The sequence below is a fragment of the Hutsoniella sourekii ATCC 700629 genome, from assembly GCF_000518205.1.
Classification (GTDB): Bacteria; Bacillota; Bacilli; order Lactobacillales; family Aerococcaceae; genus Hutsoniella; species Hutsoniella sourekii.
In genome coordinates this window covers 1-57671 of sequence record NZ_KI912400.1, presented here as the reverse complement: position 1 = coordinate 57671, position 57671 = coordinate 1, and the positions used below count along the sequence as shown (strand labels likewise).

The window sequence follows — 57671 nt, the reverse complement described above, 5'->3', positions numbered from 1 at the left end:
AAAGTCTAACTCTTCCAAGATCTGGTCTTCTTCCACGTCATAGCGGAGGACTTGGTCGACTTCTTCACCATCAGCCAGGACAATTTCCGCCTGAGCTGGTTCACTTAAGCTTTCTTGACTCACATCGCCAAAGACAAATTGAATATTATAAAGATAGGCAAATTTATCTTTAAACTTATCTTGGACTTCACGGTAGTCTTCCAATAAGACCTGGACGACTTCAGACAGCCCTAACGGTGTTAACTTAACTTGCAAACTTCCCAGTTGGTAAATAGATGAGTCGCCCTGGGCTTGACTATCTGGTGTACTAGCTCCTATCGTTGGCCTAGGGTTCAATCCAACATTATTGGTTGATTCTACAGCTACAATCGTGCGATTCTCGTCATCCGGAACAAGCGTTGGACGCTCACTCGGTACTAGGACTACTCCCTGTTGACTAGGGGTCGGTTGATTCTCCCTTCTAAGATGGCTAAAGAAATCCACTATTTGATTCTCCCCTGTGAAGTGTTCTCCATCCACCCCTGCATTACCAGAGAAAAGATAAGCAGGAACGAGGAGATAACCATTATAGTCATCAGTAAATTCGATACTATCTGTACGAATTTTGAAGTTTCCAACGTAACCACCATTGGGAACGATTTGATAATCAAACTTCTTAACGACAGGTAAAGATCTAATGTATTCCGCCATTTCCTGAGCCGTTACACGGTCATTAAAGGATAACCGATCAGGATTCCAACGACTTTCTACCAAATTCTTACCATAGGTGACAACATAAGAATCATCTACTTGGAAGATATCGTAAACATATTCTGGGCGACTAGCTACGTATGCTTGACCGGCCTCCATCGCTTCTTCAAAACTTCCGTAAGCAACTCTTGACTGTATGATATCATTGAATTCATCTCGCTCCTGGATGAAATAGAATTCGCCTATTTTAAAGACATGTGGAACACCATATCTAGGAGGATTTTTTGAAACTACTATCGGACGAACACTCGGTTTAATTAAATCCATCGCCTCCATTCGAGCTTCTTTAGTAAATAGGATTTGCTCATTTTCAAGTATCAAAGTATAGTATCCACCTGAATGTACTGCTAGATAAACATCAAGACCTTCAATTATATTGTTTTTTATGAAATTATGTGCAGATTTTATGCTTGGAAATTTTAATTCCCTCAACTCAGCCCAGTATTTCGGATAAATAACGATAAAATTATATGGATCAATATAACTCGTGAATAATCTGAGATAATCATCCTTCGTTTTTACGTTTTTTAATTGTTCAGGGCTAAAAAGCTCCGAAGCAACTTTGGCATATTCAGGTAAATACTCGTAATTCGATAACATTAAATCAGCTGCTTGTTCAGCTTCTTCTTGATTAGCATAAATCTTAGTGTTTGGATTCCTTTGGTAAGCACTTACTAACTCACCAGCTTGTATTGACTCTGAAGATGCACCATGGAGGATTCTCAGCCAATAATAAGCACTAATAAAACCTTTCACACCAGTTTTAGTTCCAACTCGATCCAGTTTTAACAATGGATAATCTTCATATATAACAGGTGTTTCCTCACTGATTACTATCTTAGAATTTGAATCAATTGTGTATTTTAGACTTTTAAATTTCTTCAAATCGTCTTTTCCTAATTCACCTTTGGTGAAGCCTATCTTACTAGTTAAATCTAACGGACGCTTGCGTTTAAACCAGACAGAATAATGATCTACATTTCCATCCCCGTAATGCGAACATAAGTCATAATAGTAATCTTCTTCACCTAGTTCTGCGACGACTGTCTTACCATAAGCTTCTGCATCTTCTTTGGTATTGAAAAGATTACTGGATATTCTTGAATAGCGATTATCAATTTCCCTTTGTAAATCGCGGTCAATAACATGATATTCTAGTTTGCCATCCTTATAGACAACTTTTCTTTGCCCAATAACGTCCTCACTATAAAGAATGGATAGCAGGTTTTGGCTGCCTGGTTGATAGTGATGGCGCCAGTCGATGATTTGTTCTAATTCCTTGTCTAGCTGAGACAGAACATCATTTGACAGGATATTATTCTGGTTAGCTCGTAAGCTTTCAAAAAAATCTTTAGCTTCGGGATTGGATTCTTGATAGGCTGGATAGTTTGTAACCGCCCCTATGTTCCGCTCTCTTTGTTCAGTTAAGATGTGGTTTGCTTCTCCAGCGCTCAGTTCTGTAAATTTGCCCTCGCTTGGATTCCATTCTTTCACACCAACTTGACTCAGAACATAGGCATCATACGAATTTAACGATACTCCTTCTTCCAAACCGTGAGTAGATTGTATCGGTCTGCTAGAACCAAAGTATTGGGTCACACTAATAACAAACCCATCGATTAATTTTGCTTGCAATTCTTGGTTAACAAGTAAGCGATATTTATCTAGCATATGCTCACTCTTAACTTCTTCAACGATAATTCGAGGCGTAATACTAACACCAATACCTGTTAGATTCCAATCAGGTACCAATAGTTGTTTGCGGTGATTCTTATTCGAATCACTCAGATCCAAAAACCACTTATTAACAAAATCATCCGCCAGTTGTTTAAAATTTCTAGCTCTAATTTGGTCGAAAGTATAAGTTACCTTGGCATGATTGGCCACCACCGGAACGGCTTCTTGCCTAATGTTGGACTGCTGGAAACCAGCTTGACGAGCATATTGGTCATCATTAGCATGCGGATCCTTTCGGTCCGATTCACTGCCAATAGGGTCTGTTTTTACCAATTTGTCAGCCGCTTCTTGAAGTTGGCTATCTATTTGTAATGTTTCTTGATTATTACGCGCTCGAAGTTCATTGACAGAATGCTGGATGGCTGAAGAAAGCTCAGCTTCAACATCTGCCACTCGCAAGCTCGCGACTTCAACAATTGAACTCTCCGCAGATTCTGAGTCAGTCGCAGAAACTTCCACTGGTTGGCTCCGTGTTACCCCTTCAGCTACTGGTATATTTAATGCTTCAGAAGGTGCTTCTTCTACAGTTCCTTGAACTGATTGTGGCTGGTGATTCACTGAAGTTTCTAAATCTGCTCCAGATTCCATGGCTAATACATCTTCGGCTGCCATTCCGGTCATTGTTAAAATTGCTAAAACAAAGGCTAGTCGATAATGTGATTTCATTTACTTCTCCTTTTCAAACGAATAATAAATAATTGAACTAATTATTTTACTACAACACCATAGTAACCAGATACACTAACTTCAAAGATTAGCTTGCGCACCAATCTTCCTTGACTGTCAAAGTCATCAATCACTTCAAAGTCTAACTCTTCCAAAATCTGGTCTTCTTCCACATCATAGCGGAGGACTTGGTCGACTTCTTGACCCTCTTCAAGTAGAATCTCAGCTCGAGCCGGTTCACTTAGCGCTTCCTGGCTAATATCGCTAAAGATGAGTTGAATGTTGTAGAGGTAAGCAAACTTCTCCTTAAATTTAGCTTGGATTTCCAGATAATCTTCCATTAATACTTGAACCACTTCAGATAAACCTAGGGGCGTTAACTTGATTTGCAGTCTCCCTAACTGATAGACAGATTGATTATCTTCGGCTAGGGTAAATGGGGCGTGACTCTCTTGATTAGAAGGGTAAGCTGGACTTCCTCCAATACTCGGCTTTAAGTATTCACTTTGTTTAGCAGCTTGAATTACGAATTCTTCTTCTCTTTGATAATCAGTCTCTACCTTTGATATTGAAACATTCTTTTGACGGAGCTCATCTGCTATTTTTCTTAATTGATTCTTAGTTTCAATATGCTGACCACCCACTCCAGAGTTCCCAGAATATAAATATTCAAGAATAAGGTGGAGAGATGTTCTATCACCTTTAAATAAAATTTTCCGTGTAACAATTCGATAATTATCCTGTCTGAAAGGTGTTCCTTCATCAGAAAGAATGGGGACAATATCATATTCGAATTTTTTTACGTCTCGATGGTTACTGATAAAATCAGCAAATTTTTTAGCATCTGTTCGATTGATAAAGGATAGGTTGTCCGGTGACCAACGACTCTCAATTCGATTACGACCAATACTAAGAAAGTAAGTACCTTCAAATTTAAAAATATCAAATGAGGCATCTGGATGATCTCTTAAATATTTCTCCCCAGCTTGAATAGCAGATTTTTCATCGCCGTATGCCTTTAGCACCATCTGGCCTGAATCCCATAGGTTTTGCGAAAGAGTTACATACATATCACCCATTTTGAAAACGTGATACATTGACGGGACACTTGAATGATACATAAATAAATAAGGGTGAAGACCCTTCTTATCGGGAGTTCTAACTAGAGGATTTTGGCTTTTCTTGAATTCTTCGATAATATCTTTACTTGTAACATAAACCCTTGGATCAGTACTTGTTAATAACTTATGATTACTTTCAGCTACATCTTTAGACCAAAATAATTGTTCTGGATTTATCTGGATCATCCACTGATAGCTCTTGGAGTCACTTTCATTAGCAAAGGGATCGGGAAAAGTCGTAGGATCGTAAGTTATAGACCATAAGAAGCCTGACAATCTTTCACTAGCAAATTGATGAGCCTCTTCACTACTCTTAAAACGTCTGTCTCTATACTCGGACCATAACTTAGGATAAATCACTGCGTAATATTTGGTATGTGGTTTGGAAGTACCTGCTACATCTTCACTACTTTCGACATCCGACTCGACCCAACCAAAATGATCTTTAATATATCCCACCAAATCATTCCTCGAATGAATTAGTGGTGAAACTTTGGCCAAGTACTCAGGTAAGAGAGCTAAGCCATTTAATATGTCATTCATATAATTTTCAGCTCTTTGTTTCGAGGAGAACATTGGAACAGGAAAGTCCTCTTGATAAGCACTTATTAGCTCAAATTCACTTAAAATTCGACTATCTCCTAGGTACCTAATCATTCCCTCGGAATCACTAATGTTCATGTAATTCTTTAGTCTGGTTTCTCTATCGAACGGATACCCTGCTATATTCAGATCATTTAAAGGTCTATTCTCAATAACTACAGGAACATCCGGTTTAAACCTAACAAATCCAGTTAATTGATTGTCTTTGATGTCAACTATAATCTTATAGTCATTTTCCTTGAGGCCTTTAATCGGACGCAATAAACTTTCAATTTGACGTTGAAGTTCTGATATTTTTTTCTCATCCGTATCGAATTCTCCATATGTAATTTTTGGCGCTAAGGATTTTCCAACATACCTTTCTAAGAAAATCTTACTAGTTAAATCGAGAGGTTTCTTCTCTGCAAATTGAACAGAATAACTGAGATCTCCCTCTATATTTTGTCTCTTAGTTTGAATTAGGTAGAAGTAATTATTTAGATAATCATTTGAACTTTTTAAAAAATCAATAGCAGATTGTTCGGCTTCCTTATAATTAGAAAAATCATTTTCCGATACTTTTGCGTAATTTCGATTGATATCTAGATTTTCTTCATAGTCAATGGGTAAAAAAATAAATTGATCTGCTTGACGGGATATCTGCTGTTGGTAAATATTCTTGCCGTTAAAGTTTATTGATAGAATATTCTTACTACCTAACTGATAAGTTGGGCTTATCTTTGATTTAACATATGCATTAATTAATGCTTTAGGTCTGTGGAGGATATCCTGATTCTGATCGTTTAAAAGACTAATGCCAAGCATTTTATTCCAGTTATCAGTAGGGATCTCTAGAAAACTGTCTCCATCTGATTGAGGTATTTCAAATGCACCTAGTATTTCGTCGGCCTCTTTTTTATCCATGATTTTCTTCGCACTATTGGTATTCGGATTCGTTTCCTCTTTGCCAATTTGCTCATATACATATATTGGTAATGTAGGAAGAGATATTGGTGTGTCTATCTCATGGAAAGGGATATCTCCTTTCCTAGTTTTTCCAAAATACTGCGTAACATTAATCTCGTAGGCACTATTAATGTCTATATTAAATTTTCGAAGTAATGGTACGTCTAACTTGTCTAACATCTCATTTATTTGGACATTGCCACTTTTTATCAGAGGATTAATTTTCACTCCTACTGCTGTTTGTGTCCAATTAGGATCCAACATTTGATTACGGTGATTGTGATTAGGGTCACTTAAATCTACAAACCAACGGTTAATTATATCATGGACAACTTGCTCAAGATTTTTACTTGCTAAATCTTTAAGTATGTATGTTGTTTGCAAATGATTAGCGGCTATGTATTGCCCTTGCTTTGTATTAAATCCAGATCGCTCTGCATAATAATGATCCAACAAATGAGTCGGTGCATTACTTACTAGATCTTTAGCTTTTTCTTTACCTAGTTGATCCGCTATAGCTATTTCAGGATTATCCCCCAATTCTCTTTGGACGGCTTCAGAGAATTGACCTCCTGTAGGTTTATCTTGTACTAACTTTTCAGCAGCTACTTGTAGTTGATCGTTATGCTCTAATTTATTTAATCCATTACGCTCTCTTAGATTATTTACTGTCTCTTCAACAGCCAGACCAAAATTTTGCTCCACTTTATTCAAAATTGCTTGCTCTTCTTGATTAAGCTCAATTTCTTGAGATATCTGTAAAGTATCCTCCGTATTCAAAGAATCCTTATCACTCGGGTCTAATGTATCTAATGTATTAGGTAGATTATTTGATAATTCACCACTTTCAATAGTAACATTGTTTTCACTTGTAGGGTCATTCTCACTAGCATGCACGGTCTCATGACTCACTCCTGTGGCAGCCATTGTCGCTAATATAAAGGCTAATCGATAATGTGACTTCATCTGCTTCCTCCTAAATCTTATTTCAATATAATGCCATAACAGCCTGCGTGACTCATTTTGAAGCTAATATGGCGAACCATCTTATCTTCAACTTCCGGGTCATCAATCACTTCAAAGTCCAATTCATCTATAACCTCTTGCTTGTCTAGGTCATAGCGGACCACTTGGTCCACTTCCTCCCCCTCTTCCAGGACAAAGAGTCCTTCTAATTCATCCTCTAATTCTTTAATCTTCTCTTCTTCACGAATAAATTCTACTCGGTAAAGGTAGTCAAATTGATCCACAAGAGCTGGATCAATCGTTTGGTTAGGATGGAAGAGGTCTTCTACATGTATCTCATCCATTTCCGGCTTCTCAAAGTTAGGAACCACCACTAAGCGTGGCATCTCCTGAGTCTCTTGCGCCCCTGATTCAGCTACAGCTTCTCTAGCTAGAACGGGTTCTTGATTAAAAGCTGTGGTCGAAATTTACCAGTTAGACTCACCTGCAGATGGCAATTCCCAACTAGCATCTACACCCTCTTCTTCAGGCAAAAGGTCTGTTAATTGAAGTGGATTCGAATCATTTGGAAAAACAGCTGGCTCTCTAACTGATTGAGGATTACTTGGTTCTACGTGAAAGCCTGCCGCATTTCCAGCTTCGCTCACCCCATCGGGACTTGGTTGGTAGTGTCCACCATGCATAGCCTCTTTAGGTACAGCCACAGGCCTGATGCTTTCCTCCTCAGCCACCCCCACACTTGGTATGGATAGACTCGCTAAACTAACCGCAAGTAATAACAATTTTAATTTTCTAATCACTAGAAAGCCCACCTTTCCTATTCTTATTTCAATAAGATATTACCATATTTTCACACTTTGAGGGGATTCTTTCTTGAACGACCCTTTTTTCTGCCTGAACGACAGTTTTTTGCTCACTATAATCAAAATAAGCTATAATAGAATCAGACTAACTAGGAGGTAGACGATGAATTTATTAAGCGCCTTATCCTTATATGACTTAACCTTTGCCGGATTATTTGTGATTGGGCTCTATTCTCTCTTGCCTCAAATGAAGCTAGGTCAAGTGGCTACCACTTATTTTCTAGTAGCTGCCATCAACTTTATTCCCATCATCAACCATAGTCGCTGGCAAGTGATTATGTTTTATTTCTTTATTATTGTGGGCTGGTCTATTTGGCATCATCGGTCCTTTGAGCGAAGTCTCTTGGTCTCCTCTCTTGCCTACCTCAATCTCAACCTACTGGACCAGACTTACCCACTCTACACTCAAGTACTGCCCCTTGAATCCATCGGATTCTATCTTGCTTACTTGTTAGGGGGAGGCGTGTTTCTTATTTTGCTAGCTCGCTTGGAAGTCTTCCTGGTTCACCAGTGGATGGCTCGCTGGCCCAACAAGCGCTTATGGTTGATTCGGGGCTTAGCCTTGTTGACAGGCTTACTCTTAGTTCCTCATCTGTTCAGAGGGATTATTGACTTAACCGGCGAATCTGGCCAACTCTTACGCTTTATGTTTGCGATCCAAATTACGATTCTCTTGCTATTTATCGCTGGCGCCTTGATTGTCTACTACGGCTTACAGCAGATTCGAACCGCAGAGCGTCAAATGGCCAATGCCAAGATCAATCAGGAATATTCTCAAATGATGGCCCAACAATATACCCAGATGCGAAGATTCCGTCATGACTACAAGAATGTTCTAATGAGTCTCGCTGGCTTTATCAAGGATCAAGAATGGCAGGGCCTAACGGATTACTTCTTCGAGGATGTCTTCGAAGATCAGTCTACTTCGACAGTAGAATCTGACCAGTTAGCCCGGCTAGTATATCTGCAGAACCCGGAACTTCGTAATATTCTCTATACCAAGTTGTCCTATGCCTTATCCCAGAATCTAGACTTACATGTTGAGATCAGTGACGACACCCCCGAACTAATGGGCCATCGGATGGCTCTAAGTCGGATGTTAGGGATTGTCATTGATAATGCGATTGAAGAGAGTATCAAGTATCAAGGCGCCCAGATTGAATTAGTGATCACTCCCATTCATGATGAGGTCTTAATTATGATTGCGAACCCGACCAAGACCAAGGCGAATCAATTAGCCAAGATTAACCAGTTGGGCTATTCAACCAAGGGAGAGAATCGAGGACTAGGGCTCAATAACCTGAAAGACCTTGCTGAAGAAGCTGGCTTCAAACTATTTACCTCGATTGATTCCGGCAAGTTTATTCAAGAGATTTATATACCATTACAGGAGGCTGAATAAGATGCGTTCTATTGTGATTTGTGAAGATACCCTTAAACAGCGTCAACGCTTTGAAGAAGTGGTTAGGAATTATATTATGATTGAAGATTTAGAGATTGATCTCGCTCTGGTTGCGAGTGAACCCGATTCTGTCCTGGAATACTTAGAAGAGACACCCATCGGCGAAACCCTCTATTTCCTGGATATCGATCTTGGAGAAGATAAGTTAACAGGCATGGACTTAGCCCGCCTTATACGCGAAAAAGACGATCTTAGTAAGATCGCCTTTATTACTACTTTAAGTCAGAGTTTGCCTTTGACCTTTAAGTATCGCTTGGAAGCCTTGGACTTCATCATTAAGGATGACTTTGACGGCGTGGACCAACAAATCCGCGAATGTATTGATACAGCCTTTGAGCGTAGCCAGATGAACACCGATAAGAAGCAAAAATTCATCGTCCAACTAGGTGCTCGAACTAAGAGCCTGGATATTGATGACATCTACTATTTCCAAGCGACCGATGGCCATAAGATTATTCTCGTAGGCGATGATGAGTATGTCGAATATTATGACACCCTAGCTGAAATTGAAAATAACTACAGCCACTTCTTCCGTGTTCACCGTTCTTATGTCGCCAATCTGGAAGCGGCGACGGGGCTGGACCGGTCTGCTCAAGAGCTCCACTTCCCTGACGAGGTTAGTGTCCCTGTCGGGCGGACCCGAATGAAGGAATTAGTCGCTAAGTTAGAAGAATTAGGAAAAGCTTAGATCTTGAAGTCTTCCGGCCAAGTAAAGGTCGGTAAGAATCGCCACAACAGATATAAGACACCAGATACTGCTAATAAGACCACCCATTTGTCACTCAGTGGATTCGCCCGAGGATGGATATATTGGCCTGTCTTCCCCATTCGTAAGCTAGGATCAAGGTCCGACTTGGCACCCACTTGCTGCTGAGGCTTCAAGAAGGCATAAAAACCGGGACCTGTTAGCGTAAATTCAATCGACTGGTCATCGACTAGTTGGTAGTCCAGTGACTGGTCCTGATCCAACTGGTCCACCGGAGCATAATCGAAGAAGTAGAGTCCCGTCAACTCTGTAGTCAAGGGCCAGAGCACTTGGACCGCTGGCATTTCTTTCATGGCTCGGTTGTACCAGTCAGTGGCTTGAATACGGAAGACTTGCCAGTCTCCTTGCTCCAATAAATCCTGAGACAGTAGCTGGTCAGCAGCCACTTCTTGGATACTAAAGCTTTGAATGCCATTTTGCTGGGTCTGGAAGTAGACGGAGCCTTGACTGGTCTCATTAAGATAAGTATGATTCACAGCTTGTGACCGCATTTGGGCTTGACTGACCCTATACCCTGGGCACAGCCAACAGGTCAATAGTAAAATAATTAAGCATTTCTTCATTGAAAGGATCTCCTTACTTACATGGTCCCCTTTATTCTAGCAAATATTCTCATTGGAAAGTGAAAAGAATTAACTTATTGAATTCAAAAACAAGTCAAAGTTGGAGCTTTAACGCCCGAACTTTGACTTGTTTCTTTGTCTATTCAATTAACGATGATCAGCGGCCAATTCCTTGGAATCCAAGCTGACCTCTTGAGCTTGATAGATCTCTCGGTCCAAGTCTCCTTCTAGAGCTGCCGTAATCAGACCCGTACTTCCTCCAGCAATCACATTGGTGGCAGTTCGAGCCATATCAGCAACCGCTGAGATAGGGGTTAGGACAATAATCATCTCTACCGGTAGACCTATTGAGGTGAAGAGCAAGGTAGCAGTTATAGTAGCCGTCCCCGGAACTCCAACTGTTCCTACTGATACCAGTAAGGCAACCACAATCATATACAAGTAATTCCAAATGGTAAATTCAATGCCCAAGGTATTAATCGTGAAGATGGCTAGAAGAATTGGCCAGATTGACGCACACCCTGGCATACCAAAGGTTGTACCAATAGAAGCCGCAAAGGTGGCAATCTTCTCAGGTACTCCCATTGATTTTTGAGCATTCACATTAGCTGGAATACTTCCCACAGAACTTTGGGTGGAGAAAGCAATCAACCATGCTGGCAAGAATTTCTTGATAAAAATCCAAGGATTGACTCGTCCTAGAACGGCCACCAAAGCTCCTGTTGTTACAAAGGAATGGAAGAGAGAAGCCACATAAACAGCCACTAGCACTAGAAGCAAGGCACCCAATGAAGCAGCATCAAACTTGCCAACGGCATCGGCCAGCAAGGCTAGAACAGCATATGGGGTGAAACGGGTAACCATTCCTACCACATTAAAGATAACGTCATTTCCTGCCCGAATAAAATCAACAAATGGCTTAATTTCTTCCTTGTCCTGGAAGCTAATAATCCCAATACCGATTAATAGGGAGAAAACAATGATTGGGATTACCTGGTTGTTGGCAGCATGTTCGACAATATTAGACGGGAAGAAACTGACAAAGGCATCCACAAAACTTGGAATCTCACGAACCTCAGCAGTCTCAGGGACTGGAATGTGGCTATTACGTCCCACGCCTAAGAGAAGGCCAACCGCAATGGCTAGGATAGAACTTAAGATATTGTGCAAGCTCAAGACACCAATCGTCTTGCTACCAATGGTAGTAAGCGAGCGTGTATTCTCCAGAGATGCCACAGTATTAATAATTGAAAAGAATAGCAAAGGAACAACGATAGCCTTAAGTAGGCTGGCATAGATGCGACCAAAGACAGCCACGTATTCTGTATGACCGGCAAAAATCAGGCCGACTATAGCACCAAGGGCTGTTGCAGTTAGTACCTTGGTCGTAAAATTGGCCCCGCGTTTAGATAATTGGTAAATCACACCAAAGAGGGCTAGGACAATGATTAAAGCTAATATATTCATAGAAACTCTCCTTTAATTGATGCGCTTGATGCGCTCTTATATTTAACAGCTGGTCTAACCAACAGTAACAGGGACAGGCACAGTCGCCAGACATTGTCCTCACCTCCTTTAATTAATGATTCTTTACTAACAAATTGATTTAGGCTGCTGATTCTTCACTTGAAGCTTCGGCTTCTGAATCTTGGGCGTCTTGAGAATCTTCACTGGCTTGTGATTCTTCGTTGGAAGCTGATTCAATGCGAGGCGCACCGTCCCAAGCTGGCTTGTCGCCACCGTTTGAAGCATCGTAGATGGCTTGTGCCACTTCTTCAGATTGGTAGAGTTCGACTACTTTCTTGAATAGTGGATTGTCTGCATTTTCTTCTTTAGCGGCCACTACGTTCTTGTACTTGTCATTTAGTTTTTCTGGGTACTCAGCATCTACAAAGATAGCAGAGTGGAAGTCTAGGCCTGCGTCAACCGCAAAGTTTGTGTTGATGATTGCTGCAGCAACGTCTGGTAGAAGGGCTGGTAATTGAGCAGCATCTGCTTCGACAATTTCAATGTTTTTTGGATTGTCTGTAATATCTTCAGGGGTCACTAGCACTCCCTTAGATGGGTCTACCTTGATAACCCCTGCTAGTTCTAGTGCCAGAAGGGCACGTCCACCATTGGTTGGGTCATTAGGAATAGCTACCTTATCGCCATCTTGTAGGTCATCAAGTGAAGCCAATGTTTCTGAATAAGCGCCCATTGAAGAGACATAAGTATAACCTAGTACCTTTAAGTCACCTTGGTTAGCTTCATTCCACTCATCTAAGAAGGCCTCATGTTGGAAAGCGTTCAAATCCAAAGACCCGTCAGCAACAGCTGTGTTAATTGGATTATAGTCAGTGAACACTTCAAATTCAATATCGATGCCTTCTTCTTCTTTGGCTTTCTTCTGGACTACTTCCCAGACATCTTCTTCAGGACCAGCTGCTAGACCGATGGTGACTTTTTCACCTTCGAATTCTTTATCTTGAGCTAGGACAGCCTGTCCAGTACCGGCAAACAAACTAGCCGCAAGTGATAATACAGCAAATGATTGGATAAATTTTTTCATGATTTTCTCTCCTTTAATCTGACTTAATTAGTGACTAGCAGAAGTAATAACTGGGGCATCTTCCCAAATAGGCTTATCACCTCCATTGGTTGAGTCATAAATCGCTTGAGCCCCTTCTTGGGATTGATAGAGTTCGACAATCTTGTGGTAGAGTGGGTTATCCTTATCTTCTTCGCGAGAAGCAATGACGTTCTTATATTTCTCGTTTAACTGATCAGGGTGGTCCGCATCAACGAAGACTGCATCAGACAACTTCAAGCCAGCGTCTGTGGCGAAGTTTAAGTTGATGAAGGCTGCTGCTACATCCGGTAGTGAAATCGCTAATTGCGCGGCATCTAATTCTTCAATCTGTAAGTTAAGTGGATTTTCTGTGATATCTTCAGGCGTTACGAGTGCCCCTTTAGAAGGGTCAACCTTGATCTTACCTGCTAATTCTAAGGCAAGAATAGCACGGCCACCGTTCGTTGGATCATTAGGAATAGCAATAGTGTCGCCTTCCTTTAATTCATCTAGTGATTGAATCTTCTCTGAGTAGGCACCCATTGGCGATACAAAGGTATAACCTAATGGCGTCAAGTCACCATCATTGGCTTCGTTCCAATCTTCTAAGAAGGCAACGTGCTGGAAGGCATTGAGGTCAATGGAGCCATTTTGTAGGGCAACATTAGGTTGATTATAGTCAGTAAATAATTCGAATTCAATCTTAATGCCTTCTTCTTGTTCGGCCTTATCCTTAATCACATTCCAGACATCTTCTGCAGGTCCAGATACAATCCCTACTGTGACCGTTTGCCCTTCAAATTCCTTGTCTTGAGCTTGTGCTTGACTAGCACCACCAACCAATAAACTAGCTGCTAAAGTTAATACACTTAATTTTTGAACGAATTTAATCATCTTATCTCTCCTTTAAATTGACTGCAAGTGAACGCTAAGCTGGACCTAAATGCTAACTCTTCTTCAATAATTCCCCCTTATATACAAAAAAACTCTCATCCTGAAAGGACGAGAGCTTATCACTTCGTGGTACCACCTTTATTCGCTATATCATCACTGAATATAGCCTCCTACGGTACTTAGTCTTAGCCGATCCATTGATCGGGGGAGCTTGATAATTATTAAGCTTCGCTCCTGATGCACTGCATACCGTGTCACTCCTAACGGGTGCGTCCGTCTGTTGTTATTGCCGAGGCATTCACAACAGCCACTCGGTGGCCATTTTCACTTTGCTGTCCATTGCCTACTTGCACCACCTGCAGGCTCTCTAAGAATGTAAACAAAGTTACTTTCCACTTCGATGTGTTTGTTTCTTAACTTGTTTCTAATCATATATTAACTTTTTTCATAAGTCAAGCCCTTTTTACAAAAAAATGTGGTACAATGGTTAGCAATTAATCTAGAGGCCTTCATCGGCTTCTAAATCTTGATTAAGAGGTGGAATTTATGGATTATTCTAATATTAACCAGTGGGTTCAACAAGCGCCGGGTAACTCGATTCGTACCTTTAATGATAAAATTTCTCATATTGAAGGTCTAATGTATTTTAACATTGGTGAGCCGGACTTTGCTACACCGGAAGTGATCAAAGAAGCTGCTAAGGCTGCTATTGATGCTGATATTAGTGGCTATGCTCATTCCAGAGGGGTCCTAGCCCTACGTCAAGCTATTAGTAACTACTTGGCCAAGAACTATCAACTCAACTATGATGCTGATACGGATATCTTAGTGACAACAGGATCCACTGAAGCCCTGATGGTAGCAACCATGGGACTCTTGAATCCAGGTGAACAATTGGTCGTGGTTGAACCTAACTACGTTATCTATAATACCCATGCAATCCTAGCTGGTGGGTCCACCCTTCCTATTAACACAAGTCAGACAGGGCTGAAGCTAGATCCTGACGTTCTAGACCAGACCCTGGACCAAAATCCTAAGGCCAAGGCCCTCATGCTGAACTATCCATCTAACCCGACAGGTGTAACCTATGACCGACAAGAACTCGAAGCGATTGCTGAAGTTTGTCGTAAGCATGATCTCTATATTATTACCGATGAGGTTTATGCCGTCCTTACTTACAGCGGCCACCATGTATCCATTGCCGAGATTGCTCCGGAACGTACCTTACTCATCAATGGAAACTCCAAGGCTCATGCGATGACAGGCTGGCGTTGTGGCTTCCTAGCCGGACCAAGCGAATTGATCGAAGCGCTCTATCCACTCCATCAAGCAGCGGTCACTTGTGTGACATCCTTTGTACAGTATGGGGCAATTGCAGCTTACGAAGAAGCGGATCCAGATGTGGAGCGGATGTATCAATCCTACGATGAACGTCGACACTTGATCTACCAAGGCCTCACTGATCTAGGTCTGCAAGCTCTCTACCCTCAAGGTGCCTTCTACCTCTTTGTAAAAGTGCCTGATTGGTTTAGAGGAGACGATTATGAATTCTGCCTAGCCCTGGCTCATGAAGCCAAGTTAGCAGTCACACCGGGCCAATTATTCGGTGAATCAGGTCGTGGCTACTTTAGAGTTTCCTATGCTTCAAGCTTGAAGGACTTAAAGATTTTTATCCAGCGCTTTAAGGAATTTCAAGATAAATATACACACTAATTAAAGAACCATCCGATAGCGAAAGTAAAACTTTTCTATCGGATGGTTTATTTTATTTATGGGTGGCTCGGCGAATCAACCAGTTAAAGAAGAGTTGACTAACAAGTACCACAAGTAAGATTAACACCGTTGACACTAGAATAATGTCCATCCGGCTTCGTTGGTAACCACGAGCAATGGCCATCGTTCCTAGACCGCCCCCACCAACAGAACCAGCCATAGCTGTTAAGCCAATGACATTAATAATGGTTGAGGCACTCACTCTAAGCAAGGCAGGGAGTCCCTCTCTTAGATAGACGCGAATAATGATATCCATCGGACTGGACCCCATCGCTTCAGCTGCTTCGACAACCCCCGGATCGACTTCCAAGAGAGCTATCTCAACTTGACGAGCAAAGAATGGAATCGTTGAAGCAATAATTGGAACGGAAGCAGCGGTGGCTCCAATGGTTGTTCCAACAATCGCTCGCGTGACGTTAATTAATAAGGCCAATAAGATAATAAATGGAATCGAACGGAAGACATTAATCAGACTATCTAAGACCTTATAGACAGGCTTATTTTCTAGAATACCACCGGGTCCAGTGACAGTCATCACAATTCCTAGAACAAGTCCAAAGAACCCGCCAAAGACAACTGCCAAGCCCAACATATAGAGGGTCTCCCAAGTGGCAGTGACAAATTCTTCCCGCAAATCCCAAGCATAAGGGAAATATTGTTCAATAAAAGCATTGGTTGTTAATAATAATGGCATTATAAGACCTCCTCAATCAATTGTTGCTGATCGGTATACTCTTGTTGGATAATGGCATTCATCGACTCGATAGCAATATGTTCTTCTTGATCTAAGAAGGCTAGGGCCTGAGCAATATTGTTAGGCTCACCTTGAATAGCAATCAACAAGTTTCCAGTTGGAGTCCCTTGAATAATTTCCACATGACCATAAATAATATTGGCATCGACATCATATTCACGTACCAAGTTAGCAATTAATGGCTTCATAGTATCCGCACCTACATAGGTTAGCCGGTAAATCTCACCACTAGCGACAAGGTCGTGGGTCATTGGGTGGGCAATTACTTTGGCAATCTCTTGGTCAAAGTGAGTCGCCGTATTGATAAATTCCCGAGTTAAGGCTTCCTTCGGATTGGTGAACATATCCAGAATCGTTCCCTCTTCTAAGACTTGACCATTCTCCATTACAGCTACTCGGTCACATAGGTCCTTAACTACGGCCATTTCGTGGGTAATAACCACCATGGTGATATTTAACTTCTGATTGAGTTCCCGCAACAGTTCCAAGATCGATGAGGTAGTCTTAGGGTCTAATGCACTAGTCGCTTCATCACAGAGGAGGATGTCAGGATCATTAGCTAAGGCTCTTGCAATAGCGACCCGTTGCTTTTGTCCCCCTGACAGCTGGCTTGGGTAGTCATCCGTCTTAGTCTTCAGTCCCACTAGATCCAATAATTCCAAGACCTTGTCCCGCACTTGTTCCTTACTCAAGCCACTACCCTTGAGTGGGTAGGCAACATTTTCAAAAATTGTCCGAGATTCCATCAAATTGAAGTGTTGAAAGATCATCCCAATCTTCTTGCGTGCCTCTCTGAGTTCACTAGCTGACAAGTTCATCAAGTCTTGCCCATTCACATGAACCGAACCTTGGGTTGGGCGTTGTAATAGGTTAATTGTTCGAACCAGGGTAGACTTCCCTGCGCCTGAGTATCCGACAATGCCATAGATCTCTCCACGCTCAACGCGTAGGTCAACATCCTTTACAGCTGTGACAATTCGGTCATCCGCTTCGAATATGACACTAATATCTTCTAAATGAATCATCATTTACCTCCTAACAAAAATACTCTCATCCTTATAAAAAGGACGAGAGTCTAACTTCGTGGTACCACCTTTATTCGCATAAAAAATTATGCCTCCTACCTATCTTAAAGATAGGCTTAGATCCTAACGGGCTCACCCGTTCAACTAGGTCCTCTAGCTGACCGCTCCATGTCCATCTTCCATCCAACTAGCCACCTGCTTGCACCAAGCGCAGGCTCTCTAAGGGTCTAAGGGGATGTACTCAACATCTCATAGCGTTTCATATATACACAGATATCATAACGAGCCAAAAAGTAAAAGTCAAGAAAAAATGAGAAACTGGTTAATACTTTCTAGTTGAATCCACTTTTTAATGGCAAAATGATTAATAGCCTATTGCCAACTAGTACTTAATCAGCTAAACTAATGGCAAAATAAAAATTCAGAGTAGAAAGTAAGCGTTAAGTGACCCCGGATGGAATGTTGCCTGGGTACGAAGACGAATGTCGCGGTTTACTTTCGCATTCGCTGCCAACTTGTTGGCTCTCTGATCAGAAGGAGAGATTTATTATGTTTACATCACTTCGCTCACGCGGTTCAATCGGCAAGCTTACAGCACGCCATATTACGGTTATGGCTGTCCTGTTTGCCTTTCGCTTTGCCTTGGGATTAATTCCTGCATTCAATGTTGGCAATATGGTGAAGATGGGCTTCGGCTTTATTGGAACCGCGTTTTTTGGGGCCATTCTTGGCCCTTGGTACGGCGCCCTAGCCGCCTTCCTTCAAAGTGTCTTGAACGCTGTGATTACTGGTCAACAATTCTTTATTGGTTTTGACCTAGCATCTGGCCTGGCTGGTTTTATTTACGGTTATTTCTTCTGGAGACGGCCCATCAACTGGAAGTCGATCCTTGTAGCCGTTACCTTGGTCACTTTGATTGTTAATCTAGGATTAAATTCACTATGGATTCGAATCTTACAAGACAAGGCTTGGGTCGTCTTCATGCCGATGCGTATCCTTAAGAATGCGATTTCGCTTCCACTGAATACGCTCATTTTAAGTTTTATTTTCCGCTTTCCACAGATCAAACAAGTCATCAGTCGGATTCAATTTTAAGGAGGAAGATCTATGCCTTTTGTACGGATTCAATTAGTTGAAGGAAGAAGTCCTGAAGCTAAGGCTCAAATGGCCCAAGAAATCATCGAAACTGTCCACCAACACGCCGGCGCACCGCGTGAAAATATTCATGTTATCTTTGAAGACATGAAGAAGGAAGATTATTACCATAAGAAAGATTAAATTAAAGGCACCTCAGGGTGTCTTTTTTTATTGCCCGCCAGTCAACTTGAACCTCGTCTAGCTTGATTCGTCTCCTCGGCTCTCGTAAACTATTTATATAAATCTTTCACTAATACTCTGGCTAAGTTTTATATATTTTATTATATATAATTTGTGTATATTATTGACCCTGTCACCGTTTCCACGTATAATCTAATAGGGTTAGTAATGATTCATCTGTCTATTGAAAAGAAAGGAGAAACTATCAAATGAACATCGATTACTTCATTGCTGTTCGCAAAGAGCGCGGTTATTCACAAAGTGAGTTAGCGGAGGGCATATGCACTCAGGCTACCTTGAGTCGCTTTGAAAATAATAACCAAATTCCTAACTTAAAGATCCTGCAGGCCCTCTGTAGCCGGCTAGGAATTAGCCTAGGAGACCTCTTCCCTCGGGTAGGCGTAGAGCAAAGTGAAGTAATTGAAAAGTTAAACCAAGCAGAATTTAAATTAATTACCATGGAATATCAACAAGCTTGGGACTTATTAGAGACCATCCAGCTTGATGAAGAATCTGACAGTGAAATTTGCCAGCGTTATCATTATATCAAGGGCTTTCTAATGATTTACCTAGGTGCTCCCGCCTTTGAAATTTTATTTGTCTTTGATCAAATTCTACTCGCAGACCGCCAGACGCATCTGGATATCTACCGCCTTCTTGCCTATGCAGGAACGGGTATGGTCTATATGCGTGAAGGAGATTTGGAAAAGGCTGATTTCTATTTCAGTCGCACCATGAAAGAAATCTATCATTTCCCAACCCAGACAACTGAAGAGACTTGGCGAGTGCTCCATATTGTCTACCAATCGGGTGTCTATCATGCTCACATCCATGAGATGGAAATATCTAACGCTTTATTGAACTATGCCCTCTCTATTTGCGCTGATAACCATATCACTTATTATCTGGCCCGAGCCGCCATGCAACTTTTACGAAATGCCATCATCCAAGAAGAGGATAAAGAGAAGATTCAAGAATTATTTTACGATGCTAGAGCTTATGCCAAAATCAACCGTAATACCAATTTACTAGCTGAGCTAGATACATTGCGTGAGCAAATCATATAATTTATTTTAGGAGGAAGATGACTATGACTAAGATTATTTGCCTTGTCGGCACCAATTCTGACCATTCTACCAACCGGACCTTACTTCAGTATATCCAAAAGCACTTCCAAGAAGACGCTGAGATTGAATTAGCTGAGATCAAGGAATTCCCGCTCTTCAATAAGCCAGAAGACAAGCAAGTCCCTGATTGTGTTCAAGAAGTGGCAGCTAAGATTGAAGCCGCTGATGGCCTAATTATCGGTGCTCCTGAATATGACCACTCGGTAACAGCCGCTCTTTCTAATGCGCTTCACTGGTTGTCTTACGGTATTACCCCTCTGGTTGGCAAGCCAATCATGATTACAGGCGCCTCATACGGGATTCTAGGTTCATCAAGGGCCCAACAACACTTACGTCAAATCTTAGACTCTCCAGATATTCGTGGCTTTGTGATGCCTAACTCTGAATTCCTATTAAGTCACTCGCTACAAGCCTTTGATGAAGAAGGTAATCTAACTAACAACGAAACAATCGAAAAGTTAGAAGACATCTTCTATGACTTCTTAGATTTTATTACCATTTCTAAACAATTAAAGCGCAGTCATAAGCGCAACAAGAAGGAAGCGGCAGATTTCGAGTGGGATGATGAAGGCCAAGATCAAGCCATCGAGACCGCTATTCAAGACCAGGAAGAACAAGCCCAAGAAGCGGCTAAGCACGCTGAATAAATCATCCAAGGAGGAAATCTATCATGAAGAAAAAATTAGTCGGTATTGTTGGTTCTGCTGCCGAAAAGTCTCACAACCGCATGCTCCTTCAATACATCCAAAAATGGTATGGTCCCTTATTCGATCTAGATATCATCGAAATTAAGGATGTCCCCCTTTTCAACCAAAGCGATGACCAAACTAATAGTCCGGTAATTCAAGGTATTGCTCGTCGTATCCGCCAAGCTGACGGTGTCATTATTTCAACACCTGAACATAACCATACGATTCCTTCAGCCTTAAAAAGTGTGATTGAATGGCTATCATTTAATATCCACCCACTAGCTAACAAGCCAGTCATGATTATTGGAGCTTCTTGGTTTAGCCAAGGATCGTCACGAGCCCAAGTTCATTTACGTAAAATTCTAGAAGCACCGGGCGTTAATGCCTTGACCATGCCGGGGAATGAATTCTTACTAGGATCCGTCAAGGATGCCTTCGATGAAGAAGGAGATCTCAACAACCAACGGACCATTGACTTCTTAACGCTCTGCTTGGAGAACTTCCTGAAGTTTATCGATGCCGTGGAAGTCTTAGAAGAACCAGAAAAACTGCCTGAAGAAGACCTGATGGCGACTCAGCCTATTGATACTACAATTGATGTTGATATGAACGCTGATGACTGGGTAGAACAAGCGGCAGAGAAGGTTCAAGCCTGTGAAGGTGATGACTACGTTAAGCTGGACCGCGGAGTGCTAACAGTTAACCAATTAAATTACTTGTTGAATTCACTGCCACTTGAAATCACCTATGCTGATTACAACAACCAGTATCTCTACTATAATCACCACAAGGACGCTAGTGATATGTTAGCTCCTCGTACACCTGAAAGCGTCGGTTCTCCTCTAGGGGTTGTTCACCCTGATCGCGCCCAAGCAGGAGCCGCTTCAGTGGTACAAAAATTACGTTCAGGCCAAAAAGATGTTATTAGAATGCACATCAAGAAAGACTACCCTGAAAAATATATTGTCCACAATTATCAAGCCATGTATGACGAAAACGGCGCTTACATGGGCATCAATGAATATATCCATGACCTAAAACCGATCATTGACTGGTATCTAGCCCAAACCGGCCAGAAATTAGTGGATGATCCCAATGCAGATGCAGTAACGGGTGCTTCAACCCAAGCCAGTCCTAAATTAGAAGCCACCGCTAAGCCAGCTACCAAGGTAGAAACTGATACTACCTCTAGCGCCTCACAAAAATAGACCGCTCATTAAGGTCTGAAGCGGGCAAACACCACTAAAGAACAGCTATCTAATTGCTCTTTGGTGGTGTTTTTATGAATGGGGCAAAATCCCGAACTTTATCCCCAACCATCCAAAAATTAAACAAACTGTCCAGGGCGACTCAAGAGACTAATCGAATCGACCTTTTTATAGTCTTTAGTCCTTTTTGGTCGCTTTTTTGAATAGTTGAATTAATCAGGATCTTAGGCTATAATCATTTTTAAATTTTAGCTTGGGAAAGGAGCTTTAACTTGTCATCATCTTCCTTCATGGCGGCTAATTACCAAGCCGCTCAAGTAAAGGTTACACTCTGTCATCAGTCTCCTGGTCGTTATTTCTTTCGCAGTTTTTTAGCTGGAGTGTTTCTCACTTTTGGAGGCCTCATTGCTATCTTTGCCGCCAATTATTTTGCTGACCATCCAGGTATGGCTAAATTAATTTATACTAGTCTCTTCCCATGGGGTCTGGTTATGATTATCTTCATGAATACGGAGCTAGCGACTTCTAATATGATGTATCTGACCTCTGCCGCCTTAGAAGGGGAGATTCAGTGGAGAGAATTGGTTAAGACCTTACTGATGTGTCTTCTAGGCAACTTGCTGGGCAGTGTTTTTCTAGCGCTAGCCCTGAGATATAGCTCCGCTTTCCAAGCCGTTCAGGCAGACCATTATTTATTTACTGTCGTCACAGGTAAGTTTAACAAGTCACTCGGCACTGTCTTTTTGGATGCCATCTTGGCGAATATGTTAGTGAATACAGCCATTCTAGGCGCCAACCGAATGCGGGATGATTGGAGTAAGATTGTCTTTATTTTTGGTCCCATTGCTATCTTTGTTTTGTTTGGCTTTGAACACGTCATCGCTAACTTTGCTAGCTTTAGTCTCGCGCATTTCTTAGCGGGTAACTATATGCCCGACTTTACCTGGCCCCATATTCTCGTCCATTGGTTGATCACCTTTATTGGTAATTATATTGGTGGTGGACTCATTATGGGTGGTGGCTATCAGTGGCTGAATCACCGAAAATAATCCTTAGTTAAAGATAAAATCCCATGTCCAGGTCACCTTCCTCTTTCGATCGGTTGGTGGCTCACATGGGATTTTTGCTGTTCAATATTATTAAAGAGATTCTAAGGCTTGGATGGCTTTTTTGACCATTTCTTTATTTATTGGATATGGAGAGACTCGGTGGTCCGGTTGCTGCATCATCTTATCAAGAACGAGATCAAGGTCCTGGGGATCAGACAAATCAATGGCTCCTAGTTGGGTTGGCAGGTCTACCGTTTTCATAAAAGCATGCAGTTGATCCCGCTCCTGGAGGGCTTGATCAATAGTCAATAGAATCAAAAGACCATAACTAACTAAGGCCCCGTGTTCATGACGGCTAGCCTTGGGCGAGTAAGTAGCCGCATTATAGAAGGAGTGAGCCAAGCCAATATTGTATCCAGGATCAATAATAATCGATGTGATACCGGTCGAAATGATAATATCTTGGATCACACTTTCTAAAGCGGAGTTAACCTGATCCTGGTGAACAGAATCTAAAGCTGCTTTACCGTCTCGCATCAAGCGCTGGTTGGTGCCCGTATTGCTAGCTAATGCTAGGGCATCCTGATAGGATAAATCACGACCACGAGCCGAAAAATGAGATTCAATCTCCTTAGACAAAGCGTCCCCAATCCCGGCCCATAAATAGCGAGCGGGCGCTTGGGCAATCACCTGACTATTGATAAAGCAATGAATCGGTGGCTTTGGACGATAATAAAGGTCCTTCATCTCACCTGTCTGCGTATACATCACACACACTTCCGTTACTGGAGCGCAATTAGACGCAATCGTGGGAAAGGTAAACAAAGGCTTATCCAGTTCCGCTGCGAGATTCTTCACCGTGTCCTGAGCACGTCCTCCTCCAACCGCGAATAAGAGATCCGCTGCTTGTACTTCCTTGATCGCTCCAAGGCGTTCTACGTTCTCATAACTAGCTTCGCCACCGTAGGGTTCTACAATTAAGACTTCCATGTCACTGTCAGTTAGAGAAGCCTCAATCAAATCACCTGCTTTCGATAGCGCTGTCTGACCCCCGATAATAGCTACAGTCTGACCATAAGGGCGGCAAATATCAACCACCGCATCATAAGCATCGAGGCCGATCGTGTAATCCGGGAAATATATCGTCTGTTTTTTGTTCATCTTCCTACCTCCTTGAAATCTATTATATACTAGTCGATTCCATATTTAATCTCTAAGAACTTTCAAGTAAACTAATAATATAGAAAGAAGGTATATCATATGACCCAACGTATTGCGATTATCGGAGGCGGGATCGTCGGATCAACCGCTGCTTATTACTTGAGTCGAGCAGGCCTTGAAGTCGACTTGTTCGATGAAGGGACCGGTCAAGCTACCAAGGCTTCGGCAGGAATTATTTGCCCGTGGTTCACCCTCAAGCGTAATAAACCCTGGTACTTCCTCGTATCTAATGGTGCTGAATTCTACCGTCAATTGATGGCTGATTTAAGTGCAGATGGCTATGAGGTGGATTCAATCTTCCAAGTAGACGGCGCCTTATTAGTCCGACGTAAGGAAGAGATCCTAGCCCAAGACCAAGAACGAAGCCTTCAAAAGCAAGCAGATTCCCCTTCCATTGGTCAGGTCCAAGCTTTATCAGCTGATCAGGTCAACGGAGTCTTTCCACTACTGGAATCAGATTATCCAGCGACCTTTGTGCCAGGTGGAGGCCGTGTTCATGGCCAAGCCTTAATTGAGACCTTGCAACAAGCGGTAAAGGATGCAGGCGGTCAAGTGATTCGTCAAACAGCCCAGCTGATTGATAAGGGAGAAGGACAAGTTGAAGTAGCTAGTCCTAACCACCCTGCCACTGCCTATGATGCTATTCTAGCCAGCTCTGGCGCCTGGCTGCCACAATTATTAGAACCACTTGGCTACCAAGTTGATATTCGTCCCCAAAAGGGTCAACTTTTTACCTTGTCACGACCTGAATGGTCTAACCAACATTGGCCAGTGGTAATGCCTTTTGGTCAAATTGATTTAATTCCATTTAATGATGGCAGTATTGCATTCGGTGCCTCCCATGAAAATGACAAGGGCTATGACCTAACTATTGATCCAGCAGTGATTGAAGAAATTAAAAGTAAGGCCCAGTCGTGGATGCCACAAGTCGACTTTAGTGAGCCTGATTCCATCCGCGTCGGTATTCGAGCTTATACTTCGGATTATGCGGTCCTAGTAGGTGCTATTCCTGAATTAAATAATTTCTGGGCCGTCAGCGGACTCGGTTCATCTGGTCTTACTAGTGGTCCCTTCTTGGGTTACCAATGGAGTCAGCTAATTCTAAATGGTGAATGGAAGATTAATCCTGATGACTTCCCAATAGATCGTTATATTCAAAAGGTTCGCTAAAACGTTTTCTCGATTTATAATAGTCGCCATCTTTTTAGCAAATTGATATGATTAAGATAGCTAAAGGAGGTGAATAAAATGTGGAAAGAATTTAAGGAATTTATCTCAAATAAAAGTATTATTACAATGGCAACTGGTATTATTATGGGTTCTGCTTTTACAGCCATCGTTAATAGTCTCGTTGATGATATCTTTATGCCAATTATTGTATCCTTTACAGGTGCTGCAGATGTATCTGGATTATCCTTAACCTTGGGAAATACAACTATCGGCATTGGCTTGTTCTTACAAGCTCTAATTAACTTCTTCTTAATTGCTCTCTTCTTGTATATTACATTGAAGGCCTTAGAACGTGTTCAAGGCAAGAAGCTAGTCGCTCCAGAAGAAGAGGATAAAGGCCCTAGCGAAACAGAATTACTAACAGAAATTTTGGAAGAATTAAAAAAACGCTAAAAAATAAACCAGCTCTTTACTATCTATACTTGATAGAGAGAGCTGGTTTCGTATTTAAAAGAACAGGTGGGATCATGATCATTGATGATCCCAATTGCTTGAAGATAGGAATAAATCGTGATTGAACCAATGAATTTAAAGCCACGTTTCTTCATATCTTTATTTACTTGGTCGCTAAGAACACTTTGCTTAGCCATGGGGCCCTCCTGACGATCCACCACCTGACCTTGAGTAAAATTCCAAATATATTGAGAAAAACTTCCCCATTCTTCTTGTACAGCCATAAAGCATTGGGCATTAGTAATGGTCGCTTGGATCTTACCTTGGTGGCGGATAATGCCTTCATTTTGCTTTAATTCTTCGATCTTACTAGAGGAGTAGCTGGCGATTTCTCCATAGTCCATCTGGTCAAAAGCCGCCATAAAATGATTATATTTAGACAAGACGAGTTGCCAAGATAAACCGACATGGAAGGTCTCCAAGACCAGCCATTTGAACAGCTGACTATCATCGTATTCCGGCTTTCCCCAGACCTGATCATGATAGTCTAGATAATAATCCGGCTTGCCTTGAACCCATTGACACCGTTGAATCACTCTTTTTCCTCCTAAATAATCACACCGGTTGAGGCTAGAAGACCTAAGAAAATCATAGCAAAATAATTCATTTCCTTGGTTAATAAAATATAAGCCATGTACTCCCGCACCATCGAATAAGGCCAAAGATATAAAGGCGTACCTGACCCCTTAAAACTGGTCTTAAAATGAGCCATTCGGGCTAAATAATGAGAACGTACCAGATGGAAACGACTCGTTATCACAAGCACATGAGCGCTTGGTGCCTCTTTCATTAAGCGCTTAGAGAAAATAAAATTCTCATAAGTGTTCTGAGCTTGGTCTTCTTTAATAATCTGTTGACCGACGACACCCTGTTCTCTTAAGTAGGCCTCCATTAGATCTGCTTCAGAATAGGGGCGCCCCTTCTGACGACCGCCAGTCACAATAAAGTAAATGGAAGTAGCATTAGGCTGACGCCGATAAATTTTTAAAGCTACTTGTAAACGGTGCTTGAGTACGGCTGGTAATTGATCGTCCTCTCCAACCTGCGCTCCTAAAATAACGATGTAGTCAAGGGATTTGAATCCCGGATACAAGTTCAAGAAAGTATTAATAATAACATAAGAGACAAATGTAGAGGAAATATATAAGGCTAGCAAGTTATACAGGTTAACAAAGTTAGCTAACTGACTCTCATTGGAATAGAAAAAGGCCCAAACCGAAGAAAATAAAAAGATCAGCGCTGATAAAATAATGATAATCCTTAAAATAAAATCAACATTACGCCAGGAATAATAGTGAACATTACGAAATATCACTAACAGTAAAAATAAAAAAATAATGACAGGTACAATTAAGCTCACAAAAGCTGAAATGATGTAGAAAAAATACCTCAAGGCATACATTAAGCGCCAGTTACTATGGACAACCAGGCCCATAATCAGAAACGATAAGCCATAAAGCGAAAAAGTAGTGGGCTGAAGCCAAGGTTTAAATAAAAAGGCAGCCAACAAGGCCATGCCTAACAAGACCGCCGATAACTGATAAAAAATCACCTAACAGCCTCCTCACTAGTCATCCAAGTCGTGGTAGCTACTATAGACCTCCTGACGGGACAAACCCTGTATCTTAGCCACTTGCTTAATCGCTTGGTTGGGCTTAAGACCTTGTTGGGCCATCAACAGGTCCACATGATCCTTAATCGGCAATAAATCCTCCCCTGCCCCTTCACTTAAAGGTGAAGGAGAGATGAGAACCACGCACTCTCCCTTGATACCTTCTTGATCCAGATAAGCTAAGAGATCGGCAGCACTGGCACGAATATATTCTTCATATTTCTTAGATAATTCTCTAGCTAGTGTCAGCGATGTATCCGGTCCTAGTTGCTTAGAGACCACCTCAACCAACTTAAGCAAGCGGTAAGGAGACTCATAGAAAATAGCCGTGTGGCCGCCCTCGGCTACTTGTTTTAGGACCTTCGCCTGGTCACTGGCCTTTCTTGGAAAGAAGCCATAATAAGTAAAGCGGTCAGCCGGTAGGCCAGAGGCAACAAGAGCTGTCAAAGCTGCATTAGCTCCTGGCAGGGCAATAACCGTTAAGTCTTCTTCAAGCGCCGCTTGAACCAGCGGATGACCAGGATCATTAATTAAAGGCATACCTGCATCTGAGATTAAGGCTAAACTTTGCCCTGACTGCAAGCGTTGAATCAGATCACTGACCACTTGGTCACTCGAATGTTCATGGAAGCTTTTCATTGGGGTGGTTATATCGAAGTGGTGAAGTAGCTTAGCGGAGTTGCGCGTATCTTCAGCTAGTATCAAGTCCACCTCTTTTAGCAGTCGTAAAGCCCGCAAGGTGATGTCTTCAAGATTACCAATGGGAGTTGGTATTAAATAGAGCTTTCCTGTTTGGGAGTCATGGTAACTCTTTTGTATTTGCATCGATGGCCTCCTCATTCATACGGTTGACAACTATTAGTTGCCCCTCACTCAATTGGTTTTGCCCGTGATAGGCTAGGAATTCTTCTTTTTGCTTGCGACTGAGTTTCTTAAACCAATACTCTTGTTGCATTGCTAAACGTTTACTTGCCCAAGACTCAGCATAGATCATTCGCACAGGCTGCCGAAAGGCAGGCTTAGTGTATTTAGCACCCTTTCCACTACGGTGTGACGCTTCCCGTCGCTTCAAGTCAGTTGTATAACCTGCATAGAGTGTATTATCTTGGCAATATAAGACGTAGAAATAATACTTCTTATCAGCCATGATAAATAGCCAACATTTCTGGGCTATAGGAGCCATCCTCTTGGTGAACAATGAAAGGGGGATCAACCTTAACGCCCTGACGACCCCCTTGATAGATAGCTTCAATCAGTACCGTCTTAGCTCGGCCGGAAGGCTTAGAATAGACAAACTTGAGCCGGTTGACCGCAAAACCCTTAGCTAGTAAGACTTCCATCAAATCATCCAGACGCTCTGGACGATGAACGATATAAAGCTTCCCTTTGGTCTTCATAATTTGCCGGGCCTTGTCTACCCAATCCTCTAACTTCAAATAAATCTCGTGACGAGCAATAGCATGGCTATCTAGTTGGTGAACCGCCTGGCTTCCTTCAACTACGAAGTAAGGGGGATTACAAGAGACCACGTCAAATAATACTCCTGACGGACGCTTGAATTCCTTCAAATCCTGACACAGAAAGGTCACTTGTCCATCCACTTTATTCAGCTGGGCACTACGGCGAGCCATATCCACCAAATCTTCTTGAAGTTCAATTCCCAGTAAGTTCTGATCAGTCCGAGCGCTCAGCAATAGGGGAATCACTCCATTACCACAGCAAAAATCAACATAATGAAATGACCGCTTAGGTAATTCAATGAAATCAGCCAAAAGCAAAGCATCAACCGATAGCATAAAATACTGAGGATTTTGGATGATTTGGATATTGGCTTGTAGGAAATTATCAATACGTTCATCTTGCTTCAAGTTGACTGAATCACTCTGCATCCTAATCCTCCAGTCCATCTAAGACGTCTTGGCAGAAGATACAACCTTCCTCTGGACTTCTTGATAAGCCAAAGTACTGATGACAAATATGGATCCCTTGGTCGTAAAAGCCTTGCAAACGATTTTTTCCTCCGGTTATTTGTTGTTCAATTTCAGCTGATTGCTTCTCTTCTTCAGCGGGGTGAACTGTTGACATCATTTCCCTTAAGTCATGGTTGGTTATTTTGAGCTGATTATTTTCCTCAGCTAATTGATGATAGGCTTGGCGAAGTTGTGCCACCGTATCACTTAATTCCAGTAATTGTTGATCGGCTAACTCTAGTAATTGTTCGTAATCATGCTGGTTCATAGTAGGCACACCTCCTTGTTAATTATTGCCCTGTCTGGACGCTTAAAGTCATATTTTCATAAGCCAATTGAGGCTGGACGTTAGCTAAGATATATTGCCTAGCCTGAATGATTTCTTGGTTGATCACGAGTAATTGATGGACCTTCGGTTGGGTAGCTTGTTTGATCTTGTCCAACTGATAGGAAAAGATCTGAGCAGGTTCCTGGAAATCACTTTCTAATAATTGGGCATTGATAACCATTAAATATTCGAGGCCATCCAAAGCTTGTTGCTTCGATAAAAAGGGCTTCAACTGCGTTTGAACACTAACAAAGGCCTGAGGATGATTTTGAATCAAGAGTGAGTAGAAAAAATTTAAGGCCTTCAACCAGGCAGTGAAGCTGTCCTGCTTATAATTTACCTGCAAACGTTGTCTCGTCTCGCTCGATAACAGCGTCAAGACCTCTGCATGGTTGCGATCAATACCCGCTGCTAGTAAAGTCTCCAAAACGTTGGTCGCTTCGCTTAGTTTGAGTTCTTGAACCCGGGACTGGATGGTTGGCAAGAGAAGACTCATGCTAGGCGTCCAAAGAAGAAGATAGACATTATCGTAAGGCTCTTCTAATACTGTCAAAAGCGCATTACTCGCTGCTTGATTCATCAATTCCGCTTGTTCAATGATAGCCAACTTACAATCAGCTTCTACCGGACTCGTTGCTAGCCATTCTTTTAGAGAGCGAATCTGGTCTACTTTAACACTTAGCCCACTGGCTTCCACATAGAGGACATCTGGAAATTGATTAGCCTTAATCCGCTGACATATAGTACAAGTCCCATCGGGCTGACCTTCTTGGCTGACAGCTGGACAGGTCAGAGCCATCATCAAATATTGGCTTACTTCTTGCTTACCCGGGTAATTCTTACCCGTTAGAGCATAAGCATGAGATAAGCGCTGGGAGGTGATCAAGTTGAGTAAGTGATTCTTAGTAGCTTGTAGGTTTTCCATCAGCATTGATTCCTAGAAGCGGTGAAATTCATCGACAGGTAAGACGAATACAATCGCACCTCCAACTGCTACTTCCGTTGGAAAGCTTTGCGCCATGCCATAATCAATGTCAAAGCTAGTCGGTGTAGCAACCACTTGCTGACGCTCTTGAGACGAATCCTTAATAATAGCTAGAATACGATCCACATCACATTCGCGGCAGCCGACTAAGAATGTCGTATTACCCGCTCTTAAAAATCCACCGGTACTGCTTAACTTGGTTGCCTTAATGTCTGCTTGCATAAAAGCCTCACCCAATGCTTGTTCATCATCATCTTGAACGATGGCGATTATCATCTTCATCTGAATCAATCCTTTCTATTTAATCTATTTATCAATAATTTGACGGTATGCTAGGGTATCTAAGCAGTCGTCTACTACTTGCTCAATGGGTTGGCAACCGTCTATCACAACAAATCGGTCGGCTGCCTGTTTAGCTAGGTCCAAGAATGCCTGACGTGAAGCTTGATGAAAGGACAGGTCTTCTTGGTCCAAGCGATCGTATTGTCTTTGACCCCGTGCCTGGTGGATTCGCTCTAAGCCTATTTGCGAAGGAACATCTATTAAGAGTGTTAAGCTCGGCAAGAAATCTTCAATCGCGAATTGATTGATCTGCCAGACTAGCTCCATGGGAATATCTCGCGCTGCCCCTTGATAAGCCAGGGAGCTATCCACATAACGGTCTGTGATAACTAAGCGGCCGGCTTCCAAGGCTGGGAGAATGGTCTCACTAAGATGTTGACGCCGAGCTGCCGCATAGAGCAAGGTCTCTGTTCGTATATCCATAGCCGTATTCCCCGTATGGAGAATAACTTCACGAATTTGTTCGGCAATTGGACTGCCACCAGGCTCTCGAGTAAGGAGGGGATCCAGACCTCGTTCTTGTAACCGTTGGCCCAATTGCTTGACGACAGTGGACTTACCGGAGCCATCTGGCCCTTCTATCGATATGAATCTTTGTCTTAACAATCCTTATACCCCCTACATCTCTCGGCGACCTTCAATCGCTCTAAATAATGTCATTTCATCCGCGTATTCAATATCGCTACCTACCGATAGACCATGGGCCAGGCGTGTCACTTTGATGCCTGCTGGCTTGATCAAGCGTGCAAGATAAACAGCCGTCGCTTCTCCTTCAGCAGTTGCATTCGTTGCGATAATTACCTCTTGAACAGCCTCATCTTCTAAACGCTTAATCAATTGAGCAATCGCTAAGTCTTCCGGACCTGTTCCCTCCATTGGTGATAAGACGCCTCCTAAGACATGATAGAGACCTCGATAGTCTTGCATACGCTCCATTGACATAACATCCCGAGCATCTTCAACAACAAGAATTTGTGAAGGATCTCTGCTCTCATCACTACAGATAATACAAGGATCAGTATCAGTGATATTACCACAAATACTACATACGGTTAGATCCCGTTTTGCATTGATCAAATTTTGAGCGAATTCCAGAACATCCGCCTCATTCATATCTAGGACATAGAAGGCATGACGAGCAGCGGTCTTGGCTCCAATTCCCGGAAGCTTGGTGAAGCTATTAATTAACTTAGCAATCGGTGTTGGATACTGCACCTCATCTCCTCCTATCTAGAATGGTAAGTTTAAGCCCTTAGTAAAGCGCCCCATCTTATCTTGAGTGGCTTGGTCAACCTGCGCTAGCGCCTCATTAATTGTCGCAATCACTAAGTCTTGCAACATATCGATATCATCGGGATCAACTAGTGCTTCATCAATGGTTAATTCTAATATTTCCCGCTTGCCGTTTACTTTGACAGTGACAAGCTGGTTAGTGTCAGTAGCTCGATAAACACTCGCCTCTAATTCCTTTTGTGTTTTTTCCATATCTTTTTGTAACTTTTGCATTTGTTGCATCATGTTTCCCATATTTCCCATTCCGCGCATTTAAATTCCTCCTTTAGATTAACGGTCATAATAAATATTAACGTTCTCTTCTCCGAAAGCTTCAACCATCTTAGCAATTGAATCGGGTAGATTGGCTGATGGATCCTCTGACTCCTCTTCTTGGCTATTTACTGTGACGGCTTGCGTTTGACTAGATTCCTGATTATGAGGCATCGCCAGTTCATCGTTGGCCACTTCTACTGGTTCACTTTGCTCATTCCTAGAACTTTGTAATGACTCTTGGTAACTAGCCAGTTTTTCTGCCATATTAGGTAGTTGGATCGGTTGATTGCTATTTTGCTTTCTTAAGATTGTATAGTTTTGTCTGATTTGGGGCCAGTCATGGTAGAAGACAAAGACATAGATGAGCGTCTGTCCTAGCTTATCCTGAGTGATCTGGTCTAATTTAGTTAATAATTCTTGATCATGCTGGACCAAACCACAGTACGATTTACTTTCAAAACTCACTAAGGCCACTTCCGGACCAGCAGCTAGAGGCTGACTACCAGCAAATTTAGCTCGGTCCTTGGCCGGCAGGTCTTCTACGATCGATTCCCAAGAAGATTTGAGCTTTTGGATATCTTGGTGAGTAGCCTGGTTGAGTACATAATAAATCCATTCTAACTCTACTTGATAATTAGCTTGATTGTTAGGTCTTGGTCTTGGCGTACGAACAGGCTCTTCAGGAGCAGGTTCACTTGACGTTTCAGGTGCTCCAGATGATTCCTGATTGACTTGCATTTGGTCTATTTGTTTGGCCTGGCCCTGAACTTGACTATGAAGCTGGGCTAACTGCTCCTCTAAGCGGTTCATCTGGTCTTTGAGCGATAAGATCATTTGAGAATCAACTGACTGATCATCTTGAGTGGCTCCCTGAGCCATGACTTGATCATGACCTTGAGCAATCTGAATGGTCATCACTTCTAAGTATAAGTCAGGTTGTGTGGTAAAGTGCATCTTATCAGCTGTCTGATCTAGACCATCAATCATTCGGTAATAAAAATCAACCGGCAAGTCAGCTAACGGCTCCAATTCAGCCTCACTGAGTAGGCTATAATTACTTTGAGTAAAATTGGTCAACAATAAGTCTCTGACAAACAAGGTCAGCTCATCAACAAAGCGACTAGCTTGCTTGCCTTGAGCGAATTGGTCATGGAGAACCTGTAAAGCTTCCTCACTTTCTCCTTGGTAGACCGCCTTTAAATAAGTGATAAAGTCTAATTGATTGAGGCTCCCTGATACTTCCAAGGCGGAGTCAATGGAGACGAAATCATCTCTAAAAGCTAAGGCTTGATCCAATAAACTAAGACTATCCCGCATTCCGCCATTAGCCGCTCGACCGATAATGGATAGAGCCTCTTTCTCATAATCCACCTTGCGATCCTGAAGAATTTCCTCCATGCGGAGCATAAGGTCACTTAGCTGAATCCGTTGAAAATCGAATCGTTGAGTTCTTGAAATGATAGTGGCCGGTATCTTATGAGGTTCCGTCGTCGCTAGAATAAAGACAACTTGAGCCGGAGGTTCCTCTAGTGTTTTTAATAGTGCATTAAAGGCACCTGTTGTCAGCATGTGGACCTCATCAATGATATAGACCTTGTATTCACAGACACTCGCCGCATAACGCACATTATCCCGAAGCTCTCTAATTTCTTCGACACCATTATTGGAGGCCGCATCAATTTCAACGACATCACTAATCTGGCCCTCCGTGATCCCCTGGCAGATGTCACACTGATTACATGGATTACCATCGGTTTGATTAGGACAATTAATGGCCTTAGCTAAAATCTTAGCCGCACTAGTCTTTCCGGTCCCTCGTGGACCTGTGAAGAGATAGGCGTGACCAAATCGGCCGGATCGTACAGCATTTTTTAATGTTTCGCTAATAACAGGTTGGCCCACCAATTCATCAAATGATTGTGGGCGCCATACCCGATACAAAGCCTGATAACTCACACTATCCCTCCTTATTTATACAGCATTTCTATTATAACCAAAATAAGGAGCTTTTACCATTGCCCGCCATCACTTGGTAGTAAAATTTGCTATAATGGATCAAAACCATAAAGGAGCTCCTGATGTTAGACAAACAAAGACAAGCAATTGATCAAATTGATCAAGAAATCGTTGCATTATTTGAAAGACGGACGCAAATCGTGGAAGAAGTGGCTCAAATCAAATACGATCATGGCAAGGATATTCTTGACACTAGCCGTGAATCTCAAGTTATCCAAAAAGTTCAAAGTTATTTAACAGACCCAGACTTAAGTGATGAACTAGCTGACCTCTATCAGCATATCATGCGTATTTCCAGAGACCATCAAGCCAAATGGATGCAAAAACATAAAAATTAGGAGGGATGGCTGAAGCCATCCCTCCTTGTCTTATAACTGGAAAGTTGATTTCACCAAATCACAACCCGGTCTTCCGGTCTACGGTACATGCCGTCTCCTTCTTGAATATCAAAGACTTGATGGAATTCTTCAAAGTTTTGCGGTTGAATTTGCGCTCTTAATGGAGCTGGTGAATGGACGTCAACTGCTAGTAGCAATGCCTGATACTCTGGACGTGCCTTCTGTCTCCAAATACGGGCCCAATTGATAAAGAAGGCCGCTAAGTCTGCGTCTGCTTCTAACTTAGTGGCTTCAAGAGCCACAGCAAGGCCACCGCCATCCGCGATATTCTCTGATACTGTTAGTTGCCCATTCACTTGGCCATCTGCAAAGGGAATACCATCCCACTGCTTGACCACTGCTTCTGCCTTCTCTTGAAAGGCATGGAAATCTTCAGGCAACCACCAATTACTTAAATTCCCATACTCATCAAACTTAGCTCCATTATTATCAAAGGCATGAGAAATCTCGTGAGCAATAACGGCTCCGATGCCACCATAGTTCTGACTACGAGTCTGATCTAAGCTATAAAATGGCGCTTGCAGGATGGCTGCTGGGAAGCAAATATGATTCAAATTAGGATTGAAGTAAGCATTAACTGTAGCTGCACTCATACCCCACTTCTTCCGGTCCACTTCCTTATGCCACTTAGAAAAGTTATCCTCCGCCCAAATTCTAGCAAAGCGAACCGTATTATCAAAAAAGCTAGCTTCACGGTCCACTTGTAACTGCTGGTAAACTGTTGGATAGGTATCTGGATAACCCACCAGAATGTCTAAGGCCTCTAATTTGACGATGGCTTGATCAATGGTTTGCTGACTCAACCAGTCATTAGCCTGCAACCGCTCCTTGTAAATATTGACCATTGTCTCGACCATCTCATAGACATCTTGACGAGCTTGCGGGCCAAAATATTTCTTGCCATAATAGATCCCAATTACATCATCATATTGACCTGTAGCCAAGTAAAAGGCTTGCTTTTCTGGGCTTTTAATTTCTGTGTTACCTGATAAGGCTAAGCTGTATTGGCTAGCCAAGCGACGCAAGTCTTGACTTAAATGAGAAGCCGCATTCAAACAAGTCTTGACTATTAACCAGGACTTTAAGAGCTCCAAATTATCTTCTGTCAATATTTGACCCAAGGCTTGAAAATAATCAGGCTGAGTAACAATAATCGAATCAACTGTCGCTTCAACTGCTTGATCAATTAAGGCGACTAGATTCAATGATTCGTGGTAAGCCTCTACCTGCTCGCGACTTCTTGGATTATATTGTTTGGTATAGTCTGCTAACTCTTGCGATGATTTCAAGTGTGGAACCAAGAGCCGGTCGAAGGCCAAGGTCGATTCAACGATTTGACTGGCTTCGCTACTTGTATATCCCACCGCTTCCAGGACTTGCTGGGTCATTTGCGCGTAAACTCCCAATAGAGCTTTCCCTGACTCATTCCCCGCTTCATAATAAGTAACATCCGGAAGAATAGTTGCCGGTACATCTAAATAGACCGCATAATGCTGGGTATCTTTCATGTCCGGACTCAAGCCCAAATTAAATGGTAAGGCAAAAGGTATATATAACCATTCTTTAGCAAACTCTTGAAAGTCGGCCAGAGTCTTGATTTGCTGAATACGCACCAAATATGGCTCGACTGGTTCTGCTCCTAATTGATCTCTGCGGTCAAAATCCATGGCTAGTTGATAATAAGCAATAAATTCCTCTAAAAGTGGATCTTCCAAATCTAAGTCTCCTCGGCTCATCGCTTCAACGTCCTGCATCAATGTCTCTTCGATCGCTTGATGAATATCCATAAAGCCACCTGTTGTTGACTGGTCCCCAGGAATCTCAGCGGTTTGTAGCCAATCACCATTAACTGCTAAATATAGATCATCTTTTATCAATTCTTTATTAACCATTATTTACCCCTTTCTACTCTTCTTATTATAAATAAATCCCGGAAAGATTACAGCTAGTCGCCTAAATAAAAAAATCACACCCCGTAGGGTGTGAGTAATAAGCTATAGGGGCACATGGCTTAGTCGCTTATAGCTGCTAGCTTCCGCTCCTGACTCGTTCACGACGCCACCATTGCCTATTAGGTAATATACCATGTTTAAGCTGAAGATGCAAATTAGACCCCTAGAATTACTTCCAGACCGGTACCATCGCATTATTAAAGGTATCTAGGATATAATCATATACATTGTCTTGCTGGTAAGCTTTAACGATCGCTTGATAAGTTGGATTATCTTTGTCTTCCTTGCGGGCCGTAATAATGTTGACATAAGGCTTGAAGGCTTCATCATTCGGATCAAAATCTAAATGAAAAACCGCATCCTCAACTGGATCTAAACCGTAATCTAATGCAAAATCCGAATTAGTAATTCCAATGGTCACATCTGGAAGGGTTGGTAGAATGTTTTCTGGTGCTACCTCTTTGATTTCTAAGTTTAATGGATTCTCCTTAATATCATGAATATCAGGCGTAAAGCCTACCTCCTCATCTAACTTGATTAAGCCGGCGCGGTCCAACACATAAAGGGCCCGTCCTTGGTTGGTTACATTATTGGGAATGGAGACCGAATCCCCCGCCTTAATTTGATCCAAGGAATCAATCTGCTCGGAAAAAATATTCATGGGACTAATAAAAGTATCTCCAATTGCCACTAAGCCATACCCTTTTTCCTCATTTTCTTGCGCTAGAAAAGCATTATGTTGAAAAGCAGTTAAATCAAGCTCACCATCATACTGAGCCGCATTAGCGTAAACGCCATCGGTAAAGGACACTAATTCAATCTTTATATCTTCACCTGCTTGGTCTAAATTCTGTTGGACAAGGTCCCAAATCCCATTGGTCGAATCACCAATCACTGCCACCTTCACAACTGTTTGCGCCTGAATAAGAGTCGTTGGAATAAATAATCCCAGTAAAAATATAGTTATAATTAATTTTTTGAGCCATTTTTGCATTTAATTTCCTCCTCAATTCTTGTCTCTAGTTTGAATGTTTGATGGTTAGTGCATGGTCATTCCACCCGTTACATTGATAGCTTGACCGGTCATATAACTAGCTTTATCACTAGCCAGAAATTCAATAACATTTACCACGTCAGCCACACTTGCAGTCCGCCCAAGGGGAACTTGAGATTGATCTTCGGCTTCAATAGCCGCGGCCGTCAGACCCCGCAAATGGCCTCCTTCAATTCGTTCGCGTCTTTTCATGGGCGTTTCAACAATACCTGGGCAAACAGCATTCACTAAAATACCATCCAAGGCCAGTTCTTTTGCCATGGTCTTGGTGATTCCAATCACCGCATGTTTGGAAGCAACATAAGATACCATCGCCTGATAGCCATTCTTACCTGCCTGAGAAGCCAACTGAATAATTCGGCCTGGTTGACCCGCATGCTTTAGGGCACGAGCAACCGCTTGACTGATCAAAAATAAGGAATAAACATTGATATTAAAAGTATCCTGCCAATCTTTTAGCTGGCTATCAACGGCAAAGTCCATCCGAGATATTCCCGCACTATTAATGGTCACCTGAGGGGTTCCATAGTGATCAATTATGGCCTCGATGGCTGAAGTCACCGCTTCTGGTTGACTTAAATCTAGGGTTACTTGATGTTCACCACTTCTTTCTACTTGATGATGATGGATATCCAGGTTAATCACCTCATGACCCAAGTCTAAAAAGCGGTTCACACAGCCTGCACCAATACCAGAAGCTCCCCCGGTTACTAATACTAAAGTCAATCATTTTCTCTCCTCTCCCAATAATGCGATAAATAAAAAAAGTCCCTTTAAGCACCTTACGAGGCACTTAAAGGGACGCTAATATGCGTGCTACCACCCTAATTTCTATTTACTTCACAGCAAATAGCTCTACCAGTATCTATCAATACTGTGGACGTGTAACGGATCCTACCGGCTAAATAGCTTGCACCACTTAGCAGCTCCAAGTTCATCTTCAATACTTATCAGGATACCTGCTCTCAGCTACCAGGCTCTCTTGAATCCTTCCTCATATCTACTCTTCTCTTCTGCTATTCATTTATCGTTAATGAAATTCTAACAGAATACTCATTGTATTGCAATCACTTTTTACCAGTAAAGTTTGACAGAATTCTAGACAGGGTGTATACTCAAGCCAATGATAGTTAGGTGAGGCTCCTATATAAACATAGGCTACTGCCCAGGAACGTCCAGAGACGCCAACGGGTATAACAGGAAGAGTCGCAAAGGCCTTCTTAAGGTAGCTAACCATTGGTTTACGTTATATAGTGCTGAAACTCCACGGATAATCATTGACCCCAATTGGGCCATAGGTGGATTTTTACAGAGCGCTTGCTGATGCAAGGGCTCTTTTACTTTCTTCTCTAACTATCAAAACTTATTAGAGGAGGAATGAATCATGGTAAAAAGGCGGATTTTAAAAAATTAGTTTATTTAGCTTTTTGTCCTATTTTAACTTTTCTTTGTCTCGTTTCGCGCGAACTAGGTGGCTAAGTGCTGGTTTGTTGTCGTTGCTGAGTCATAAGTAAAGGAGATTAAGATGACAGAAAAGAAGTTATACTACCAAGAAATTTACAAGACACTTAAAAGACAAGACCGTGAGGCCTTTAGAGACCTATTCTTAAAACTACACGAGCAAGATCAAGTGGAAGTTTTTCACTTACTTTACCCGGAAAATAAAACAAAGATCACTTATATGTTAACAGCTCAAGAATTTGCTGAATTATTTGAACGACTAGATTATGATGACCAGTGGGAAGCTGTGCAATACTTGCCTAAGGGCTTCTTACAAGAGGTCTTTACTTATGTGGCTGATGATGAGGTTGCTCGCTTTATTCGACAAATCGATGATCCTGATCTTTCTCAAGAGACACTCGCTGGCATGAAGGCTGTGGACAGACAAGCGATTGAGAAAATATTAACCCACCAAGTAGATTCGGCCGGTTCCATCATGACAACTGAGTTGGTGACTGTAAGCGAAGAAGCGACCGTTGAAGAAGCTATCCATACGCTCAGACAAATTGGTCGACAAGCCGAGACTATTTACTATATCTATGTAATCGATTCTAAAGAACGACTAGCAGGAGTCCTTTCGATTAGAGACTTACTCTTCGCTAAGCCTGATGCAAAGATGAAGGACATCTCAAATTCACAAATTGTCGCCGTTGACGTCGAGACAGACCAAGAAGAAGTGGCTCGCTTGATCAAGGATTACGATCTATTAGCGCTTCCAGTTACTGACTCTTATCACCATCTCTTAGGGATCGTAACCGTGGATGATATCATGGACGTCATTGATGAAGAAGCGACAGAAGATTTTCACCGATTTGCTGGGATTAGCGTCAGTGACGAAGAAGGCGACGAGCCAGATACCATTATCGGTATGACCAAAAGTAGACTCCCTTGGATCCTCATTCTAATCTTTATGGGCATGATTTCTGCTAACTTAATCGGGATGTTTGAGGAAACCTTGTCTAAAGTGGTCGCTCTAGCTGCTTTTATGCCGATTATTATGGATTCTGCGGGGAATGTAGGGACCCAAGCTTTGGCCGTTTCTGTCCGCCGGATTACTTTGGGTAATGCTGATGACGTCTCTTTTTGGAAGATGCTTTGGAATGAGTTTTGCTCTGGTTTCTTGATTGGCCTTGCTTCCAGTCTGTCTATTGGCCTCATTGCTTATTTTCTATATGGCAACTGGGTTCTGTCCTTTATTATCGGGGCCTCATTACTGGTAACGTTAAGTATTTCAACAGTCATTGGCTATGTCGTTCCTGCGCTATTTAATAAGATAGGGATTGACCCAGCTGTTGCTTCAGGTCCTTTTATTACCACTATTAATGATGCCTGTGGATTAATGATTTACTTTAGTCTCGCAACCTATTTACTCCACCATCTACAATAAAAAGAAAACTTATCCACAGACTTGTCAACAACTTAGACAAGTTCTGTGGATAAGTTTTTGTTTTTCTTCTTTTCTTTCGCCCTCATTCTCAATTCCTTGAAAAAAGTTTTCAACAATTGGCTAGCTTCTTCTTGGCATACACCAAAGATAACTTGAGGTTGATGATTGAACCGCTCATCTGTCAACAAATTCATCAAGCTGCCCACACAGCCCGCTTTGGGATCTGGAGCGGCATAGATGACCTGGTCTAAACGACTGTTGATAATCGTCCCTGCACACATGGCACATGGCTCTAAGGTGACATAAAGGCTGGCTCCTTCTAAACGCCATGCCCCCAGCTCTCGATTGGCTGCTTCAATGGCTAAGAGTTCCGCATGAGCCGTTGCTCGCTTATCCACTTCTCTTAAATTATGGGCACGCACCAGTTCCTGGCCATCTTTAACAATTACAGCTCCGATAGGTACTTCTCCAATGGCACTCGCTTTACGTGCTTCTTCTAAGGCTACTTGCATCCATTTCTCATGTTGGGCTAAGTCACTTGCTGTTAATTCTTGGCAATCAATCATCTAATCCTCCTAACTAAAAAGCGAACGCTAGAGCGTCCGCCTATCCGCTTATTTTAGAAATAATCACTAACTCGATCGGCAACATCTTGGCCAAAATCCTTGGCTCGATTCACGAGCTGACTGAGTGTATCTTGTGCTTGACTACCCGCATCTGAAGCACCATCAGCTAGTTGAACCAAGGTATTAATTTCTGCATCAGATAAGTTATCCACCGCATCAACTAAAACATCCGAACCATTTAGACGATGGCGAACAAACATCTTCGCTTTCTCACGATTCAACATTCCTTCTACACGCTCACGTGCAGAATCATCAAAATAGACATATAAAGAAGTTGCTGCAACAGCAATAGCCGAACCTAACAGGGCTAATCCGATAGTTCTTTTTGTACGTTTCTTCATAGTATTTTCCTCCTGTACCTATCCTATTTTACTACACGATTAATTATACCACAAAAGCGCTTAAGCTCCTATTCTTAAAGACTCTAGTCGCTTCAGCTGGCAATAAAAAAACCGGATAGTCTCTCAATTATGAGAGACTATCCGGTTAAAGCATTGAATTTAAAGGAATAAGCTTCAGCCTTATCAATCCACTAAGCTTTTTGCTTGGAGCGATTATTGATATTGATATTACCTTGGCGACCACCTATGGTTATTTCATCACCCAGCTGAATATCTCCATTCAACATCAACTCACTCAATTCATCTTCGATTTGTTTTTGAATGGCACGACGGATTGGTCGAGCACCATATTCTGGATCAAAGCCGGCTTCAGCGATTATATCAATGGCGGTATCCGTGACTCGAGCAGAAATTTCCAGTTCATCTAGACGATTGACAATCTCTTGGGTCTGTAATTTCACAATATCACGAATTTGTTCTTTTTCAAGAGTATGGAAGACGACGATTTCATCGATTCGGTTAATGAACTCCGGACGGAAGGCCTTTTTCAATTCTTCTAAGATCCGTTTTTCCATCGCTTCAAAGTTTTGTTCGTAACTCACGGCGCCGAATCCAACAGATTTCTCATCTCTTAAGGCTGTTGCTCCTAAGTTAGAAGTCATAATAATAATTGTATTTCTAAAGTCTACCTTACGCCCCTTACCATCGGTTAGGTGGCCATCATCAAAGACTTGCAATAATATATTAAAGACGTCCGGATGGGCCTTTTCAACCTCGTCTAACAAGATCACACTATAAGGTTTCTGACGAACCAATTCAGTTAACTGGCCGGCTTCATCATAACCAACATAACCTGGAGGAGAGCCGACGAGACGGGAAACACTGTGTTTCTCCATATACTCAGACATATCCACTCGGATCATATTGTCTTCGCTGCCAAACAAGGTCTCAGCAATAGCTCGTGCCAATTCGGTCTTACCGACACCTGTTGGCCCTAGGAATAAGAAGGATCCAATCGGACGCTTAGGTGACTTCAAGCCAGAATGAGCCCGGCGAATCGCCTTGGAGACTGCTGAAACAGCCTCATCTTGACCAATTACGCGTTCATGTAGTTCGGCTTCTAAGTTCACTAGACGTTTCACTTCATCTTCATCTAATTGTCGAACCGGGATTCCGGTTGCGAGTGCTACCACTTCGGCAACATCTTCGTCTGTAACTTGAAGTTTTGCCTTACTTTCATCTGAATCTTCTTCTAATTTAGCTTTTTCTAGTTTTTCTTCCATAGCCACTTCTTCTTCTCGAAGACTCGCCGCCCGGTCAAAATCACGTGCCAGGATCGCTGCTTCTTTATCTTCGATAATCTTACGGATGGCGAGTTCTAATTCATGGCTAGTTGATGAATGAGTGGTCTCATCAATGCGAACCTTAGCCGCTGCTTCATCCATTAAGTCAACAGCCTTATCTGGCAAGCGACGTTCCGTTAAGTATCGTACGCTGAGCTTAACTGCTGCTTGAATGGCTTGGTCAGTAATTTCTACTCTGTGGTGTTTCTCATAACGCTCTCTCAAGCCTTCCAAAATCTTAATTGAATCTTGTTGACTCGGTTCTTCGACCATTACTTTAGAAAAACGACGTTCAAGAGCGGCATCTTTTTCAACGTATTTTTGGTATTCATCCAAGGTCGTAGCACCGACCACTTGAATCTCTCCACGAGCTAGAGCAGGCTTCATGATATTAGAAGCATCAACAGATCCTTCAGCTCCACCTGTACCAATTAAGGTATGCAATTCATCAATGAATAAGATGGTATGGCCGTCCTCACTTATTTCTTCAATGATATTCTTCATCCGCTCTTCAAACTCACCGCGGTACTTGGTCCCAGCTACTAAAGACCCCATATCTAGCATCATCAAGCGTTTAGAAGCAATATCTTCCGGTACTTGACCAGATACCATGAGTTGAGCTAATCCTTCAGCAATAGCTGTTTTACCAACTCCTGGTTCACCTACTAAGACGGGGTTATTTTTGGTTCGACGACTGAGGATCTGAACCATACGACGAGCTTCCTCATCCCGACCAATAACCGGATCTAGCTTACCATCTCGGGCTAGCTGGGTTAAATCTCTAGCGACAGAATCCAAGGTCGGTGTCTTAGAGTTCGATTGACCTGGTTTTTGGTTACTTTTACTGGTACGAATTCTGGAATTACCACTACGACTAGCTTGCTGTTGACTGATGCCAATCATATCGTAGACCAGCTTACGTAATTCAGCAATATCTAGACCGACATTGCGTAAGATAACGGTCGCCATGATCTCCTCTTTGAGCATACCTAATAGAAGATGCTCTGTTCCAACCTTAGGCGCCCCAAGGCGCTTGGCATCGTTGGAAGCATTCATAATAACCTTCTTGGCTCTTGGTGAATAGGGAATCACAATTTCACCGTGGGCAGCAGGACTGGCTACGCGCCCATGAATCGCTTCTAACTCAGCTAACAAACGATCATAACTTGCTCCTGAATCGCGTAAGGCTTTCCCTGCTATTCCCTTTTCTTCACGGGCTAAACCGAGCAAAATATGTTCCGTTCCAATCGCTTGGTGACGCATATAATAAGCTTGTTCGGCAGCAAAGACCATTGCTTGCCTTGCACTCTCTGTAAATAATTCTTCAAACATTCTATCACCTCTTAATTGTAGTCTATTCTCAACTGTTCTAAGGCTTGTGTCAATAGATTGGCTCGCAGAGACGCTTCTTGAGCACCTGCTTGTCCAAGGACTTCACTGGATAACATCGCATCCATGATTAAGGCTTCTCTTTGACTAATAATCTCATTCTTATACAAGGTATCAATAATATTAACGGCATTGCGGTAATTGAGGCGATTTCCTATCAATTCAATCATCTGGTCAATGGCTGCCACTTCACCCACTAACTCAATCTTAAGTATTCGAATATAACCGCCACCACCCCGTTTACTCTCAACCATATAACCATGCTCTTGAGTGAAACGAGTATTAATCACGTAATTGATTTGAGAAGGAACACAGTCGAAACGCTCAGCGATATCACTCCGCTTGATTTCTAATTGCTCTTGATTTTGCAAAAAACTTTTAAGGTACTGTTCAATAATATCCGACATGTTTCGTTTGCTCATCTTCTAGCCTCCTCTCTGCCTAACATTGACTATCTTTGACTATTATAAGTTAAAAAGAAAGGCAAGACAAGTCCAATCTTAAATCTTGACCTTCTTTGACTATTATACTTGGAAATCCATTTATTTTCAAGTCAGGACACCTTTAGTCGAATCTTTGCTAAATAGGGCGATAAAAGAGGCTGTAGGATTAGATAGAAACAGAAATTTCCTAATCCATGTAAAAAATCATAGGGGATACCCCGTAAATAATAAGCCCAAAAATTAGGCATAGCAAATACCTTAACCATGTAAATTGAAATGACCCACCCATACAAGATTCCAAGAAAAAAGCAGTAGCTAGCTAATCCAAGCTGACCATACTTTCTCATTCGAAGTGAGTCTAACCGCTTAGTCAAAAGACTAGTTAGGACTACAAGCACAAAATAGGCCAAAGCTTGCCCGATCATCCAAGGTCCCATCCCTAATAACAAATTAGAAAGAAGCAATGATCCCAGAGCAACAATCAACCCATTAACAAGACCTAAATACAGGGTTAACAAGACGATAATAACTGTCATGGGTTGGACATTAGGTAGAACTTGGAAAATCAATCGACCCACCACAGAAAAACTTATCGCCAAGGCTAATGCCGTAATCCGGCTAGCTGGATAGGCAGTCTTGGATTGTTGATCCATTATAGCTTACTCAAAGTCCAAACGATTTCCTGACCATCTTCTATCTTCCACTGATCAGCCCCGACATCTGCTGGCTCGCCGTCAACAGTATAAAGCCAATAATAATTATCTGCTGGAGACTGACTGTGACCATTGATGGATTCAATAAAGCCATCACTTGCTTGGACATCCAGGTGGGCTTCCATCACATCCAATAAAGGAGTTCCTGGCTCTGCATCATAAGTTTCTGATAAAATCTCTTGACCATCAACAACTAAGGCCAACTGAATCTGACTTACTTCAGGATCTTGTTCTTTGCTCTGCTTCTCGTTAAATGATTCCGCATCCTTAGCGACCTGATCTTCGACAACTGATTCAAATTCAGAGGCAAATTGCGATTCTTCAGGATTAACCGGCTGCTTCTCTTCTGGTTGGCAAGCAGTCAGACTTACCCCCATGAACAGAGCTAACAATAACTGTAAAATTTTCTTCACGCCATACACTCACTTTCTCTAACTTGTTTAACAAGCAAGTAATCACTTTAGGGATAGAATATAGGATTTGTCTCTGCTTGGCAATCTCTTTTCGTTTGTTCCTAATTTTTCACAAGTTATCCACAGATTTTTGTTGATAAGTTTCTATAAGCTGTGGAAAAGTAAATTGATCACTCCTGCCAACACCATCACAACAATCGTATTCAACTGGGTCTTTCTGAGCAAGAATAAGCTCACACAGAAAATAACGACAAGAGTAAGAGGAATCGCGCTCAAGGTTATAGCCTTTGAAGGCAAAAGGGCCGTCTGTAACAGGCTAATGCCTGCTGTGGCTATTAATGCGACGATGATTGGTCGAAGCGCTAATAAAATAAATTGTAAGAGATCCAATCGACGATAGCGCATATAGAAATAGGCGAGGATGGAGACTAGAATAACCGAAGGTAGGATGGACCCTAAGGTAGCGACTATAGCACCCCAAATACCTGCCACACGGATTCCAACAAAGGTGGCAGCATTAATAGCAATCGGTCCCGGGGTCATTTGGGAAATGGTAATCAGATCATTGAATTGACTAAGGGTCAACCAACCCTGAGCTTCAACGACCTCAGATTGAATAAAGGGAATCGCGGCATAACCACCCCCAAAACTGAATGCTCCAACTTTCAAAAAAGCTAGAAATAATTGCCAATAAATCATCTTGAGCCCTCCTTACTAGTCAGCCAAAATTGAAGTAGCCCTAGACCTATTCCTATTAATATCAAATAGATAACATTCAAGCCCCAAAAATAATGGGCTAGAAAAGCAAAAATCATCGATAAGATAGACAACCTATTTCTAGAGGCCAAGACACCTCTACCCATATCAAAGACAACCGAAAGAATAACCGCTGCGACACCCACCTGCATGCCCTCAAACAACCAAGCAATTGGCTTATAGCTAATAAAAGCTTCATAAAAGATAGAGATCAAGGAAATAATCAAAAATGGCGGAATAATCGTGGCCACCACTGCTGTCAGGACTCCAGAAATACCCGCTAATTTATAACCAACAACGATGGCTCCATTGACAGCCATTGCTCCAGGAGCAGACTGAGCAATGGCGACCAAATCTAACATCTCTTCTTCATCAATCCAAGCAAAGTCATCAACAAAGGTCTTTTTCATCATGGTTACAATGACATAACCGCCGCCAAAGGTAAAGGCACTTAAAGTCAATGTCGATATAAATAACTTTCTCAATAGGAGACCCCGATTAGTTTCAGGTGCTGTCATTTGATCCCTCCTTTATCTAATCTTACCCTTAGGGACTTGAGAATTCAATCTTGTCCTGTCGCCACTTATTGACAAATGGTAGGATTCATTCTACAATTCAAGGGCAACACTTCAGTAGAGCTTGCTCTCTTCCTTTGGTTGCCAAGAATACTAGACAGCCCAGCTGATCTATAAAGGAGAAATAGATATGACACAAAAAGAACAGTTTGTCGACACCACCGCCTTCGGTTTAACCCGAACCGCTCTTGTAGCAGCCTTGTATGTGGCTTTAACTTTTCTGATTGCCCCATTAGGTTTTGGAGCCGTTCAGTTTAGAATTTCAGAAGCCTTAAACTACTTAGGCCTTTTTCATAAGCGGTATGTGACAGCGATTGCCCTAGGCGTCTTCATTGTCAACGCCATCCTATCAACACCATTGGACGTCGTGGTCGGTACTTTCCACACCCTGGTTTCTTTACTTCTCGGGCGGTATTTAGCCAAGCAACTGGCTAACAAATACCAAGGAGGACTGGATCCACTCTTGATTCAGTTTATCGTTATGGCTTTAACCTTTACTGCGACTATGTTTATTATCGCCATCATGCTCGTTCATATTGGAGTACCAGGTGGATTTTGGTTTAATTATGGTACCTTAGCCTTGTCTGAATTTATTGCCATGGGTCTAGGAGCCTTGATTATGTATCCGTTGGCCAAGCGCATCAACTTTTATCAATAATTAACGAAGAGATTCCATGGGAATCTCTTTTTTTTGGTCCCTAAAATAGACAGAAGCTTCGTATATACTATATGAAGAGCAGTTATAGTACAATATTAATAATACCATTAGAGTTAGGAGGATTAGATTGACTGCAGAGATTAATCAGGCGATTCAAGACCACTACGGCTTTATCATTCAGACTGTTAGCGAAACGCTTGGAAGATATGTCCATGTCCATAATGACGATGCTTTCTCAGTAGCTTTAATTGCATTTGAAGAAGCTTATCGCAAATATGACGAAGATAAGGGACCCTTCTTGCCCTACGTCAAGCTAGTTATTAAGAGTCGCTTGATTGACCACATCAGGCGTGAGAAAAGACACCAAGACTCTTTATCTCTGGACCAGCTCACTGACGAAGGGGTCCAAGTAGCTGATGCCAATGATTCTCATCAAGCCGATTATTCATCAGAACTCACTCACTGGCAACAAGCGTTAGTGCCTTTTGGCATTACCATGGAGAACTTGGTTGAGGAATCCCCGCAACATGAAGATACCCGCCAAAGAGCTATTTCTATCTCCCTTCGTTCCAGCCAATACCCGCCTATTACTGAACCACTCTATAAGAAAAAGCGGTTACCCATTAAAGTAACGGCTGATTATAATAACGTTACTACTAAAGTAATTCAAAGAAGTAAGACCTTTATCATTTCAGTGATTGTTATGGTCAAAGAAGAATGCCAACTTCTCATCCAATGGATCAGAAAGGAGGATGCCTAATGGACTATCGTAAGGCCCTAGTTGCTAAAGTTGAAGCTGACTATGCCATCGTGATTGACCAAGAGGGGCGCTTCCAGAAAATAGCCATTAAACCTGGTTTAGCTATTGGACAAGAGATCTATTATTTAAAAGAAGATGTCTTAGCAACATCTAAGGCCCAAGCTCCGACAAAAGATAAAATCATTCGACCAACTTTTAGACGGCAATTCCTATTAGTAGCAGCCTGCCTGATCTTAATCATTGGTGGAACTCTCTTCTATCAAAATCACTCCTACCACCAAGTGGTAGCTGCTATGAGTATTGGCTTAGAGGATAGCCTCGAAATCCAACTCAATGCCAAGGGACAAGTCGTTGAGATGGGAGCCGGTCAAGAAGAGTTTAAAGCCTTCTTGGGCAAGCCACTTGAAGAAGTCTACCCTAACCTCCAGTCCTATATTGACCAGCAGGATGATCATGATATTTTCATTGCTTATACAGATGATCTCCAAGAAGAGGAACTTGTTGACAATCTAAGTCATGGATCCCAGGAAAAGAATTTAATTCTAGCTCCTGCCAGTCTCGAAGACTATCGCAAGTCCCAACAATCCAAACAATCATTCACTCAATATCTAGCGGACCAAAAGGACATTCCGTTATGGAGCCCAGAGGAAGGTCAATCACTGACTGCTCAAGAAAAACAAAAACGCTTAGGTGATAAGGCCCACTTCTATCAAATGGGAATAGATGAAGAAGCTCATAGACGAGAACAAGCAGCCAATAGACGGCAAATCCTGAACCAAAACTTTCAAGATCGACTGCTGCTTGCCTTGCAAAGCAATCGGATTCTATTGGCCCCAGAAGAATCAAGCGACCAACCAAGCTCTAATAGGCCAGAATCTCAAGTAACCGACCAACCGACCGCACCTAGCCCTAATCAACCAACCATACCAACCAGTCCCCCTCAAGACACTAATGATGATTGGCAGAACGATATCGGTGAGACTGATTGGGATGACGATGATGATTGGCAAGATTGGGACGATGATGATTGGAACGACGATTGGGATGATGATTAGCCCACCCTTGACCTAAAACATAAGCCACACGCTAAATACAAGAAAACAGCTCCCGGAGGTTAAATTTGCTTATTTAACCTTTGGGAGCTTTTTATTAGCAATATTTTTATAATCGTAAATAAATGGTAGCTAGAGTGAGCTTCGGTAGTTTGACAAGAAGTAAGGCCAATCGGTTTGAATCATATTGATTCCTCGGTCGATAAAATCTTGAATAACTGCCTCCTGCTCAAATAAAAATTGATCATCCGTAATATTTGCAGCTAAATTATAATCCTGGCCCAGACTTTCCATATTGACTAATCGAATTGGATAAGCTGATAGGCTATTGATTATTTTAGGTTGTAGGATCGGTGAGCTTAAATTTTTGAATATCAGTTCAACCCCTAAGATCCTTAAATACTGACTGTATTTAGTTAATAGCTCGATCTCTTCTGGCTGATGAGCAATGCCAATATACTGTAAACCCTCACCGTTTGCCCGAATTGCTTCAAGGTACTCGGGTTTGATGCCACTCTTTAAGAGAACTTGCTCCTGCTTACCACTTTGTCTAATAAGATTGAAAAAGGCTTCATCTTCCCAATAATCAAAAGAACGATCTAAATTCACAAGATAACCTTCTGGTAACCAATCCAGAAAATCCTCTAATTTTTCAACAAAATGACCCGACTGTTCACCATTTGAATTCAATAAGTGGACTGCATCTATTTCCTGACTCGTCCACTCAGAAAAATCACGATCTCTTCCTAAAAGAAAGATCTCCATGCCGTTATGGAAGAGATAATATTCCCCGTCCTTACTTCGACAAATATCTACTTCCACCAGATCACTACCTGCCTTAACTGCTAGTTCCACAGCCTGGCGAGTATTTTGAATAACATTGCCTCCCGATAGACCTCGATGGGTCAAGATCAGAAAAGGATGTTTATTATTTAAGTCAAGTAACTCATCATACATATTATTTTCCTCTTCTTCTTCCAGCGGCTCTGATTAGCCAATCATTACCTTTACCATATACTAAATACATCACAATCGCATTAATACCCATTAAAATGACCGAGTAGACAAAGTTTATTGCCTTTGCATCCAAATTAGCCTGAGGATCTGCATTTTGCCTGATGACAATGCCCAAGGTTGGACTATTAGGCTGGTATAAAAAGGCGGATAAATCATAATCTGCTAGTTTCCCATTAAAATTAATCGCAATTAAGGCTAAAAGAGTTGGTAGCAGACAAGGTATCAATACTTTAAAGAAGGTCCTAAAGCTACTAGCACCTAGTATTAATGAAGCTTCCTCTAAGTTTTGATCAAAGGAGTAATAGGCACTCTTTATGTATCTTAGAGTAGATGGTAAAAGAACGATCAAGTAGGCAACTGGAAGCGTCCAAAGCGAACCAATCGTACTTTCGCCAAATAACAACCAAGAAGGCTTACTATAAGCGAGGATAAAGCCTAAACCAATCAGTAAGCTTGGCAGTAGCCAAGGAATAAAAAATGGATATTCGAGCCATTGAATAAAGCGATTGTGCTGATTCTTAAATAGAAAATGAACCACTAGCGTCATCAAAAGAACAGAGCCAATCGCTGAAAAAGCAGAAAATAGGGTACTCGTCAAGAAAGGCTGATAGGCACCAGCATCAACGAGGATCTTTTGGTAATTTTCTAGAGTAAAATTAGCAAAGGATATCACGCCTGATTTAATGGCTTCTGATTTCATAAAGGACATAATAATGACCATCACAAATGGCAAGGTATAAATGATGAATAAAAGATAAGCAATAAGATGCACAAGGATATTCATCACTGGATGATTGATTTTTTGCTTTTTAAGAACGATCTTGGTCTTTGAAACAGATAAATAATTTCCCCGTCGCTCATTAACCGTGATAATTACTAGGAGAATAATTTGGAATAAGCCGAGTAGAATAGCTAAAACAGCTGCTAAATCTCTGGAACCAGGCCTTTGCGAAAAGGTAAGAATTAATGGAGAAATCGTATTAAACTCTCTCCCCCCAACCATAAGTGGCGCTGCCATAGCTCCTAATCCTGTCTGGAAGGTCATGATTACCATCGTTAATAGAACGGGTTTTAAGGAAGGAAGCACAATTTTTTTCAACACTTCACCTTGGCTACTGCCTAAATTCTGACCCGCTTCAATAATATTATAATCCAAGCCCCGAACAGCATTTCTTAAGAAGAGCATATGTAAATTGGTACAGGCAAAGGTCATAACAAACAAGACAGCCGGAAATCCTTCAAACCAGTTAGGATCTAATCCTGTGAAAATACTTGTTAAAAACCGAGTTACAATACCATCTTCACCATAGACCAGTAAATAACCGTTGTTTAAAATCAAGCCACCAAATATAAGAACCGTCATATAACCTAAAGATAATAAGCGGGATCCTTTTAAGTCAAAATATTCAGTGGCAAAAACGATAAAAATACCCACAATATTACAAGTGATAGTTAAAGTAACTGCAAGAATAAATGAATTTCTGATGGCCTTTAAGGCTCGATCTGATTGTAATATCTTACTCACCGACGTAAAATCAAGCGTACCAGATTGAGTAAAACTATCAACGATCACAGAAAATATCGGATTTAAAATCAAAGTAAAGATAAACCATAAAATAAACACGATGAAAAGAATCCGGGGCAAGGATCTTTGCCAGTTAAGGGTTCGCTCACTCATGTTTAATTCACCTCGTATCCTAAAATTGAATCAATATCAATATAGATCTTGACCTCTGAACCCAGTGGATAATAGCGTTTGCCATCGTTTTGACTGAGAACCTTTAATTTAGTACCTAAGACATCTAGGGTCAGAGTAAACACGCTACCCTTAAAGGACTCATCTAGTACTAAAGCATCAATCACCGCTAATTCTCCTGAGTGAAGGGATGGCTCCTCTAATAAGATCTTTTCTTCTCGGATATAATAGTTATGGTTGGCTTGATACTTAAAGGAAGTTTGGCTGGCTATTTTTTTAGCTAATAAGTCACCCAATTGATTGGCATCCCCAATAAAATTACAAACAAATTCAGTTGCCGATTGATCATATATTTCTTTTGGCGTTCCAACTTGTTCTATGTAGCCATTATTGAAGACTGCAATCTGATCGGATAATTCCAAGGCCTCTTCTTGATCATGGGTGACATAAATAGCTGTCAATCCCGCTTCTCTTTGAATTTTCTTCAGCTCTCTTCGTAGTTGTTTACGCAAGCGGGCATCTAAATTTGATAATGGCTCATCAAATAAGACATATTTAGGGCCCTTAGCCATCGCTCTAGCGATGGCGACCCGTTGCTGCTGGCCACCAGACAAATCAGAAACATTCTTCTCTAATTGTTCATCTGTTAGATCAACCATTTTCGCCATCCGACGCACGGTCTGATCAATTGCTTCTTTTGATCTTCCTTCCACCTCTAAGCCATAGGCAATATTATCGTAGACAGTCATCGTTGGAAATAAGGCATAAGATTGAAAAACCATACCTAATCCTCTTTTTTCAACGGGTACATTGACGATATCTTCACCATTTATCTTAATCGTCCCCTTAGATGGTGTATTAAATCCGGCAATAGCTCTTAAAGTAGTCGTCTTGCCACATCCAGACGGGCCTAAAAGGGTGAAAAATTCACCTTCGTGAATATCTAAATTGACCTCATCCATGGCAATAAAGTCGCCATACTTAATCTGTAAATCACGAATTTCTAACATCCTGGTCCTCCTATTTACTCATAGAAAAGCCCCGAAGCCAGTAAGCAACAGGGCCAGATTATCTATCAACTTTTAATTATGGCATGAGATCTAATTCTATTTTCTCAATCCAACTATCTAAGTTTTCTCGAACAAACTCCCAATCCACTTCCATTACTGTTGTTGCTTCAGCAATTGATTTGATTTTATCGCCAGCTTGTTCTTGCGCCTTCGGGTTAACTGGTAACGAACCATGCTCCTTGGCCCAGGCACCCTGAACATCCGCACTACCAAACCAATCAACAAACTCTTCAGCTGCCTGATAGTTATTATCATCACCCTTATTAACAATACCTACTTGTTCGCGCATGGTAATAACTCCTGGCTCGAAATTAATCGGCTCAACAGTCATTTGATACTCTTCTTCCATACCAGCTACACCACTTGACCAGTAGTAAGTATATGGAATTTCTCCTTCTTTAGTCATTTGTAGGTGATCATCCCCTTCAACAGGCATGAAACCATTCGCTAAGAAGTCAGCAAGCGCCTGCCAACCCTCATCAGAAATACCTAGCTCCCCAGCTTCATCTTGATGCTGTAATAAGATTGATAAGGCAATCTTTTGGTCTGTTCCTCCGCCAAAACTATTTGGCACCCGGTATTTACCTTGATAAGATTCATCTTGGCCAAACCCTTCCATAGTCGAAGGCAATTGATCTGCTTCAACAAATTCAGGGTTATAGTACATAGTAATTCTCTCTTCTACCGTTGGAAAATAGAAGCCATCACCAGTAATCGCTGCCTCATCAATCTCGCCTGCCCACTTAGGTTCATAAGGATGAATTAAATCCGCCTCAGTGACTGTCTTCCAGTTAATTTCATCCATTCCGAACACGACGTCTGCTTGAGGATTCTCTGCTTCTGCTAATAAACGATTATATATTTCACCAGAACCACCCGATACAAAGGAAAGTTTGAATCCTGCTTCAGCAGCCTTTTCCTCTAACCATTCTTGGCGACCATTAGATAATGAGTTTGAGTAGATCAGTAACTCTTTATCTTCTGCAGCTTGAACCTGATAAACTGGCAATAGACTGGCTACTCCAAAAAGTAAAGCTGACGCAGCTAATGCTTGTTTCAAAAATTTTTTCATTGTTATTCCTCCGCTAAGATAAATAAAATAACTGGCAACACACTGCATATATGCTAAACGTTCTTAAGAATAACTTCAGTATAGCAATCCCTTACATTAATACTATTAATTTTATGTAAAGATAATTTATTTTTAGACATAATGTTACAAATAGCTAAAAAAGAGTCTGATAAAATTTTTTTCATTATTTTTAGGCTATAATTAAATTGATATTTGCAAGGAGGTGAAACAATGAAATTAAAAGAAGCTAGTCTAAGACCCACGGTTGAAAATGCGAATGATTCAACTCAAACCAAAAAATTTTATACCCAATATGTGGGGGAATATTATTTACATCACCCAGCCTTCAGTAAAGTCATCAACCGTATAAAAATCCGAAATATGAATCAGGCGATAGATCTTTTAGACCAGATGATTGCAGAAGGAAAAGAGGTGACCTCTGCCTATCGTTTGAAAGGAGAGATCTATTCCTTTTATGGCCATTATTTAGCAGCCTGGGAACAGTTTGACCAGATATTAAAAATCAACCGCCGCGATAAACAGGCCCTCTTTTTATCGACCTTCTTTGCTAAGGTTTGCTTGGACGATGATGCGGTAAGAGAACGATTAAGATATGTGAAAATGATTTCTCCTCAATTAGCTCAGCTTATTATGGACACTTACAACTTTATCGAAAGAAATAATCAAAGAATCGACTTTGAAAGTCAAATTCCCGATGACACCCGTTTCGACTGCCTCATCATTTATGGTCATCGCTTAAAAAATAACGGCGATTTTACCGATATTTTAAAGAAAAGATTACAAAAATCGCTTGAGTATGCTAGAATCCATCCCCAAGCAGACATTATCATTGCCGGGGGCCCTGTCCATAATTCTTATCATGAGGCGCTAGCCATCAATAAATGGCTCATAGAACAAGGAGTAGATAGCAAAAAAATTATTTTGGATTTGACGACCTTAAGCTTGGTAGCTTGTACCAACGGAATTGTGGATTCTTTAAAGCAGAGTGACTACCGAAAAATATGTATTATCTCCACTACCCAACATTTACCTCGGATGTGGTTAAGCCTGAAGTCTCGTATTGATTACCTTAAAATGCCAATTGAAGTCTATGGTGTCTGCTACGAAGAAGAGCGTCCTATAGCTATACCCGCTGTTGAAATTAGCAAAAGCTATGATAGTGTTATTCGCTCCATGGATCTTTTTAACTTAGATAGCGATTATATCCATTAAAAAAGTCCGCACTTTATGCGGACTTTTTGGCTTATTATTATGTCTAATTAACGAGCAGATGTATCTAAAACTTGAACTCCAATCAATGAGTTATAACCATCTCCTGCTAGTTGATTTTTATCACTCATCTTGACAGATACAGCTGAAAAATTATAATCGGGACTCATCATGTTCTCGTAATGAGATGGGGATTCTTTCCACTGTTGGTAGAATTGTTCCGCTAAGGCTTTTTCACTAACTAGAGTATTAGGATTCCCATTATAAGTTGACATAGCCGTATTTTCACCTAGAGAATTCTTATTGGCCTCACCTAGATAATTGAAATCCTCTCTAAAGGAAGAGCCATCTAGACGAACGTGAGGCTGATCATTTACACGAATGTGACCAATCGTTGCCAGATCGTTGGTTCGCGTGTTAACCCCTTGCTGTAAATGCGTTCCGTATTCTACAGGTTTAAGCCCTGCTGCTTGACGATCTGCATTAAGTAAGGCCAAGAATTCCTGGTTAAGTAAAGTTTCATCAATGTAAGTATTCGTATTGACATCTTGTTGTGTCTTTTCATTTACTTTGATTGCCTGAGTTTGAGTGGCTTCATTAGGATCTTTAACCGTTACTGTGTTGATTTTTTCTTGGTTTTGTGCATTTTGATATTGGGTTTCTTTATCTCCTTGAGCAAGTGTCGGAATGGGAGTTTCTTCCTTAATTGTTAACTCTTCTACTTTATTACCATTATCAAGCGTTTGGCCAACTTCCAATCCTTGTTTAGGATCATCTTCTGGCGTAACTTCAGGATTCATAAAGTTAGGATTTTTTTCTAATTCAACGTCTAGGTAGTCTTTGTTAACCTTGTTACCTGTTTGATTCGGACGCGCTCTTTGTTTTTGATCATCATCGTCATAGTCATCAACCGTTTCATAATATTCTTCCCAAATATCTTCTAAATCTGCATCACTATCGACTTTTAACCATACACCATTGAATAGGATGTAGCGATCATCATCGTCGTCATCAGTTTCTGTTACATAAGTATTGTAGTCATCGTCATCGTCATCATCATAATCATCGTCATTATCCATTTCGGTTATGTAGGTATTGTAGCCTGCATCATCATAATCGTCATCATCATCGTAGCCTTCGTCATCATCATAATCGTCATAGTCATCATAGTCGTCGTAGTCGTAATCGTCATAATCTTCATAATCATCATCGTCTGCTAGGACCTGGTGTAGTGGTTGACTAACTAATACTTGAGCCCCTAATCCTGCAACTAAAATTCCCTTTCCTAGACGTGACAACCATACTTTTAAATCATTATTTTTTTGCATGTTAAATGCTCCTTCTTATTTTTTATTACCGCTCTTGGGCGGCTCATTATATAGTACGAAGCGAGGGATTTTTTTAGGGACCTTTTTATGAAATAAAATGATGAATTGCAATAATTATTGCGACAAAAAATCATTCTAACTGAACAAGTTCGTGCATGAATACCTCAAAGGGCGTCTTAAAATTTAAACACTTTCTAGGTCGATTGTTTATCAACCATAGCGCATTGAAAAGTTCATCTTCCGTAATTTTAGCTAGATCTGTGCGTTTAGGAAAGAATTCTCTCAGTAATCCGTTGGCGTTCTCGTTAGTCCCTCTCTGCCAAGCACTATAAGCATCCGCAAAGTAAAAAGCGATCTCTTGTTG

Annotated in this window: 56 protein-coding genes, 1 other RNA gene, 1 pseudogene, 2 riboswitches and 3 other annotated features (1 of these 63 running past the window's edge); of the genes and pseudogenes, 17 read left to right on the top strand and 41 right to left on the bottom strand. The window is 41.6% G+C overall.

The genetic code is table 11. The features are described from left to right. From T408_RS0110045 to T408_RS0110030, 4 genes are all read right to left on the bottom strand, one after another. A protein-coding gene (locus tag T408_RS0110045) for a CAP domain-containing protein (protein ID WP_028119782.1) crosses the window boundary here: on the bottom strand, window positions 1-3153 show its 5' portion. It extends 96 nt beyond the left edge of the window; only the first 3153 of its 3249 coding nucleotides appear in the window; it begins with the start codon at window positions 3151-3153; its stop codon lies off the left edge, out of view. A gap of 41 nt (window positions 3154-3194) precedes the next feature. Beyond that, window positions 3195-6788 carry a CAP domain-containing protein gene (locus T408_RS0110040; RefSeq protein ID WP_028119781.1) on the bottom strand — a complete coding sequence of 1198 codons (3594 nt, stop codon included), beginning with the start codon at window positions 6786-6788 and terminating at the stop codon, window positions 3195-3197. A gap of 17 nt (window positions 6789-6805) precedes the next feature. Beyond that, complete coding sequence (locus T408_RS0110035; RefSeq protein WP_028119780.1) at window positions 6806-7174, bottom strand: hypothetical protein; 369 nt, start codon at window positions 7172-7174, stop codon at window positions 6806-6808. 81 nt (window positions 7175-7255) lie between these two features. Beyond that, complete coding sequence (locus tag T408_RS0110030; RefSeq protein ID WP_028119779.1) at window positions 7256-7588, bottom strand: hypothetical protein; 333 nt, start codon at window positions 7586-7588, stop codon at window positions 7256-7258. Between the two features lie 166 nt (window positions 7589-7754). On the opposite strand from T408_RS0110030, the gene T408_RS0110025 reads away from it, so the two are divergent. After that, on the top strand, window positions 7755-9053 hold the full coding sequence (locus T408_RS0110025) for a sensor histidine kinase (protein ID WP_028119778.1): 1299 nt from the start codon (window positions 7755-7757) through the stop codon (window positions 9051-9053). Between the two features lies 1 nt (window position 9054). Continuing rightward, window positions 9055-9801 (top strand): LytR/AlgR family response regulator transcription factor, encoded by a 747-nt coding sequence (locus tag T408_RS11540; protein ID WP_051444895.1) that lies wholly within the window; start codon window positions 9055-9057, stop codon window positions 9799-9801. On the opposite strand, the gene T408_RS0110015 is transcribed toward T408_RS11540, so the two are convergent. From T408_RS0110015 to T408_RS0110000, 4 genes are all read right to left on the bottom strand, one after another. Then, on the bottom strand, window positions 9798-10442 hold the full coding sequence (locus tag T408_RS0110015; protein ID WP_028119777.1) for a hypothetical protein: 645 nt from the start codon (window positions 10440-10442) through the stop codon (window positions 9798-9800). The genes T408_RS11540 and T408_RS0110015 overlap by 4 nt on opposite strands. Before the next feature lie 147 nt (window positions 10443-10589). Then, window positions 10590-11909 carry a dicarboxylate/amino acid:cation symporter gene (locus T408_RS11535; protein WP_035420640.1) on the bottom strand — a complete coding sequence of 440 codons (1320 nt, stop codon included), beginning with the start codon at window positions 11907-11909 and terminating at the stop codon, window positions 10590-10592. 139 nt (window positions 11910-12048) lie between these two features. Continuing rightward, entirely contained in the window at window positions 12049-12993 is a 945-nt protein-coding gene (locus tag T408_RS0110005; protein WP_028119776.1) for a MetQ/NlpA family ABC transporter substrate-binding protein, read from the bottom strand. A 27-nt stretch (window positions 12994-13020) separates the two neighbouring features. Beyond that, window positions 13021-13887 (bottom strand): MetQ/NlpA family ABC transporter substrate-binding protein, encoded by an 867-nt coding sequence (locus T408_RS0110000; protein ID WP_028119775.1) that lies wholly within the window; start codon window positions 13885-13887, stop codon window positions 13021-13023. A gap of 101 nt (window positions 13888-13988) precedes the next feature. Further along, window positions 13989-14297 (bottom strand) — a binding site (T-box leader). A 136-nt stretch (window positions 14298-14433) separates the two neighbouring features. Here T408_RS0110000 and T408_RS0109995 point away from each other — a divergent pair. Continuing rightward, window positions 14434-15600 carry a pyridoxal phosphate-dependent aminotransferase gene (locus T408_RS0109995; RefSeq protein ID WP_035420638.1) on the top strand — a complete coding sequence of 389 codons (1167 nt, stop codon included), beginning with the start codon at window positions 14434-14436 and terminating at the stop codon, window positions 15598-15600. A 52-nt stretch (window positions 15601-15652) separates the two neighbouring features. Here the strand turns inward: T408_RS0109995 and T408_RS0109990 are convergent, their stop codons facing one another. Next, the gene (locus T408_RS0109990; RefSeq protein WP_028119773.1) at window positions 15653-16354 is read right to left on the bottom strand and encodes a methionine ABC transporter permease; all 702 of its coding nucleotides are present in this window, start codon (window positions 16352-16354) and stop codon (window positions 15653-15655) included. Further along, window positions 16354-17439 carry a methionine ABC transporter ATP-binding protein gene (locus tag T408_RS0109985; protein WP_028119772.1) on the bottom strand — a complete coding sequence of 362 codons (1086 nt, stop codon included), beginning with the start codon at window positions 17437-17439 and terminating at the stop codon, window positions 16354-16356. The genes T408_RS0109990 and T408_RS0109985 overlap by 1 nt, the downstream gene beginning before the upstream one ends. 35 nt (window positions 17440-17474) lie before the next feature. Continuing rightward, window positions 17475-17701 (bottom strand) — a binding site (T-box leader). A gap of 158 nt (window positions 17702-17859) precedes the next feature. After that, a riboswitch (THF riboswitch) is annotated at window positions 17860-17951 on the top strand. A gap of 37 nt (window positions 17952-17988) precedes the next feature. Here T408_RS0109985 and T408_RS0109980 point away from each other — a divergent pair. The 6 genes from T408_RS0109980 (at window position 17989) to T408_RS0109955 (ending at window position 22829) form a co-directional block, all read left to right on the top strand. Continuing rightward, a complete protein-coding gene (locus tag T408_RS0109980; RefSeq protein WP_051444894.1) occupies window positions 17989-18534 on the top strand; it encodes a folate family ECF transporter S component in 546 nt (181 codons plus the stop codon). A 12-nt stretch (window positions 18535-18546) separates the two neighbouring features. Then, a complete protein-coding gene (locus T408_RS0109975) occupies window positions 18547-18717 on the top strand; it encodes a 2-hydroxymuconate tautomerase (protein ID WP_028119770.1) in 171 nt (56 codons plus the stop codon). Between the two features lie 248 nt (window positions 18718-18965). Beyond that, entirely contained in the window at window positions 18966-19823 is an 858-nt protein-coding gene (locus T408_RS0109970; RefSeq protein WP_028119769.1) for a helix-turn-helix domain-containing protein, read from the top strand. 23 nt (window positions 19824-19846) lie between these two features. Next, window positions 19847-20530 carry an NADPH-dependent FMN reductase gene (locus tag T408_RS11530; RefSeq protein WP_084544040.1) on the top strand — a complete coding sequence of 228 codons (684 nt, stop codon included), beginning with the start codon at window positions 19847-19849 and terminating at the stop codon, window positions 20528-20530. A 23-nt stretch (window positions 20531-20553) separates the two neighbouring features. Beyond that, the gene (locus T408_RS11525; protein ID WP_035420636.1) at window positions 20554-21780 is read left to right on the top strand and encodes an NAD(P)H-dependent oxidoreductase; all 1227 of its coding nucleotides are present in this window, start codon (window positions 20554-20556) and stop codon (window positions 21778-21780) included. Window positions 21781-22052: 272 nt separating this feature from the next. Then, window positions 22053-22829, top strand: a complete 777-nt coding sequence (locus T408_RS0109955) for a formate/nitrite transporter family protein (RefSeq protein WP_084544038.1) — start codon at window positions 22053-22055, stop codon at window positions 22827-22829. Between the two features lie 90 nt (window positions 22830-22919). Here T408_RS0109955 and T408_RS11520 read toward each other — a convergent pair whose 3' ends face one another. Then, window positions 22920-23990, bottom strand: a complete 1071-nt coding sequence (locus T408_RS11520; RefSeq protein WP_035420635.1) for an iron-containing alcohol dehydrogenase family protein — start codon at window positions 23988-23990, stop codon at window positions 22920-22922. A 99-nt stretch (window positions 23991-24089) separates the two neighbouring features. On the opposite strand from T408_RS11520, the gene T408_RS0109945 reads away from it, so the two are divergent. Both T408_RS0109945 and mscL read left to right on the top strand, forming a co-directional pair. Continuing rightward, window positions 24090-25220 (top strand): NAD(P)/FAD-dependent oxidoreductase, encoded by a 1131-nt coding sequence (locus T408_RS0109945; protein WP_028119767.1) that lies wholly within the window; start codon window positions 24090-24092, stop codon window positions 25218-25220. A 78-nt stretch (window positions 25221-25298) separates the two neighbouring features. Further along, entirely contained in the window at window positions 25299-25673 is a 375-nt protein-coding gene (gene mscL, locus T408_RS0109940; RefSeq protein ID WP_028119766.1) for a large conductance mechanosensitive channel protein MscL, read from the top strand. A gap of 23 nt (window positions 25674-25696) precedes the next feature. Here the strand turns inward: mscL and T408_RS0109935 are convergent, their stop codons facing one another. The 12 genes from T408_RS0109935 to dnaX are packed head-to-tail and all read right to left on the bottom strand — an operon-like array spanning window position 25697 to window position 34474. Continuing rightward, complete coding sequence (locus tag T408_RS0109935) at window positions 25697-26269, bottom strand: DNA-3-methyladenine glycosylase I (protein ID WP_028119765.1); 573 nt, start codon at window positions 26267-26269, stop codon at window positions 25697-25699. 11 nt (window positions 26270-26280) lie between these two features. After that, window positions 26281-27285 carry a YdcF family protein gene (locus T408_RS0109930; protein ID WP_028119764.1) on the bottom strand — a complete coding sequence of 335 codons (1005 nt, stop codon included), beginning with the start codon at window positions 27283-27285 and terminating at the stop codon, window positions 26281-26283. A 15-nt stretch (window positions 27286-27300) separates the two neighbouring features. After that, window positions 27301-28170 (bottom strand): 16S rRNA (cytidine(1402)-2'-O)-methyltransferase, encoded by an 870-nt coding sequence (gene rsmI, locus T408_RS0109925; protein WP_028119763.1) that lies wholly within the window; start codon window positions 28168-28170, stop codon window positions 27301-27303. Then, the gene (locus T408_RS0109920; protein ID WP_028119762.1) at window positions 28145-28492 is read right to left on the bottom strand and encodes a GIY-YIG nuclease family protein; all 348 of its coding nucleotides are present in this window, start codon (window positions 28490-28492) and stop codon (window positions 28145-28147) included. Before T408_RS0109920 ends, rsmI begins: the two co-directional genes overlap by 26 nt. Beyond that, complete coding sequence (locus T408_RS0109915; RefSeq protein ID WP_028119761.1) at window positions 28485-29234, bottom strand: tRNA1(Val) (adenine(37)-N6)-methyltransferase; 750 nt, start codon at window positions 29232-29234, stop codon at window positions 28485-28487. Before T408_RS0109915 ends, T408_RS0109920 begins: the two co-directional genes overlap by 8 nt. A gap of 1 nt (window position 29235) precedes the next feature. Beyond that, on the bottom strand, window positions 29236-29583 hold the full coding sequence (locus T408_RS0109910; RefSeq protein WP_028119760.1) for an initiation control protein YabA: 348 nt from the start codon (window positions 29581-29583) through the stop codon (window positions 29236-29238). Between the two features lie 22 nt (window positions 29584-29605). Then, window positions 29606-30568 (bottom strand): hypothetical protein, encoded by a 963-nt coding sequence (locus T408_RS0109905; protein WP_028119759.1) that lies wholly within the window; start codon window positions 30566-30568, stop codon window positions 29606-29608. Window positions 30569-30580: 12 nt separating this feature from the next. Beyond that, the gene (locus tag T408_RS0109900; protein WP_028119758.1) at window positions 30581-30910 is read right to left on the bottom strand and encodes a cyclic-di-AMP receptor; all 330 of its coding nucleotides are present in this window, start codon (window positions 30908-30910) and stop codon (window positions 30581-30583) included. Between the two features lie 24 nt (window positions 30911-30934). Continuing rightward, entirely contained in the window at window positions 30935-31576 is a 642-nt protein-coding gene (gene tmk, locus T408_RS0109895; protein ID WP_028119757.1) for a dTMP kinase, read from the bottom strand. Between the two features lie 12 nt (window positions 31577-31588). Beyond that, on the bottom strand, window positions 31589-32185 hold the full coding sequence (gene recR, locus T408_RS0109890; protein ID WP_028119756.1) for a recombination mediator RecR: 597 nt from the start codon (window positions 32183-32185) through the stop codon (window positions 31589-31591). 15 nt (window positions 32186-32200) lie between these two features. Further along, window positions 32201-32515 carry a YbaB/EbfC family nucleoid-associated protein gene (locus T408_RS0109885; protein ID WP_028119755.1) on the bottom strand — a complete coding sequence of 105 codons (315 nt, stop codon included), beginning with the start codon at window positions 32513-32515 and terminating at the stop codon, window positions 32201-32203. Window positions 32516-32533: 18 nt separating this feature from the next. Beyond that, complete coding sequence (gene dnaX / locus T408_RS0109880; protein ID WP_028119754.1) at window positions 32534-34474, bottom strand: DNA polymerase III subunit gamma/tau; 1941 nt, start codon at window positions 34472-34474, stop codon at window positions 32534-32536. Window positions 34475-34596: 122 nt separating this feature from the next. Here dnaX and T408_RS0109875 point away from each other — a divergent pair, with 122 nt between their 5' ends. Then, the gene (locus T408_RS0109875; protein ID WP_028119753.1) at window positions 34597-34872 is read left to right on the top strand and encodes a chorismate mutase; all 276 of its coding nucleotides are present in this window, start codon (window positions 34597-34599) and stop codon (window positions 34870-34872) included. Window positions 34873-34922: 50 nt separating this feature from the next. Here T408_RS0109875 and T408_RS0109870 read toward each other — a convergent pair whose 3' ends face one another. The 4 genes from T408_RS0109870 to T408_RS0109860 all read right to left on the bottom strand — a co-directional run bounded on the left by T408_RS0109870 (window position 34923) and on the right by T408_RS0109860 (window position 38664). Beyond that, entirely contained in the window at window positions 34923-36824 is a 1902-nt protein-coding gene (locus tag T408_RS0109870) for a M13 family metallopeptidase (protein WP_051444892.1), read from the bottom strand. Between the two features lie 97 nt (window positions 36825-36921). Beyond that, window positions 36922-37008: signal recognition particle sRNA small type (gene ffs / locus T408_RS12040), an RNA gene on the bottom strand. Window positions 37009-37053: 45 nt separating this feature from the next. After that, window positions 37054-37878 carry a MetQ/NlpA family ABC transporter substrate-binding protein gene (locus T408_RS0109865; protein ID WP_028119751.1) on the bottom strand — a complete coding sequence of 275 codons (825 nt, stop codon included), beginning with the start codon at window positions 37876-37878 and terminating at the stop codon, window positions 37054-37056. Between the two features lie 45 nt (window positions 37879-37923). Next, window positions 37924-38664 (bottom strand): SDR family NAD(P)-dependent oxidoreductase, encoded by a 741-nt coding sequence (locus tag T408_RS0109860; protein WP_028119750.1) that lies wholly within the window; start codon window positions 38662-38664, stop codon window positions 37924-37926. A gap of 68 nt (window positions 38665-38732) precedes the next feature. Further along, window positions 38733-38961: a binding site (T-box leader), on the bottom strand. Window positions 38962-39057: 96 nt separating this feature from the next. Continuing rightward, a riboswitch (M-box (ykoK) riboswitch) is annotated at window positions 39058-39220 on the top strand. A 243-nt stretch (window positions 39221-39463) separates the two neighbouring features. Here T408_RS0109860 and mgtE point away from each other — a divergent pair. Further along, window positions 39464-40825, top strand: coding sequence for a magnesium transporter (gene mgtE / locus T408_RS0109855; protein WP_035420634.1), 1362 nt, complete (start codon window positions 39464-39466; stop codon window positions 40823-40825). A 32-nt stretch (window positions 40826-40857) separates the two neighbouring features. Here mgtE and tadA read toward each other — a convergent pair whose 3' ends face one another. The 8 genes from tadA to T408_RS0109815 form a co-directional block, all read right to left on the bottom strand. After that, a complete protein-coding gene (gene tadA / locus T408_RS0109850) occupies window positions 40858-41391 on the bottom strand; it encodes a tRNA adenosine(34) deaminase TadA (protein WP_051444891.1) in 534 nt (177 codons plus the stop codon). Between the two features lie 53 nt (window positions 41392-41444). After that, window positions 41445-41792, bottom strand: a complete 348-nt coding sequence (locus T408_RS0109845; RefSeq protein WP_028119747.1) for a hypothetical protein — start codon at window positions 41790-41792, stop codon at window positions 41445-41447. 191 nt (window positions 41793-41983) lie between these two features. Continuing rightward, entirely contained in the window at window positions 41984-44467 is a 2484-nt protein-coding gene (locus T408_RS0109840; RefSeq protein WP_028119746.1) for an ATP-dependent Clp protease ATP-binding subunit, read from the bottom strand. A gap of 11 nt (window positions 44468-44478) precedes the next feature. Continuing rightward, window positions 44479-44946: a CtsR family transcriptional regulator gene (locus T408_RS0109835; protein WP_028119745.1), complete on the bottom strand. Its 468-nt coding sequence runs from the start codon at window positions 44944-44946 to the stop codon at window positions 44479-44481. Window positions 44947-45077: 131 nt separating this feature from the next. Next, window positions 45078-45620: a hypothetical protein gene (locus tag T408_RS0109830; RefSeq protein WP_028119744.1), complete on the bottom strand. Its 543-nt coding sequence runs from the start codon at window positions 45618-45620 to the stop codon at window positions 45078-45080. Continuing rightward, window positions 45620-46093 carry a DUF4430 domain-containing protein gene (locus tag T408_RS11910; protein WP_157060802.1) on the bottom strand — a complete coding sequence of 158 codons (474 nt, stop codon included), beginning with the start codon at window positions 46091-46093 and terminating at the stop codon, window positions 45620-45622. The genes T408_RS0109830 and T408_RS11910 overlap by 1 nt, the downstream gene beginning before the upstream one ends. Before the next feature lie 144 nt (window positions 46094-46237). Beyond that, on the bottom strand, window positions 46238-46792 hold the full coding sequence (locus T408_RS0109820; protein WP_028119743.1) for a chromate transporter: 555 nt from the start codon (window positions 46790-46792) through the stop codon (window positions 46238-46240). Beyond that, window positions 46789-47367 (bottom strand): chromate transporter, encoded by a 579-nt coding sequence (locus T408_RS0109815; RefSeq protein WP_028119742.1) that lies wholly within the window; start codon window positions 47365-47367, stop codon window positions 46789-46791. Before T408_RS0109815 ends, T408_RS0109820 begins: the two co-directional genes overlap by 4 nt. Before the next feature lie 187 nt (window positions 47368-47554). Here T408_RS0109815 and T408_RS11510 point away from each other — a divergent pair, with 187 nt between their 5' ends. From T408_RS11510 to T408_RS11505, 3 genes are all read left to right on the top strand, one after another. Beyond that, window positions 47555-48082, top strand: a complete 528-nt coding sequence (locus tag T408_RS11510; RefSeq protein ID WP_035420633.1) for a QueT transporter family protein — start codon at window positions 47555-47557, stop codon at window positions 48080-48082. 127 nt (window positions 48083-48209) lie between these two features. After that, window positions 48210-48842, top strand: a complete 633-nt coding sequence (locus T408_RS0109805) for a sigma factor (RefSeq protein WP_051444889.1) — start codon at window positions 48210-48212, stop codon at window positions 48840-48842. Continuing rightward, window positions 48842-49897: an anti-sigma factor domain-containing protein gene (locus T408_RS11505; protein WP_035420631.1), complete on the top strand. Its 1056-nt coding sequence runs from the start codon at window positions 48842-48844 to the stop codon at window positions 49895-49897. The genes T408_RS0109805 and T408_RS11505 overlap by 1 nt, the downstream gene beginning before the upstream one ends. A 129-nt stretch (window positions 49898-50026) precedes the next feature. Here T408_RS11505 and T408_RS0109795 read toward each other — a convergent pair whose 3' ends face one another. From T408_RS0109795 to T408_RS0109780, 4 genes are all read right to left on the bottom strand, one after another. Next, on the bottom strand, window positions 50027-50851 hold the full coding sequence (locus T408_RS0109795) for a glycerophosphodiester phosphodiesterase family protein (protein WP_028119740.1): 825 nt from the start codon (window positions 50849-50851) through the stop codon (window positions 50027-50029). A gap of 1 nt (window position 50852) precedes the next feature. Beyond that, window positions 50853-52589, bottom strand: coding sequence for an ABC transporter permease (locus T408_RS11500; protein WP_051444888.1), 1737 nt, complete (start codon window positions 52587-52589; stop codon window positions 50853-50855). Between the two features lie 2 nt (window positions 52590-52591). After that, complete coding sequence (locus T408_RS0109785; RefSeq protein WP_028119739.1) at window positions 52592-53617, bottom strand: ABC transporter ATP-binding protein; 1026 nt, start codon at window positions 53615-53617, stop codon at window positions 52592-52594. Between the two features lie 76 nt (window positions 53618-53693). Then, entirely contained in the window at window positions 53694-54749 is a 1056-nt protein-coding gene (locus T408_RS0109780) for an extracellular solute-binding protein (RefSeq protein ID WP_028119738.1), read from the bottom strand. Between the two features lie 231 nt (window positions 54750-54980). On the opposite strand from T408_RS0109780, the gene T408_RS0109775 reads away from it, so the two are divergent. Continuing rightward, window positions 54981-55982: a YdcF family protein gene (locus T408_RS0109775; protein WP_028119737.1), complete on the top strand. Its 1002-nt coding sequence runs from the start codon at window positions 54981-54983 to the stop codon at window positions 55980-55982. A gap of 47 nt (window positions 55983-56029) precedes the next feature. Here the strand turns inward: T408_RS0109775 and T408_RS11905 are convergent, their stop codons facing one another. Both T408_RS11905 and T408_RS11490 read right to left on the bottom strand, forming a co-directional pair. Further along, window positions 56030-57307 (bottom strand): CAP domain-containing protein, encoded by a 1278-nt coding sequence (locus tag T408_RS11905; protein ID WP_051444887.1) that lies wholly within the window; start codon window positions 57305-57307, stop codon window positions 56030-56032. Window positions 57308-57437: 130 nt separating this feature from the next. After that, window positions 57438-57671 (bottom strand): annotated as a pseudogene (locus T408_RS11490) (IS30 family transposase); the annotation flags it as partial.

Excerpts from the sequence above, each read along its gene's own strand:
- T408_RS0110040 (WP_028119781.1), bottom strand. The coding sequence starts at position 6,788 with ATGAAGTCACATTATCGATTAGCCTTTATATTAGCGACAATGGCTGCC.
- T408_RS0110035 (WP_028119780.1), bottom strand. The coding sequence starts at position 7,174 with ATGCCACGCTTAGTGGTGGTTCCTAACTTTGAGAAGCCGGAAATGGAT.
- T408_RS0110025 (WP_028119778.1), top strand. The coding sequence starts at position 7,755 with ATGAATTTATTAAGCGCCTTATCCTTATATGACTTAACCTTTGCCGGA.
- T408_RS11540 (WP_051444895.1), top strand. The coding sequence starts at position 9,055 with ATGCGTTCTATTGTGATTTGTGAAGATACCCTTAAACAGCGTCAACGC.
- T408_RS0110015 (WP_028119777.1), bottom strand. The coding sequence starts at position 10,442 with ATGAAGAAATGCTTAATTATTTTACTATTGACCTGTTGGCTGTGCCCA.
- T408_RS11535 (WP_035420640.1), bottom strand. The coding sequence starts at position 11,909 with ATGAATATATTAGCTTTAATCATTGTCCTAGCCCTCTTTGGTGTGATT.
- T408_RS0110005 (WP_028119776.1), bottom strand. The coding sequence starts at position 12,993 with ATGAAAAAATTTATCCAATCATTTGCTGTATTATCACTTGCGGCTAGT.
- T408_RS0110000 (WP_028119775.1), bottom strand. The coding sequence starts at position 13,887 with ATGATTAAATTCGTTCAAAAATTAAGTGTATTAACTTTAGCAGCTAGT.
- T408_RS0109995 (WP_035420638.1), top strand. The coding sequence starts at position 14,434 with ATGGATTATTCTAATATTAACCAGTGGGTTCAACAAGCGCCGGGTAAC.
- T408_RS0109990 (WP_028119773.1), bottom strand. The coding sequence starts at position 16,354 with ATGCCATTATTATTAACAACCAATGCTTTTATTGAACAATATTTCCCT.
- T408_RS0109985 (WP_028119772.1), bottom strand. The coding sequence starts at position 17,439 with ATGATTCATTTAGAAGATATTAGTGTCATATTCGAAGCGGATGACCGA.
- T408_RS0109980 (WP_051444894.1), top strand. The coding sequence starts at position 17,989 with ATGTTTACATCACTTCGCTCACGCGGTTCAATCGGCAAGCTTACAGCA.
- T408_RS0109975 (WP_028119770.1), top strand. The coding sequence starts at position 18,547 with ATGCCTTTTGTACGGATTCAATTAGTTGAAGGAAGAAGTCCTGAAGCT.
- T408_RS0109970 (WP_028119769.1), top strand. The coding sequence starts at position 18,966 with ATGAACATCGATTACTTCATTGCTGTTCGCAAAGAGCGCGGTTATTCA.
- T408_RS11530 (WP_084544040.1), top strand. The coding sequence starts at position 19,847 with ATGACTAAGATTATTTGCCTTGTCGGCACCAATTCTGACCATTCTACC.
- T408_RS11525 (WP_035420636.1), top strand. The coding sequence starts at position 20,554 with ATGAAGAAAAAATTAGTCGGTATTGTTGGTTCTGCTGCCGAAAAGTCT.
- T408_RS11520 (WP_035420635.1), bottom strand. The coding sequence starts at position 23,990 with ATGAACAAAAAACAGACGATATATTTCCCGGATTACACGATCGGCCTC.
- T408_RS0109945 (WP_028119767.1), top strand. The coding sequence starts at position 24,090 with ATGACCCAACGTATTGCGATTATCGGAGGCGGGATCGTCGGATCAACC.
- mscL (WP_028119766.1), top strand. The coding sequence starts at position 25,299 with ATGTGGAAAGAATTTAAGGAATTTATCTCAAATAAAAGTATTATTACA.
- rsmI (WP_028119763.1), bottom strand. The coding sequence starts at position 28,170 with ATGCAAATACAAAAGAGTTACCATGACTCCCAAACAGGAAAGCTCTAT.
- T408_RS0109920 (WP_028119762.1), bottom strand. The coding sequence starts at position 28,492 with ATGGCTGATAAGAAGTATTATTTCTACGTCTTATATTGCCAAGATAAT.
- T408_RS0109915 (WP_028119761.1), bottom strand. The coding sequence starts at position 29,234 with ATGCAGAGTGATTCAGTCAACTTGAAGCAAGATGAACGTATTGATAAT.
- T408_RS0109910 (WP_028119760.1), bottom strand. The coding sequence starts at position 29,583 with ATGAACCAGCATGATTACGAACAATTACTAGAGTTAGCCGATCAACAA.
- T408_RS0109905 (WP_028119759.1), bottom strand. The coding sequence starts at position 30,568 with ATGGAAAACCTACAAGCTACTAAGAATCACTTACTCAACTTGATCACC.
- T408_RS0109900 (WP_028119758.1), bottom strand. The coding sequence starts at position 30,910 with ATGAAGATGATAATCGCCATCGTTCAAGATGATGATGAACAAGCATTG.
- T408_RS0109885 (WP_028119755.1), bottom strand. The coding sequence starts at position 32,515 with ATGCGCGGAATGGGAAATATGGGAAACATGATGCAACAAATGCAAAAG.
- T408_RS0109875 (WP_028119753.1), top strand. The coding sequence starts at position 34,597 with ATGTTAGACAAACAAAGACAAGCAATTGATCAAATTGATCAAGAAATC.
- T408_RS0109870 (WP_051444892.1), bottom strand. The coding sequence starts at position 36,824 with ATGGTTAATAAAGAATTGATAAAAGATGATCTATATTTAGCAGTTAAT.
- T408_RS0109865 (WP_028119751.1), bottom strand. The coding sequence starts at position 37,878 with ATGCAAAAATGGCTCAAAAAATTAATTATAACTATATTTTTACTGGGA.
- mgtE (WP_035420634.1), top strand. The coding sequence starts at position 39,464 with ATGACAGAAAAGAAGTTATACTACCAAGAAATTTACAAGACACTTAAA.
- tadA (WP_051444891.1), bottom strand. The coding sequence starts at position 41,391 with ATGATTGATTGCCAAGAATTAACAGCAAGTGACTTAGCCCAACATGAG.
- T408_RS0109845 (WP_028119747.1), bottom strand. The coding sequence starts at position 41,792 with ATGAAGAAACGTACAAAAAGAACTATCGGATTAGCCCTGTTAGGTTCG.
- T408_RS0109840 (WP_028119746.1), bottom strand. The coding sequence starts at position 44,467 with ATGTTTGAAGAATTATTTACAGAGAGTGCAAGGCAAGCAATGGTCTTT.
- T408_RS0109835 (WP_028119745.1), bottom strand. The coding sequence starts at position 44,946 with ATGAGCAAACGAAACATGTCGGATATTATTGAACAGTACCTTAAAAGT.
- T408_RS0109830 (WP_028119744.1), bottom strand. The coding sequence starts at position 45,620 with ATGGATCAACAATCCAAGACTGCCTATCCAGCTAGCCGGATTACGGCA.
- T408_RS0109820 (WP_028119743.1), bottom strand. The coding sequence starts at position 46,792 with ATGATTTATTGGCAATTATTTCTAGCTTTTTTGAAAGTTGGAGCATTC.
- T408_RS0109815 (WP_028119742.1), bottom strand. The coding sequence starts at position 47,367 with ATGACAGCACCTGAAACTAATCGGGGTCTCCTATTGAGAAAGTTATTT.
- T408_RS11510 (WP_035420633.1), top strand. The coding sequence starts at position 47,555 with ATGACACAAAAAGAACAGTTTGTCGACACCACCGCCTTCGGTTTAACC.
- T408_RS11505 (WP_035420631.1), top strand. The coding sequence starts at position 48,842 with ATGGACTATCGTAAGGCCCTAGTTGCTAAAGTTGAAGCTGACTATGCC.
- T408_RS0109795 (WP_028119740.1), bottom strand. The coding sequence starts at position 50,851 with ATGTATGATGAGTTACTTGACTTAAATAATAAACATCCTTTTCTGATC.
- T408_RS11500 (WP_051444888.1), bottom strand. The coding sequence starts at position 52,589 with ATGAGTGAGCGAACCCTTAACTGGCAAAGATCCTTGCCCCGGATTCTT.
- T408_RS0109785 (WP_028119739.1), bottom strand. The coding sequence starts at position 53,617 with ATGTTAGAAATTCGTGATTTACAGATTAAGTATGGCGACTTTATTGCC.
- T408_RS0109780 (WP_028119738.1), bottom strand. The coding sequence starts at position 54,749 with ATGAAAAAATTTTTGAAACAAGCATTAGCTGCGTCAGCTTTACTTTTT.
- T408_RS0109775 (WP_028119737.1), top strand. The coding sequence starts at position 54,981 with ATGAAATTAAAAGAAGCTAGTCTAAGACCCACGGTTGAAAATGCGAAT.
- T408_RS11905 (WP_051444887.1), bottom strand. The coding sequence starts at position 57,307 with ATGCAAAAAAATAATGATTTAAAAGTATGGTTGTCACGTCTAGGAAAG.